General features: G+C 71.4%; 48 protein-coding genes (1 of these 48 only partly in view). 17 read left to right on the top strand and 31 right to left on the bottom strand.

Annotated features, from left to right (window positions below; genetic code table 11):
- On the top strand, positions 1 to 365 hold the final stretch of the coding sequence (locus ACFYYH_RS26855; RefSeq protein ID WP_388555954.1) for a Gfo/Idh/MocA family protein. It extends 538 nt beyond the left edge of the window; the window shows 365 of its 903 coding nt (coding positions 539–903); the start codon falls outside the window, past its left edge; it ends in the stop codon at positions 363 to 365.
- 157 nt (positions 366 to 522) lie between these two features.
- Here the strand turns inward: ACFYYH_RS26855 and ACFYYH_RS26850 are convergent, their stop codons facing one another.
- A complete protein-coding gene (locus ACFYYH_RS26850) occupies positions 523 to 1,275 on the bottom strand; it encodes a hypothetical protein (RefSeq protein ID WP_388555952.1) in 753 nt (250 codons plus the stop codon).
- Positions 1,276 to 1,629: 354 nt separating this feature from the next.
- Here ACFYYH_RS26850 and ACFYYH_RS26845 point away from each other — a divergent pair, with 354 nt between their 5' ends.
- Positions 1,630 to 1,905, top strand: coding sequence for a hypothetical protein (locus ACFYYH_RS26845; protein ID WP_388555951.1), 276 nt, complete (start codon positions 1,630 to 1,632; stop codon positions 1,903 to 1,905).
- A 159-nt stretch (positions 1,906 to 2,064) separates the two neighbouring features.
- On the opposite strand, the gene ACFYYH_RS26840 is transcribed toward ACFYYH_RS26845, so the two are convergent.
- Positions 2,065 to 3,885 (bottom strand): SMI1/KNR4 family protein, encoded by a 1,821-nt coding sequence (locus ACFYYH_RS26840; RefSeq protein WP_388555949.1) that lies wholly within the window; start codon positions 3,883 to 3,885, stop codon positions 2,065 to 2,067.
- A gap of 106 nt (positions 3,886 to 3,991) precedes the next feature.
- Complete coding sequence (locus tag ACFYYH_RS26835; protein ID WP_388555947.1) at positions 3,992 to 4,438, bottom strand: MerR family transcriptional regulator; 447 nt, start codon at positions 4,436 to 4,438, stop codon at positions 3,992 to 3,994.
- Positions 4,439 to 4,556: 118 nt separating this feature from the next.
- Between ACFYYH_RS26835 and ACFYYH_RS26830 the strand changes: the two genes are divergently transcribed.
- Together ACFYYH_RS26830 and ACFYYH_RS26825 are read left to right on the top strand one after the other, a co-directional pair.
- The gene (locus ACFYYH_RS26830) at positions 4,557 to 5,420 is read left to right on the top strand and encodes a polysaccharide deacetylase family protein (RefSeq protein WP_388555945.1); all 864 of its coding nucleotides are present in this window, start codon (positions 4,557 to 4,559) and stop codon (positions 5,418 to 5,420) included.
- A 357-nt stretch (positions 5,421 to 5,777) separates the two neighbouring features.
- A complete protein-coding gene (locus ACFYYH_RS26825) occupies positions 5,778 to 8,120 on the top strand; it encodes an NACHT domain-containing protein (protein WP_388555943.1) in 2,343 nt (780 codons plus the stop codon).
- 143 nt (positions 8,121 to 8,263) lie between these two features.
- On the opposite strand, the gene ACFYYH_RS26820 is transcribed toward ACFYYH_RS26825, so the two are convergent.
- The 6 genes from ACFYYH_RS26820 to glnA form a co-directional block, all read right to left on the bottom strand.
- Complete coding sequence (locus ACFYYH_RS26820) at positions 8,264 to 9,199, bottom strand: aldo/keto reductase family oxidoreductase (RefSeq protein WP_388555941.1); 936 nt, start codon at positions 9,197 to 9,199, stop codon at positions 8,264 to 8,266.
- A 436-nt stretch (positions 9,200 to 9,635) separates the two neighbouring features.
- Positions 9,636 to 10,454, bottom strand: a complete 819-nt coding sequence (locus tag ACFYYH_RS26815; protein WP_388555938.1) for a class I SAM-dependent methyltransferase — start codon at positions 10,452 to 10,454, stop codon at positions 9,636 to 9,638.
- Positions 10,451 to 10,648 carry a hypothetical protein gene (locus ACFYYH_RS26810; protein WP_388555936.1) on the bottom strand — a complete coding sequence of 66 codons (198 nt, stop codon included), beginning with the start codon at positions 10,646 to 10,648 and terminating at the stop codon, positions 10,451 to 10,453. Before ACFYYH_RS26810 ends, ACFYYH_RS26815 begins: the two co-directional genes overlap by 4 nt.
- A 70-nt stretch (positions 10,649 to 10,718) precedes the next feature.
- Positions 10,719 to 11,210, bottom strand: coding sequence for a hypothetical protein (locus tag ACFYYH_RS26805; RefSeq protein ID WP_388555934.1), 492 nt, complete (start codon positions 11,208 to 11,210; stop codon positions 10,719 to 10,721).
- Positions 11,211 to 11,239: 29 nt separating this feature from the next.
- Complete coding sequence (locus ACFYYH_RS26800) at positions 11,240 to 11,842, bottom strand: hypothetical protein (RefSeq protein ID WP_388555932.1); 603 nt, start codon at positions 11,840 to 11,842, stop codon at positions 11,240 to 11,242.
- A 233-nt stretch (positions 11,843 to 12,075) separates the two neighbouring features.
- Positions 12,076 to 13,485: a type I glutamate--ammonia ligase gene (gene glnA, locus ACFYYH_RS26795; protein ID WP_388555929.1), complete on the bottom strand. Its 1,410-nt coding sequence runs from the start codon at positions 13,483 to 13,485 to the stop codon at positions 12,076 to 12,078.
- Positions 13,486 to 13,706: 221 nt separating this feature from the next.
- Here glnA and ACFYYH_RS26790 point away from each other — a divergent pair, with 221 nt between their 5' ends.
- Positions 13,707 to 14,174, top strand: a complete 468-nt coding sequence (locus tag ACFYYH_RS26790; protein ID WP_388555926.1) for an RDD family protein — start codon at positions 13,707 to 13,709, stop codon at positions 14,172 to 14,174.
- 193 nt (positions 14,175 to 14,367) lie between these two features.
- Here the strand turns inward: ACFYYH_RS26790 and ACFYYH_RS26785 are convergent, their stop codons facing one another.
- From ACFYYH_RS26785 to lipB, 4 genes are all read right to left on the bottom strand, one after another.
- Entirely contained in the window at positions 14,368 to 15,066 is a 699-nt protein-coding gene (locus tag ACFYYH_RS26785) for a DUF4191 domain-containing protein (protein WP_388555923.1), read from the bottom strand.
- A gap of 10 nt (positions 15,067 to 15,076) precedes the next feature.
- Complete coding sequence (locus ACFYYH_RS26780) at positions 15,077 to 15,295, bottom strand: hypothetical protein (RefSeq protein ID WP_388556165.1); 219 nt, start codon at positions 15,293 to 15,295, stop codon at positions 15,077 to 15,079.
- A 356-nt stretch (positions 15,296 to 15,651) separates the two neighbouring features.
- The gene (lipA, locus tag ACFYYH_RS26775; RefSeq protein WP_388555920.1) at positions 15,652 to 16,632 is read right to left on the bottom strand and encodes a lipoyl synthase; all 981 of its coding nucleotides are present in this window, start codon (positions 16,630 to 16,632) and stop codon (positions 15,652 to 15,654) included.
- A 301-nt stretch (positions 16,633 to 16,933) separates the two neighbouring features.
- Positions 16,934 to 17,767 carry a lipoyl(octanoyl) transferase LipB gene (gene lipB / locus ACFYYH_RS26770; RefSeq protein ID WP_388555918.1) on the bottom strand — a complete coding sequence of 278 codons (834 nt, stop codon included), beginning with the start codon at positions 17,765 to 17,767 and terminating at the stop codon, positions 16,934 to 16,936.
- Between the two features lie 327 nt (positions 17,768 to 18,094).
- Between lipB and ACFYYH_RS26765 the strand changes: the two genes are divergently transcribed.
- Positions 18,095 to 19,747 (top strand): regulator, encoded by a 1,653-nt coding sequence (locus tag ACFYYH_RS26765; protein WP_388555915.1) that lies wholly within the window; start codon positions 18,095 to 18,097, stop codon positions 19,745 to 19,747.
- Between the two features lie 222 nt (positions 19,748 to 19,969).
- Here ACFYYH_RS26765 and ACFYYH_RS26760 read toward each other — a convergent pair whose 3' ends face one another.
- Both ACFYYH_RS26760 and ACFYYH_RS26755 read right to left on the bottom strand, forming a co-directional pair.
- Positions 19,970 to 21,301, bottom strand: a complete 1,332-nt coding sequence (locus ACFYYH_RS26760) for an FAD-dependent oxidoreductase (protein ID WP_388555912.1) — start codon at positions 21,299 to 21,301, stop codon at positions 19,970 to 19,972.
- A gap of 279 nt (positions 21,302 to 21,580) precedes the next feature.
- Complete coding sequence (locus tag ACFYYH_RS26755) at positions 21,581 to 22,474, bottom strand: TIGR01777 family oxidoreductase (protein ID WP_388555909.1); 894 nt, start codon at positions 22,472 to 22,474, stop codon at positions 21,581 to 21,583.
- Between the two features lie 157 nt (positions 22,475 to 22,631).
- On the opposite strand from ACFYYH_RS26755, the gene ACFYYH_RS26750 reads away from it, so the two are divergent.
- Positions 22,632 to 23,198, top strand: coding sequence for a GNAT family N-acetyltransferase (locus ACFYYH_RS26750; RefSeq protein WP_388555906.1), 567 nt, complete (start codon positions 22,632 to 22,634; stop codon positions 23,196 to 23,198).
- A gap of 193 nt (positions 23,199 to 23,391) precedes the next feature.
- Here the strand turns inward: ACFYYH_RS26750 and ACFYYH_RS26745 are convergent, their stop codons facing one another.
- Positions 23,392 to 23,946: a DUF4240 domain-containing protein gene (locus tag ACFYYH_RS26745; protein WP_388556162.1), complete on the bottom strand. Its 555-nt coding sequence runs from the start codon at positions 23,944 to 23,946 to the stop codon at positions 23,392 to 23,394.
- 294 nt (positions 23,947 to 24,240) lie between these two features.
- Entirely contained in the window at positions 24,241 to 25,206 is a 966-nt protein-coding gene (locus tag ACFYYH_RS26740; protein ID WP_388555904.1) for a helix-turn-helix transcriptional regulator, read from the bottom strand.
- Between the two features lie 304 nt (positions 25,207 to 25,510).
- On the opposite strand from ACFYYH_RS26740, the gene ACFYYH_RS26735 reads away from it, so the two are divergent.
- The gene (locus ACFYYH_RS26735) at positions 25,511 to 25,912 is read left to right on the top strand and encodes a DUF6221 family protein (protein WP_388555902.1); all 402 of its coding nucleotides are present in this window, start codon (positions 25,511 to 25,513) and stop codon (positions 25,910 to 25,912) included.
- 326 nt (positions 25,913 to 26,238) lie between these two features.
- Here ACFYYH_RS26735 and aceE read toward each other — a convergent pair whose 3' ends face one another.
- From aceE to ACFYYH_RS26705, 6 genes are all read right to left on the bottom strand, one after another.
- A complete protein-coding gene (aceE, locus tag ACFYYH_RS26730) occupies positions 26,239 to 28,908 on the bottom strand; it encodes a pyruvate dehydrogenase (acetyl-transferring), homodimeric type (protein WP_388555900.1) in 2,670 nt (889 codons plus the stop codon).
- Positions 28,909 to 29,124: 216 nt separating this feature from the next.
- Complete coding sequence (locus ACFYYH_RS26725; protein ID WP_388555898.1) at positions 29,125 to 29,748, bottom strand: GntR family transcriptional regulator; 624 nt, start codon at positions 29,746 to 29,748, stop codon at positions 29,125 to 29,127.
- Positions 29,749 to 29,912: 164 nt separating this feature from the next.
- A complete protein-coding gene (gene sucB / locus ACFYYH_RS26720) occupies positions 29,913 to 31,751 on the bottom strand; it encodes a 2-oxoglutarate dehydrogenase, E2 component, dihydrolipoamide succinyltransferase (protein ID WP_388555895.1) in 1,839 nt (612 codons plus the stop codon).
- A gap of 54 nt (positions 31,752 to 31,805) precedes the next feature.
- A complete protein-coding gene (lpdA, locus tag ACFYYH_RS26715) occupies positions 31,806 to 33,194 on the bottom strand; it encodes a dihydrolipoyl dehydrogenase (RefSeq protein WP_388555891.1) in 1,389 nt (462 codons plus the stop codon).
- Between the two features lie 283 nt (positions 33,195 to 33,477).
- The gene (locus tag ACFYYH_RS26710; RefSeq protein ID WP_388555889.1) at positions 33,478 to 34,992 is read right to left on the bottom strand and encodes a leucyl aminopeptidase; all 1,515 of its coding nucleotides are present in this window, start codon (positions 34,990 to 34,992) and stop codon (positions 33,478 to 33,480) included.
- A 161-nt stretch (positions 34,993 to 35,153) separates the two neighbouring features.
- Positions 35,154 to 35,909, bottom strand: a complete 756-nt coding sequence (locus ACFYYH_RS26705; RefSeq protein ID WP_388556159.1) for an adenosylcobinamide-GDP ribazoletransferase — start codon at positions 35,907 to 35,909, stop codon at positions 35,154 to 35,156.
- Between the two features lie 318 nt (positions 35,910 to 36,227).
- Between ACFYYH_RS26705 and ACFYYH_RS26700 the strand changes: the two genes are divergently transcribed.
- A complete protein-coding gene (locus ACFYYH_RS26700) occupies positions 36,228 to 36,992 on the top strand; it encodes a hypothetical protein (RefSeq protein ID WP_388555886.1) in 765 nt (254 codons plus the stop codon).
- Positions 36,993 to 37,000: 8 nt separating this feature from the next.
- Here the strand turns inward: ACFYYH_RS26700 and ACFYYH_RS26695 are convergent, their stop codons facing one another.
- The 3 genes from ACFYYH_RS26695 to ACFYYH_RS26685 all read right to left on the bottom strand — a co-directional run bounded on the left by ACFYYH_RS26695 (position 37,001) and on the right by ACFYYH_RS26685 (position 41,843).
- Positions 37,001 to 38,761 (bottom strand): phosphatidylglycerol lysyltransferase domain-containing protein, encoded by a 1,761-nt coding sequence (locus tag ACFYYH_RS26695; protein ID WP_388555883.1) that lies wholly within the window; start codon positions 38,759 to 38,761, stop codon positions 37,001 to 37,003.
- Between the two features lie 85 nt (positions 38,762 to 38,846).
- On the bottom strand, positions 38,847 to 39,980 hold the full coding sequence (cobT, locus tag ACFYYH_RS26690) for a nicotinate-nucleotide--dimethylbenzimidazole phosphoribosyltransferase (protein ID WP_388556156.1): 1,134 nt from the start codon (positions 39,978 to 39,980) through the stop codon (positions 38,847 to 38,849).
- Positions 39,981 to 40,634: 654 nt separating this feature from the next.
- Complete coding sequence (locus ACFYYH_RS26685) at positions 40,635 to 41,843, bottom strand: bifunctional adenosylcobinamide kinase/adenosylcobinamide-phosphate guanylyltransferase (RefSeq protein ID WP_388555880.1); 1,209 nt, start codon at positions 41,841 to 41,843, stop codon at positions 40,635 to 40,637.
- Between the two features lie 93 nt (positions 41,844 to 41,936).
- On the opposite strand from ACFYYH_RS26685, the gene ACFYYH_RS26680 reads away from it, so the two are divergent.
- Positions 41,937 to 42,146 carry a hypothetical protein gene (locus ACFYYH_RS26680; protein ID WP_388555878.1) on the top strand — a complete coding sequence of 70 codons (210 nt, stop codon included), beginning with the start codon at positions 41,937 to 41,939 and terminating at the stop codon, positions 42,144 to 42,146.
- 103 nt (positions 42,147 to 42,249) lie between these two features.
- Here ACFYYH_RS26680 and ACFYYH_RS26675 read toward each other — a convergent pair whose 3' ends face one another.
- From ACFYYH_RS26675 to ACFYYH_RS26660, 4 genes are all read right to left on the bottom strand, one after another.
- On the bottom strand, positions 42,250 to 43,392 hold the full coding sequence (locus ACFYYH_RS26675) for a S1C family serine protease (RefSeq protein ID WP_388555876.1): 1,143 nt from the start codon (positions 43,390 to 43,392) through the stop codon (positions 42,250 to 42,252).
- Between the two features lie 127 nt (positions 43,393 to 43,519).
- Positions 43,520 to 45,328 (bottom strand): ABC transporter ATP-binding protein, encoded by a 1,809-nt coding sequence (locus ACFYYH_RS26670; protein WP_388556154.1) that lies wholly within the window; start codon positions 45,326 to 45,328, stop codon positions 43,520 to 43,522.
- A gap of 156 nt (positions 45,329 to 45,484) precedes the next feature.
- Positions 45,485 to 46,228, bottom strand: coding sequence for a class I SAM-dependent methyltransferase (locus tag ACFYYH_RS26665; protein WP_388556151.1), 744 nt, complete (start codon positions 46,226 to 46,228; stop codon positions 45,485 to 45,487).
- Between the two features lie 50 nt (positions 46,229 to 46,278).
- Positions 46,279 to 46,875, bottom strand: a complete 597-nt coding sequence (locus ACFYYH_RS26660) for a DUF3043 domain-containing protein (RefSeq protein WP_388555874.1) — start codon at positions 46,873 to 46,875, stop codon at positions 46,279 to 46,281.
- A gap of 295 nt (positions 46,876 to 47,170) precedes the next feature.
- On the opposite strand from ACFYYH_RS26660, the gene ACFYYH_RS26655 reads away from it, so the two are divergent.
- The 6 genes from ACFYYH_RS26655 to ACFYYH_RS26630 all read left to right on the top strand — a co-directional run bounded on the left by ACFYYH_RS26655 (position 47,171) and on the right by ACFYYH_RS26630 (position 55,437).
- On the top strand, positions 47,171 to 47,953 hold the full coding sequence (locus ACFYYH_RS26655) for a PspA/IM30 family protein (protein ID WP_388555873.1): 783 nt from the start codon (positions 47,171 to 47,173) through the stop codon (positions 47,951 to 47,953).
- A 102-nt stretch (positions 47,954 to 48,055) separates the two neighbouring features.
- Positions 48,056 to 48,343: a hypothetical protein gene (locus ACFYYH_RS26650; RefSeq protein WP_388555871.1), complete on the top strand. Its 288-nt coding sequence runs from the start codon at positions 48,056 to 48,058 to the stop codon at positions 48,341 to 48,343.
- Between the two features lie 320 nt (positions 48,344 to 48,663).
- Positions 48,664 to 49,914, top strand: coding sequence for a sensor histidine kinase (locus ACFYYH_RS26645; protein WP_388555869.1), 1,251 nt, complete (start codon positions 48,664 to 48,666; stop codon positions 49,912 to 49,914).
- Positions 49,911 to 50,597 (top strand): response regulator, encoded by a 687-nt coding sequence (locus ACFYYH_RS26640; RefSeq protein ID WP_388555866.1) that lies wholly within the window; start codon positions 49,911 to 49,913, stop codon positions 50,595 to 50,597. Before ACFYYH_RS26645 ends, ACFYYH_RS26640 begins: the two co-directional genes overlap by 4 nt.
- Before the next feature lie 244 nt (positions 50,598 to 50,841).
- Positions 50,842 to 53,991 (top strand): efflux RND transporter permease subunit, encoded by a 3,150-nt coding sequence (locus ACFYYH_RS26635; protein WP_388555864.1) that lies wholly within the window; start codon positions 50,842 to 50,844, stop codon positions 53,989 to 53,991.
- 369 nt (positions 53,992 to 54,360) lie between these two features.
- The gene (locus ACFYYH_RS26630) at positions 54,361 to 55,437 is read left to right on the top strand and encodes a glycerophosphodiester phosphodiesterase family protein (protein WP_388555862.1); all 1,077 of its coding nucleotides are present in this window, start codon (positions 54,361 to 54,363) and stop codon (positions 55,435 to 55,437) included.
- Between the two features lie 180 nt (positions 55,438 to 55,617).
- On the opposite strand, the gene nadA is transcribed toward ACFYYH_RS26630, so the two are convergent.
- Entirely contained in the window at positions 55,618 to 56,814 is a 1,197-nt protein-coding gene (gene nadA / locus ACFYYH_RS26625; RefSeq protein WP_388555858.1) for a quinolinate synthase NadA, read from the bottom strand.
- 256 nt (positions 56,815 to 57,070) lie between these two features.
- Between nadA and ACFYYH_RS26620 the strand changes: the two genes are divergently transcribed.
- A complete protein-coding gene (locus ACFYYH_RS26620; RefSeq protein ID WP_066943649.1) occupies positions 57,071 to 57,427 on the top strand; it encodes an iron-sulfur cluster assembly accessory protein in 357 nt (118 codons plus the stop codon).
- Positions 57,428 to 57,516: the final 89 nt, after the last annotated feature.

The raw sequence follows: 57,516 nt of genomic DNA, 5'->3' as shown, positions 1-57,516 counted from the left end.
TCGGGCCGCACGCGCTGTCGGCCCTGATCCCGCTGCTCGGCGATGTCACGGACGTGACGGCCGTACGGAGCGAGCCCGACCTCACCCACCTCGTGCTCCGGCATGTGTCCGGGGCGGCCAGTACGGTGGCGCTGAGCCTGAGCGCGCCGGAGGCGGGGTCGGGGTCGGGCGTCGAGCTGCGCGGCGAGCACGGTACGGCGGTGCTGCCGACGGAGTGGGGTGACCCGGTCGACTCGTTCCGCGCGGCGACCGACGCGCTGCTGGAGTCGGTCCGTACGGGACAGCCGCACCCCTGCGACGTACGGTTCGGGCTGCGGCTGACCGAGATCCTGACGGAGGCGGAGGCCCAGCAGCAGCCCCAGTAGCCCCAGCAGCCCCAGGAGGCGGGAGCGAAGGACTGACGCGGGGTCCGACGCGGTCCGACGCGGCTCCGACGCACGCGTAGGGCCCGGCCGGTCGACCGGCCACTCGGCCGCTCGGCCGACCGGGGCATCCGCCACCGGTCAGAGCCGTCTGACCGGACTAGCCGGCCTGACCGGAGGCGCTCCCGACACGTTCGATACGGGCGTTGCGGATCAGGAACTTACCGGGTTCGCGGACCTGCTCGAACGCGGCGTCGTTCAGCAGGGCGCAGCTTCCGGAGGGCGAAGTGACCTGTACGGTCGTGGACTTGTCGTTGTCGAGATTGGTCACGCGGAGCGTCGTGCCGACCGGGAACTGATTGCTCGACGCGGCCGGGGCACCCGCCTCGCCGGAGAGTGTGATGGTGGAGCCGGCACAGACGACTTCGCCCCCACCCTCTCCGGCGGCGGGCGGGGCCTCCTCCGCCGGGGGCTGCTCCACGGTCGGCGGCTGGGCACCCTCTCCCGCCGGGGCGCCTCCGGCCTGCGCGTCCCCCGCCTGATCGCCGCCCACCTGGCCGTTGCCCGTCTGCCCGTTGCCCGTCTGGCCACTGCCCGTCTGGCCACTGCCCGCCTGGGCGCCTGCGCCGGTGCTTCCCTCGCCCACCTGGCATCCGGACGCCGCCTGCTGGAGCTTGATCTGCTCGATGACCGCGACGCGGTTGGCGATCCGTGCCTCGGACTGCGCGTCCGGCTCGGCGCGCTGCCCGGCGATGAAGTTCTCGTTGTTGCCCAGGGCCGTGGCCAGCCCGTCGCAGACCACCGATGCCTGGCTGGTACCGGTCATCACCACCGCCGTACCGCCCACGAGCGCCACCGAGGCGGCGAGCAGGGCCAGTTTCTTCCTGGAACTGAAGGTCTTCTTACGGGACACGTGTGGGGGCTCCTGTTCCCGGCCGTCTGTGGGCCGGCCGGCTGGGTTCCGTGTGCCGTTGGGTACGGGCGCTCGGGCCGGTCTGTTCAACCGTCACGGCATCGCGAGCACCGAGGAACGCCGACCGCACCGCTCGGCCGCGCCTCGCCCCCGGACCCGGACCCGGACCCGGACATGCCGTTCCCCCGTTCTCCTCCTTCCTCGTCCTTCACTCTTTCCTCCGGTTCCCCCCGCTGGCTCCGCTGCCGGCTCCGGACACCGTCACATGCCCTCTGGCCAGGGGCGATTGTCAGTGGAAGGCAGTAAAATGGAGGTAGTTCGTGAGGGTCCCACCACCGCGCCGGGAGGTCGCCGATGGCCGTTGCCACAATCACGACGAAGTCCTTCGAGAGTCAGCTCATCGTGCCCACCATCGTCCGCAAGCCACTGCCCGCGGGTCAGCCCCGGGAGTGGTACGAGACCCACAACCGCCGACTCAAGGCCATGCGTCTCGCCATCGCCCTGCTCGACTCGGGCGTGTATCACCCGGCGAACGCGACCAACCGCAGGATACGGAACACGGCCGCCCGGATCGGGATCCACCCGCCGTCCGACACCACCTGCCGCATGGTGCGGGCCCTGATCCGATAGGGCCGCCGACGGCTGCGACGGACGGCTACGACGCTCAGCCGTAGCCGTCGACAGCCGCTGAGGCACGGCGCACGTTACGGCTGAGGCACGGCGCACACCGGCTCCCCGGCCCGCAAGGGACCGGGGAGCCGGACGTCCGTCGTAGCGGCGAGGCCGGTGTCAGGCGGCGGTGCTCCACGGCCTGGTCCGCACGGTGTGAAGACGCCCCTGGGTGAGCGCGAAGCGGGGCAGGGACACCTCGAACTCCTCCGCGATGGCGTCGAGCGCCTCGAACTCGTCGTCGGGATCGAGCGAGAGCTCCTCCGACCCGGGAAAGAAGTCCTCCGGGTCGAGGGTGTCCGGCAGGGTCCCCCACTCGACGATGTCTCCGCCGTGCACCGTGAATCCGTACCGGCGCTGTCCGTCCTCGGCGTAGGAGAAGTGGAAGGTGCCGGGCAGCTCCTCCGACTCGCTGCCCCGCTCGACCCACACCATGACGGACGCCGTACCCCGCGAGGCCAGCTCTTCCAGCTTCCCCAGGTCCCCCAACTCGCCGAATTCCTCGACCGCTTCGAATTCCTCGACGGCTCCGGCCGCTCCGGCCGAAGTGAGGCCGAGGCTGCCGAGGCTTTCGAAGGCGAAACTCCAGCCGCCGTCGCCCCCGCACGATCCGATACGGGCCGCTCCCCCCACCTCACGCGCGTCGGCCGGTGCGGACAGGGTCACCGACCGGCCCGGCTCCCGCGCGATGCGGGCGGCCAGATCCTCGGGCGAGACGCCCTCCACAAGAAGGAACCGGTAGGAGTCCTGGTGCTGGTCCTCCTCATCGGCGAGCCAGGCGAGCCCGTCGCCTCCCTCGGCCCCGTCGGCCCGGTCCCATCCGCCGGCCCTGCCGCCTCCGTCGCTCCTGCCGCCTCCGTCGGCCCCATGAAGGGCCGACGCGTCAGGCTCTCCGCTCTCCGCCAGGCCCTCCGTCCGCCCCTCGCCCCGGGGCGTTTCGAGGATGTACCGGCCGCGCTCAGGCGTGGTCACCGGCCCGAGAAGGGGATCGGCGAGCAGTCCGACGGGGGCTATGTGCTCGCTGCCGTGGGGCTCCCAGTCGGCGACGGCGTCCGCGAGCGTCTCCCACGCAGCGCCCGTGTCGCCCCATCGCGCCTGTTCCCGTGCCGTCGCGACCGCCTTGCCGAAGGCCCCGGAGGGCTCGTACCGGAACGTACGCTCCTCGATCTCCTCGATCTCCTCGGAACCGATCCCCTCCAGCCCGGCCAGGGGCGACAACTCCTCGGCGTACAGGGGTCCGCCGCCCAGCATCGCCTCCATCTGGGCGCGCAGCCCATGGGCACGGCTCCGGCCGCATCTGTCCGCCTCGATGAGGAGGTCGAGCCGCCGGTCGATGTCGTCCCCGCTCAGACAGCCCGCGCGGGCCTCTTCGACATCGGCGTCGAGTTCGCGCGTCGTGGCGTTCACAAAACCGGGGGAGTCCGCGTGGTGACGGTGGAACTCCCGGAACAGGGCCTGCATCAGCTCCAGGAACGACTCGTACCGCTCCGGCTCCTCGTCCTCGTACCGCTCCTCGTCCTCGTACCGCGCCGGCCCGTCGTCCGACGGCCGTCCTCGGTACAGATACGCGGCCCACTCCTCGTCGGCGTTCACCTCACCGGGGTCGAGCAGGACCTCGGCGTCCGAGGTGACGGCCAGCCGAAGGCGTGCCCCGGCCGTCCCGGCCCTGCCGGTGGACTCCCCGCCCGGCCCCTCGTCCCAGCGGAGCCCCTCCGCCGTCCCCACCACACCGATGTCGGTCCCGGCCGCCCGCCAGCCGTCGGTGACCGCCAGGAAGGAACGGTAGGTCAGCGGCAGCGCCGTCCCCAGTCGCTCCTCCAGCTCGGCGATACGCTCCTCCGCCACGGCCGGTGAACCGAGCCATCGCGCCCCCGTCCCGACGGAGTCCTCCCAGTCCGCACTCCACCGATCCAGGAAGGGCCGCCAGTTGTAGATCTTCATGGCTCCCATCGTGCCAGCGCCCACTGACAACCGACACCCAACGGCCCGCAAACCGAGGGGGCTCCATGAGGCGGACACACGAACGCCACCCCGTGGACGAGCGGTGTCACCGTGCCGTGGACACCGCCGGTTCGCCCTCGCTGTCTCCTTCGTCCCGGGCGTCTTCTCCGTCCCGCCCGTCTTCTCCGTCGCGGTTGTAGTCCAGCACCGCGTCGAGGTATTCGCCGATGGCGTCCCGGTTACGGGTCAGACAGCGGATGCGGTCGGTCATCCGGTCGCGCTCGTGCTCCAGGGTGGCGATCATCTCCGGTGTCGCGTCGGGGAAGTAGATGGTCCGGGGCTTGTCGAGGCAGGGCAGGATCTGCTTGATGATCCGGGTCGGCAGTCCGGCGTCGAGCAGCCCCCTGATCTGGATGACCCGGTCCACGAACCGTTCGTCGTACTCGCGGTAGCCGTTCGGGGAGCGCTCGGCGGCGATCAGCCCCTGCTCCTCGTAGTAGCGCAGCAGCCGACGGGGGGTCCCGGTACGGTCCGACAGCTCCCCGATGCGCATGTGACCGCCCTCACGTAGTCCCTCACGTAGTACCGCGTTGACCCTCTCATCAATGTGAGGGTTCGAGGATACGCGTCAGACGGAACCACGGCACACGACCGGCACGAGGTGAGTTCTGATGGACAACCAGCTCTTCGACTACCACCCGATCGTCGAACGCGACCCGATCCGCTGGCCGGGCGGGGCCCGTATTGCCTTCTACCTCGGGCTGAACGTCGAGCATTACCAGATCGACCGCCCCTCGACGAGCATCTTCCCCGGCACCGCGGGCCTGGCCCCGGACCCGCTGAACTACGGCTGGCGCGACTACGGGCCCCGGGTGGGCGTCTGGCGGCTGATCGAGAGCCTCGACCGGTACGGGATCCGCGCCAGCGTGATGCTCAACTCCGATGTCGCCGAGCGCTATCCGCAGATCATCCGGGCGGGCCTCGACCGGGACTGGGTATGGGCGGCCCACGGCAAGAACAACTCCATCTTTCAGGCCGACATGACGCCCGACGAGGAACGCGCCTATCTGACCGAGGTGATCGCCACCATCGAGAAGGCCACGGGCCGCCGGCCGCGCGGCTGGCTGGGACCGGCGCTCACCGAGACCTTCCGTACCCCGGAACTGCTCGCCGAACTGGGCCTGACCTATGTGCTGGACTGGGCCAACGACGATCAGCCCTACCGTCTGAACGTGCCCGGCATGCTGAGCGTGCCGTACTCCGTCGAGGTGAACGACATCACCCTGTTCGTCGGCAAGAGCCTCAGCGGCCCGGACTTCGTACAGATCGTCAAGGACCAACTCGACCAGCTCCACAGCGACGCGGCCGACAGCGGCCGGGTGATGTCCCTGGTCCTGCACCCCTTCGTCATCAACCAGCCCTTCCGCCACAGGTACTTGGACCAGGCGCTGGAGTACATAGCGAACCACCCGGACGTATGGCTGACCACCACTGACGAACTGGCCGCCCACTACACCCGCACTGCGACCCCCTGACCACCCTTCCTGCCTCCTTGCCTCCTTGCCTCCCTGCCTTCCTGACTTCCTGCCTTTTTGAGCCACGCAGCGGATCAAGCGGGAGCCCGGGGTCCCGGCCGGGGGGCTCTTTCCAACCTCGGGGTGAGCTGGTGAGATGGAGCGCGAGGGCGCGGAAGGCTCTGACGAGGGCGAGGGCGAGGGCGAGGGCGGCTCTGGCGAGGCCGGGGACGGGGGTGGAAGCCGCACCGTGGCTTCCCGGAGCAGCCGCCAGGCTCTCGTATCCGCGGGGGGGAGCGGTGGTGGGCCCGCCCGCCCGTCCGCCGGTGAGGATCTTCGGAACACCAGGATCTTCGGAACGACAGGGGGGCACGTTTCGTGGGGAGGGATCCGGATCCGCACGGCGAGAACCGTACCGGGGACAGGGGCGGGGAGACGCGCAACGACTTTTCCGGATCCGGCGGCCCGGTGATCCAGGGGCGTGACTTCCTCGGCAATATCACCATCAACGCGTCGCCGCGGCCCGCCCCGGAGCCGCCGGCCCGAGCGGCCGGCGACACCGCCCTGGCCCAGGCCGCGGACGACCTGGCGTTCGCGGTCAAGCGCCAGTGGGAGAAGGAAGTGGCGCTGCGACGGCTGAACGATCCGTACCCGCTTCCGGTCCGGTGGGAGTCGGCGGCGTCGGGGCTGATGGAGCCCTGGCCTTCGCTGGTCCGGCTGGCCACCACGGGGGTCGGCCGCGCGTGGTCGGCCTCCCCCTCGGGATGGGCGTCCGGGCCGGAAGCGCTGCTCGGCGCGGGGGGTGAGCTGGTGAAGGTGCTCGCGAGGGTGCCCACCGGACGCCTGGTGGTGCTCGGCGAACCCGGCTCCGGCAAGAGCGTTCTGCTGGTGCGGCTGGTGCTGGACCTGCTCGCCCGCCGTCGCCCCGGAGACCCGGTGCCCGTGCTGGCGCCGCTGGCATCGTGGGATCCGGACCGGGAGGACCTGGACCAGTGGCTGGAGCAGCGATTAGGTGTCGACTATCCGGCGCTGAGCGAACCTGGCCGGACGGGAACCAGCCGGGGACGAGAACTCCTCGACGCCGGCTTCATCATGCTGGTGCTGGACGGGCTGGACGAGATCCCCGAGGACGTCCGTGGCCGCGCGATCACGCAGATCAACAACGCCCTCGGTCTTCACCCGGACCTGGGACTGGTGCTCGCCTCTCGCAGCGACCCGTTCACCGCCACGGTCCAGCCCCGCAGCGGGACAGAGGTACGGGTGACCGGCGCGGCGGGCGTCGAACTGCTGCCGCTGGACCTGGACACCGTCGCCCTGTATCTGCGGGACTCCGCGGGCGGACCCACCAATGCGGCCTCCTGGCAGGAGGTCTTCGCCGCGCTGGCCGCCGAGAACGATCCCCACCCCCTGGCCCAGGTGCTGACCACGCCGCTGATGGCGTCGCTGGCCCGTGTCGCCTACACCCCCCTGCCGGACAAGCACGCCGCTCCCGCCGCCCGTCCGGTAGAACTCCTGGACCGCTCGCGGTTCCCCGCACCCCGTGCGATCCGGGCGCATCTGGTGGATGCCTTCCTCCCCGCGGCCTACGCACTCCGGCCGGCCTCGAAACCACGACGCGACTGGACCAGGCGGCAGGCGACCCACTTCCTGACCTTCCTCGCCCGCGATCTGGAGGGCCGCAGGCATGGGACCACCGACCTCACCTGGTGGGACCTGGCCGACGCGGCACCGAAGCCCCTGGCGGGGATCGCCGTGGGTCTCGCGGCGGTGCCGGCCGCGGTGGTGATGCCGTTCGGTGCCTGGCTCGGAGCCGGCATGCTCGTCGGGGTCGTCGTAGCCATGATCGGCCGACGGTGGAGCCCGCCTGCCGGCACTTTCAACCGCGGACTCGCGGGCGGCCTGATCGGCAGCCTCCTCGGGTCCGCGTGCGGGCTCGGCATTCGCTTCGCGCTCGGGGTCGACAGCCCGGCGGGGTATCTCGTCGGCGGACTGGCGCTGGGCCTCGTCCCCGGATTCCTGGGCGGCTTCCGAGCCGGCCTGGCCGGCGGTGTCGCGGCGTCCTTCGTCGGGGCGTTCGTCGGCGAGCCCACGATGGGCGAGGCGGCGCCGCTGGTCAACAGCTTCGGGTTCGCCGTCGCCGCCGCCTGCGTCGTCACCCTGGGCAGGCGTCACCTTCCGGCGAGAGGACTCCGCTGGTCCCCGCTCGGAATCGTCACCGCCATGGGCGGTGGCCTCGCGATCGGGCTCGCGGTCACCCTCCAGGCAGGCGCGCTCGCGGGTCTGCTGTGCGGGCTGGTCGCCGCCGCCGGAGGTTCCTTCGGCGCCGGCCTGGAGGCGAGGCCGGCCGAGGCGACGGTCGCGGCGGATCCCCAGACCGTACTGAGCCAGGACCGCGTCACCTTCTGGACCACCGCCTCGGCGGGTGGCCTCGCCATCGGACTCGCCGCCGCCTTTGTCGTCGGATCGGATCTTGGACCGTGGCAGGGACTCAGGACCGGACTGGCCGACGGGCTGGCGACCGGACTGGCCTGGGGCTTCCTTCAAGCCAGATACGGATCGTTCACGCTCGCCCGATGCTGGCTGGCCCTGCGGGGACAGGTGCCGTGGCGGCTGATGCCGTTCCTCGCGGACGCCCACCGCCGAGGAGTCCTCCGCCAAGTCGGCGCCACCTACCAACTCCGCCACGCGGAACTCCAACGCCGCCTCGCCCGAAGCCCCTGACCCCCCGGCCCCGATGACCGCGGTCTGCCGAGATCGCTGCCGCGTGCCGCTGTGCACAAGAGGTCCCGGAGATCAAGGTGCGGGGGCCACACCGGCCAGTGCGGCCCGGTCCCGGATGATCAGGTGGTGCCGCGTATCCGGATTCAGGGAACGAGGTGGCCCGCGGCGCGGAACAGTTCGTACCACTCGGCCCGGGTGAGCGGAAGCTCGGAGCCCTGGGCGGCGCCCGCGACGCGCTCCGGGCTGGTGGTGCCGAGTACGACCTGCATCTGAGCGGGGTGGCGGGTGATCCAGGCAGTCGCGATCGCGATGGCGGGGACGTCGTACTGGCCGGCGAGGCGGTCGATGACGGCGTTGAGCTCGGGGTAGTCCGGCGAGCCGAGGAAGACACCCGTGAAGAACCCGGCCTGGAAGGGAGACCACGCCTGGATGGTGATGTCGTTCAGACGGCAGTAGTCGACGATCCCTCCGCCGTCGAGGGTGACCGACTGCTGCTCCGCGAGCATGTTCGCAGCGACCCCCTGAGCGACGATCGGCCCGTGTGTGATCGAGAGCTGAAGCTGGTTGGCCACGATGGGCTGACGCACGTACTTGCGCAGCAGGTCGATCTGGCGTGGGGTCTGGTTCGAGACACCGAAGGCGCGCACCTTGCCCGAGGATTCGAGCTCGTCGAAGGCGCGGGCGACCTCTTCGGGCTCGACAAGCGCGTCGGGGCGGTGCAGCAGCAGGATGTCGATGCGGTCGGTCCGCAGGGCCGCGAGCGAGCCCTCGACCGATTTGACGATGTGCTCGTAGGAGAAGTCGAAGTACGGGCCGTCCGTGACGATTCCCGCCTTGGTCTGGATCGTGATCTCGTCGCGCTGCGACGGGCTCAGCGCCATCGCGTCGGCGAAGCGGCGCTCACAACCGTGCAGCTCACCGCCGTAGACGTCGGCGTGGTCAACGAAGTCGATGCCCGCGTCGCGCGCGGTGCGGACGAGCTCGCGGACCTCGTCGTCGGTCTTGTCGGCGATACGCATCAGGCCGAGCACGACGTTCGGGGCGAGGATGTCGGTGCCGGGCATGGTGAAGGTCTTCACGACGGGATTTCCTTTCAGATGTTCAGGTCTGCACAGTACAAGCGGGGCCCACTCCGCGCTTGAGCGGGCGGGGGGTCCATCGGCGGCGAGCAGCGAGTCCGGGGGATGCTCCCGGGACGGGACGCCCCGGGGACCGGGATCACGCCGGGTGGAAGAGCGTGCTACGGATCCCACCCCGGCGTGCCGCCGCTCGCACGCGTCGCCGGCACCGGGCGGATCCAGCGGCTGCTGAGCACATGCGACTGGGATGCCGACGAGGTCCTCGATGACATGCGCGAGTACGTGATCGAGCTCTCCATCATCTCCAGGTCGGCTACAAACAGGCAGCCACACCAGTGCTGGCCGAACTCATCCGCCGCACACCCCGTCCCCAGACCGCCCAACGCTTCGAGATCGCCATGCGCCACACGATCCCGTTGATAGCGGCTACGCCTGCTCAGCGACGGCAGATCAAAATGCCGCCCTTGCAGTTGATCTCGAACGTCCCGTGCCGGGCGATGTGGTCGTCGAGGAGGTCGCGGGCCCGCTCGATGGTCGCGTCGAAGGGCACGTCGTGCTGGTCTGCCCATGCCTGGTAGGAGGCCATGTACGCGATGACCGGTTCGGGGTCGCGGACCGTGATGGTGCCGGGTAGTTCGATGGTCTCCACGCGGCTGAACTCCTCGCCGAGGACAGTCGGCGCCTTCTCCAGGGAGAAGCGCGCGCCGAGTGAGATGCGCGCTGGGCCGCGTCCGATGTCGAGGACCTCGCCTGCGGCCCGTTGCCATAGGTCGTCGAGTTCGGCCTTGTCCCGGTCGCTGTTGGTGGAGGCGATCACCAGCCCGTCACGGCCAACGATCCGGGACAGCTCCCTGACCGCCCGGGGGATGTCGGGGACGTGGTAGAGCATGTGCAGCGCCAGGGCGGCGTCGACGCTCCCCGTGGCCAGCGGCAGGCGGGTGGCCTCCGCCACGGCGACCGGGCCGGGGACGCCGGCGAGGATGCCAGGTGCGATGTCCAGGCCCAGCAGGGTCAGATCGGGTCGGTCCTGGCGGATTCGCTGGATGAACTTGCCATTGCCGCAGCCGATATCGACCACGCGCCCGCGCACGCCGCTCAGCTGCTCGGCGACGATGCCCGGCAGGTCATGGCGCGGGGTTTGCCACTGGTAGAGCGACTGGCGCGCGGCCAGGTCCCGGTCGCTGCTGTAGGCGCTCCCGGCGAGGCGGCGCCGGTCGGTGACGGCGGCGTCGTGTGCGGCGGAGAGGTCGGTCACGTCGGCGGCTCCGGGGGACGGGCGGCGGGTGAGGCCGCGAGGACGGCCGTGTGCTGGAGTCGTTCGCGCAGGTGTGCCGCCTGCGCGGCCCCACCGTACTGCGGCTCGCTCAGCTCCCGGCCCAGCGCGGTGAGCCGCCGCACGATGCTGGCCGACATACGCTCCGGTGGGGAGTCGAGGACGAAGCCGAGCATCGCCTCGGTGCCTCCCAGGTCGCCCAGGAGCAGATACCCGCGGGCGAGGTCGACATGGGCGGCGAAGAGATCACCGACCGATGCGCTCGGCGCCCTCCGGCCACAGCACGTCGACCGGGATGCCTGCGGTGCGGGCTTCGAGGACCACGTCGGCTGTGCCGCCGCCCTTGCCGCCTGGGGGTTGGCCGTTCCAGACGGCGACCAGACGGTCTGCGCGCTCCAGGAGTACGTGGTTGGCTGCCTCGTACGCCTCTCTGCCGGCCGTTTCGAAGGGCATGGTCAGTACTTCGTCGGCGGCCTCGATGAGCTTGTCGAAGAGGGGAGCGTGCTGTGGCCTGACCTTTGTCCGGCGGTAGTCCTGGGAGGGGATCACAGCTACGAGACGGCCGCCGGCGGCGAGTACGGCTTCCGCGAAGAGGCTGTCCGATCCGGCGGCGATGCAGGAGACCCCGACCAGATCCGGGCCGCTGTGTCCGGCCAGCAGGTCTCGCAGAGCGTCGCGGACCAAGGAGACCGATGCGTCCGTCAGGTCCATGTGGCCGGTTACGGCAAGAGTTGTCACAGCGGCTTCTTCTCTCTCAAGCGGGGTCATCAGTCGGCGAGTTGTTCGCGGAGTCTGGCCCGAGCTTCCCGGACCGGGCGGGACGCGCCGTGACCGACGGTGTACGAGTAGAGCCACGCCATGCCCTCCCGTACGCGTCCGGACTGCACCCGTTCGGCGACGTCCAGCGCGGCGTGGGTCTCCTGGCACCCGGCACTCAGGTCGCCGCCGAGGAAGTAGACCTCCGCGAGACCGAGCCGGTCGAGGGCGTTGCTGCGGCCCGCCTCCGGGCCGCGCTGTGAGAGGGCCTGCCGGATTTCCTCACCTGCGCGGTTGGCGTGTGTACGAGGGTCCTGCCGGGCGAGTTCCAGTAGTCGGCCGCCGGTGGTGCCGGCGAGTTCGGCTTCGTCGAAGTAGGCGATCCAGTGTGGCTCGGTCTGTTCGGGAGCGGCCTCGCCCAGATCCTGTCGCGCCTGTTCGGTCGCCCGTGTGAACGCCGAGGTGCGCCCGAGGGCGGCCAGTGCCCATGCCTCCCGGGTGCGAAGCATCGCCCGCACCCGGGGCCCGGCCACGTCGCGGGCGCCGTCCTGGGCGAGGCGAACAAGTTCGAGTGCGTCCTGTGGTCGGTTGCTGTACAGCATCTGACGGGCCATGCCCGCCAGCACGTTGGCGCCCCACAGACGGTCGCCGCCCGCGTGTGCGGCCCGCAGGGACAGCCGGTAGTAGTCCTGGGCCCGCCGTTGCAGGCCACTGTCCCACGCAGTTTGGCCTCTTTTAAGTTTTAAGCGTACGGAAGCCGTCGGCCGTGCCTCTCTGCTCGCTGAGGCACGGCCGACGGCCCTTGGACGGCTCAGGGGAGCGAAAGCCGCTCTGACCTGGGGCCTTCTTAGATGTCGAAGTACAGCTCGAACTCGTGGGGGTGGGGGCGGAGCTGGATGGGGGCGATTTCCTTGGTGCGCTTGTAGTCGATCCAGGTCTCGATCAGGTCCGAGGTGAAGACGCCGCCGGCCTGGAGGTACTCGTTGTCCGCTTCCAGGGCGTCGAGGACGTCCGGGAGGGAGGTCGGGACCTGGGGGACGCCCGCGTGCTCCTCGGGGGCCAGTTCGTAGAGGTCCTTGTCGATCGGCTCGGCCGGCTCGATCTTGTTCTTGATGCCGTCGAGGCCCGCCAGGAGGAGGGCGGAGAAGGCGAGGTACGGGTTCGACGAGGGGTCCGGGGCGCGGAACTCGACGCGCTTGGCCTTCGGGTTCGAGCCCGTGATCGGGATACGCATCGCCGCGGAGCGGTTGCGCTGCGAGTAGACCAGGTTGACCGGGGCCTCGAAGCCGGGGACCAGGCGGTGGTACGAGTTCACCGTCGGGTTGGTGAACGCCAGCAGCGACGGGGCGTGCTTGAGGATGCCGCCGATGTAGTAGCGGGCGGTGTCCGAGAGGCCCGCGTAGCCCTGCTCGTCGTAGAAGAGCGGGGTGCCGCCCTGCCACAGGGACTGGTGGACGTGCATACCGGAGCCGTTGTCACCGAAGATCGGCTTGGGCATGAAGGTCGCGGTCTTGCCGTTGCGCCAGGCGACGTTCTTCACGATGTACTTGAAGAGCATCAGGTCGTCGGCGGCGGCGAGCAGCGTGTTGAACTTGTAGTTGATCTCCGCCTGGCCGGCGGTGCCGACCTCGTGGTGCTGGCGCTCGACCTGGATGCCGGACGCTTCCAGCTCCAGGGAGATCTCCGCGCGCAGATCGGCGAAGTGGTCCACCGGCGGGGCCGGGAAGTAGCCGCCCTTGTAGCGGACCTTGTAACCGCGGTTGTCCTCGACCGCTCCGGTGTTCCAGGCGCCGGCCTCGGAGTCGATGTGGTAGAAGCCCTCGTTCGCGGTGGTGTTGAAACGCACGCTGTCGAAGACGTAGAACTCGGCCTCGGGGCCGAAGTACGCGGTGTCCGCGACGCCGGTGGAGGCGAGGTAGGCCTCCGCCTTCTTGGCGATGTTGCGCGGGTCGCGGCTGTACTGCTCGCCCGTGATCGGGTCGTGGATGAAGAAGTTGATGTTCAGCGTCTTGTCACGGCGGAACGAGTCGACCCGGGCGGTCGACAGGTCCGCGCGCAGCGCCATGTCCGACTCGTGGATGGCCTGGAAGCCGCGGATCGACGAGCCGTCGAAGGCCAGCTCCTCCGCCGGGTCGAACGACTTCGCCGGGATCGTGAAGTGCTGCATCACGCCAGGCAGGTCGCAGAAGCGGACGTCGACGAACTTGACGTCCTCGTCCGCGATGAACTTCTTGGCCTCGTCGGCGTTCTGGAACATCCAGCTCCTCCTCCTCCCGTCCCGAGGAGGGGCGGGGGTTGTCCTCGGTCGTGCGGCCAGTGCGGTGGCACACGCTGGACCCGACCATAGGTTTCCGGGATTTCTCAAGCATGACCCATTTGTTTCGCCCAAGTTAACCAGCCCGGGTGCGCGCCGGGGCGTACGACGGCTCCGCACCCCCCGTTCCCGGGCGCCGAAAACGCCCGCAGTACCGTGGACGGGTGGACAACAGGCAAGCAATCGGATCGTGGCTCTCCGGCCCCCGTGCGGCCGCCGAGGACATGGGTGTCGACTTCGGCTACCGGGGTGAGCGGCTCGGTCTTCCCGAGCGGGGACCGGGCTCGGTGGCCCCCCTCGGGCGACGCTTCGGAGCCATCTTCGTCGACTGGGCGCTCTGCGTGCTGATCGCATACGGGTTGCTCGCCGGCCGTGACTGGCAGGCGGCCGGCAACTGGGCCCTCGGGGTTCTGCTGGTCCTGAGCGTCCTGACCGTCGGTACGGTCGGCTTCACCCCCGGCAAGCGGCTCTTCCGCCTGCGGGTCGTCGCCGAGGACGGCGACCGGCTGGGCCTCGGCCGCGTACTCGTCCGCAGCGTCCTGCTCTGCCTCGCCATCCCGGCCCTCATCTGGGACCGCGACGGGCGCGGGCTCCACGACCGGCTCTCCCGCTCCGTGCAGGTCCGGATCTAGCCGCTCGCGTACGGTCCCGACTTCCGGGTCGGCCCCCGTGCTCCTCGGGCCCGGCCCCGCTTCCGGCCCGTCCTGACCCAGGTCCCTTGCGGGCGCGGATCCATGGGCATCGCGCAGACGGACAGACAGACAGACGGAGGGCGGCCCCGAGTGATCGGGGCCGCCCTCCGCCGTATGCGTCCGTCGTGCTCGGTCAGCGCATCTTTCCGCCGCGTGGCATCCGCATGCCCTTCGGCATCGGGCCCTTCGGCAGCGGCATGTTGCTCATCAGGTCGCCCATCGCCCGCAGCCGGTCGTTGGCCGCCGTCACCTGCGGGCCCGCCAGCACCCGCGGCAGCTTCAGCATCGTCGTACGCACCTTCTTCAGCGGCACCTGGCCCTCGCCGTCGCCGACGATGATGTCGTGCACCGGCACGTCCACCACGATGCGCGCCATCCGCTTCTTCTCGGCCGCCAGCAGGGTCTTCACCCGGTTCGGGTTGCCCTCGCCGACCAGCACGATGCCCGCCTTGCCGACGGCGCGGTGGACGACGTCCTGGTTGCGGTTCATCGCCACCGCCGGTGTGGTCGTCCAGCCCCGGCCCACGTTCTCCAGGACGGCCGCGGCCGCGCCCGGCTGGCCCTCCATCTGCCCGAAGGCCGCCCTCTCCGCGCGACGGCCGAAGATGATCGCCATCGCGAGGAACGCCAGGATGAAGCCCAGGATGCCCAGATAGATGGGGTGGCCGATCAAGAAGCCGATCGCGAGGAAGACACCGAAGGTGACGATTCCCACACCAGCGACGACAAGACCGACCTTGGAGTCGGCCCGTCGGGTCATCTTGTAGGTAAGAGCGATCTGCTTCAGTCGCCCCGGGTTCGCAGCAGTGTCTGCGTTTTCCTTCCTCGCCATGCCGAGGAGTTTACGTGGCGCGGGAAGTGGCCTTCGACACGGCCTCCATTACGTGCTGCGCCTCCACCCGGTCCTTGGCCCTGCGGCGGTCCTCCAGGACGGCCGTCCAGGCGTTGCGGCGGGCCGTGCGCTGGCCGCCGCTCAGGAGCAGGGACTCGACGGCGCGCAGGGCGCCGGCGACGGAGGGCAGGACCAGGGTGGTCGCGGTGGTCCGGGGGCGGCTGGCCATCGCCTCGGTGACGGGTCGTACCGGCACTTCGGTGACGGGTCGGGCCGGCGCGTCCTGCATGATGGCGATCCCCTCATGAGCGGGTCTGGTGCACGGTGCACGAGCGGGCGCGGTGCGTAAAAGCAGAGTCACTCACTGGTGTTACCAGGGCGTGACCGACCGGTCAAACGCGAATGAAACCCGGATGCGGGCTCCACGAACGGAGGGAAACACCGACGCGGTCCGTACGGCGCCCCCGACCTGCGGGGAGCGTACGGACCGCGTCACGGTCGGCTCTACTGCTCAGTATTCGCTTGTGCTCGGATTCACACGGCCCGGCCCGCACGCCCAGGCACGCACAAGCCGCAGCGCCCGGCTCACACCGCCTGGGCGGCCACCGCAGCGCCCGCCACCGCCGTACCACGGCGCTCGACCGCCTGCTGGTACAGCCGGCCCGCGCGGTACGAGGAACGCACCAGCGGCCCCGACATCACACCGGAGAAACCGATCTCCTCGGCCTCCTCCTTCAGCTCCACGAACTCGTGCGGTTTCACCCAGCGCTCGACCGGGTGGTGCCGTACGGACGGCCGCAGATACTGCGTGATCGTGATCAGCTCGCACCCCGCGTCGTGCAGATGCCGCAGCGCCTCGCTGACCTCCGCGCGCTCCTCGCCCATGCCCAGGATCAGGTTGGACTTGGTGACCAGACCCGCCTCACGGGCGCGCGTGATCACCTCCAGCGAGCGGTCGTACCGGAACCCCGGCCGGATGCGCTTGAAGATGCGCGGCACGGTCTCGACATTGTGCGCGAGCACCTCGGGACGGGACGAGAAGACCTCGGCGAGCTGCTCGGGCACCGCGTTGAAATCGGGGACCAGAAGCTCGACCTTCGTACGGCCCGCCTCGCGCTGCGCCGTCTGGGTGTGAATCTGGCGCACGGTCTCCGCGTACAGCCAGGCACCGCCGTCGTCCAGGTCGTCACGGGCGACACCGGTGATCGTCGCGTAGTTCAGGTCCATGGTGACGACGGACTCACCCACCCGGCGCGGTTCGTCGCGGTCCAGGGCGTCCGGCTTGCCCGTGTCGATCTGGCAGAAGTCACAGCGCCGGGTGCACTGGTCGCCGCCGATGAGGAAGGTCGCCTCGCGGTCCTCCCAGCACTCGAAGATGTTCGGACAGCCCGCCTCCTGGCAGACCGTGTGCAGTCCCTCGCTCTTCACGAGCTTCTGGAGCTGCTGGTACTCGGGGCCCATTTTCGCCCGGGTCTTGATCCACTCGGGCTTGCGCTCGATGGGGGTCTGGCTGTTCCGGACCTCCAGACGCAGCATCTTGCGTCCGTCGGGTGCGACAGCGGACACGTCCGGCACCTCTCTCTGCTGGCGCGGCATTCGATTCTTCGGCGAACACCAGGTTACGCCCGATATTTGCGTGGCATTACGTCTGGCCAACCCATGGCCAGAGGGGCGCATTCCCCTGCGCGGAACCGGACCGGTGTCCGGCCGGAGCGCAGCCGCCCGGAGCCGGACCGGAGCCCGGTTCCGGACCGGAGCCGCCCGGGGATTGGAGCCGCTCGGGGGGCGGAGCCGCCCGGGGTCGGAACCCTGGGTCGGAGCGGGCCGGGGCCCGGACCGTACGGCGCCGGCGTCGGCGGTTACGCGTTCACGCGTTCACGCGTTCGCTCGCGCGCTCGGTCTCACGTTCCGTCGCGCGCTCGATCTCGCGCGGCCTCGGCACCGTGCTCTCCAGCACGTCACGCAGATGTTTCTCCACTACGGGGACGACCTCCGCGATCGTGATGTCCCGGCCCAGCTCGTTCGAGAGCGAGGTGACCCCCGCGTCCCTGATTCCGCACGGCACGATCCGGTCGAACCAGGTGTTGTCCGGGTTCACATTGAGCGAGAAGCCATGCATGGTCACGCCCTTGGCGACCCGGATACCGATGGCCGCCAGCTTGCGGTCCTCGCGGCGCTGGCCGGCGTTGGACGGCGCGTACTCCGGGCCGTTGAGCCGCGCGTCGAACTCCTCGTCCGCCAGCCGCGGATCGAAGTCCAGCGAGAGGCCGCCCAGCGCGGGACGCTCCTGCACCGGGTCACCCAGCACCCACACCCCGCTGCGCCCCTCGACCCGGCTGGTCTCCAGACCGAACTCGGCGACCGCACGGATCAGCGCCTCTTCGAGACGGCGGACATGCGCCACCACATCGACGGGACGCGGCAGTTTGAGGATCGGGTAGCCGACGAGCTGACCGGGGCCGTGCCAGGTGATCTTCCCGCCGCGGTCCACATCGATGACGGGAGTGCCGTCCAGGGGACGCTCGTTGTCGGCCGTGCGCCGTCCCGCCGTATAGACCGGCGGATGCTCCAGCAGCAGACAGGTGTCGGGAATCTCGTCCGCGAACCGGGCCGCGTGGACCCGGCGCTGCTCCTGCCATGCCTCCTGGTATTCGACGGCCTGGTCGCCGAACCCCATTCGGACGTACCGCAGCTCGCTCACGGCAGCCTCCTCAGAACCTTCATCGTGCACGTGTAGTGCCCTCGCCACTGTACGGCGGCTCCCGGCGGCGTGACCGGGCAGGTGTTCCGGGGGCTCCACGGACCCGCCATCGGCCCCTCCACGGCCCCTCCACGGGCCCCTCCACGGACCTCGCCATGGACCCGCCACCGGCCTCTCCACGGGCGCCCCCGTCAGCGGGATCCTTGATCCTCACACGATCGGATGAATGTGGGGCCAAGGCCGTGGTGGAGGCGTTCACTACCGCTAAATTCGCGCCGTTCCATATGGGCTGTTCCCGGGCCCGGAAGGCAGGAGACCCTAGAGCTGATGTCGGAACGACCTCCGCAGCGCACCCCCAACCGCCAGCTCGCCGCACTGATCGCGGAAGCCGGGTTCTCCAACGCCGGTCTCGCTCGCCGCGTGGATCAGCTCGGTCTCGAACACGGCCTGGATCTGCGATACGACAAGACGTCGGTGACGCGCTGGCTGCGCGGGCAGCAGCCCCGTGGCACCACGCCCGCGCTGATCGCCGAGGTGTTCACCCGCCGGCTGGGCCGCCGGCTCTCCGCGCAGGATCTGGGCCTGGACGCCTGCGCCCCGGTCTACGCGGGGCTCGAATTCGCGTCCTCCCCCGAAGAGGCCGTCGACATCGTCGCCGGACTGTGGCGCAAGGACTCCGGCAGCCACTCCGAACTGCGCAAGATCGCGTTCACCCCGGCCGGACTGGTCGTGCCCAGCCGCGACTGGCTGATCGGACGCGCGGACGAACGGGTCGGCCATCCCGGCTTCGAGACGCCCGGCGGCGGCCGGGGAGGCCAGGAGAACGGCAGCCGGGGCCAGGACGGTGGCGTCCGCGGGCAGGAGACCTGGGGCCAGGAGAACCGGGTGTACGAGACCGGCGGCCGGATCCCCGAAGGCGGCACCCGGGCCCCCGAGACCGGCGGCCGGATCCCCGAGAGCGGTGCCCGGATTCCCGAGACCGGCGCGCGCGGTCACGACCCCGCCGCCCGGCTGCCCGTCCAGGGGCGGTCCGTCGCCGTCTCCGTCCCGAGGCCGCGCACCGAGCGCGCCCCGGGCCAGCGGGTCACCCTGGGCGATGTCGCGGCCCTGCGCTCGGTCGGTGATCTCTTCTGCGCCCTCGACCAGACCTACGGCGGGGGCCATGCCCGGCAGGCGCTCGTCCGCTATCTGGAGCACGAGACGGAGCCGATGCTGCGCGGGGTGTACGGGGAGACCACCGGCCGTCGGCTGTTCGCCGCGGCGGCCCATCTCACCCGGCTGGCGGGCTGGACCTCGTACGACATCGCCGCCCACGGCCTTGCCCAGCGCTACTTCGTGCAGGCGCTCCGGCTCTCGCAGGCGGCCGGGGACCGTGCCTACGGCTCGTACGTCCTGATCACCATGAGCCGTCAGGCCGTCCATCTCGGGCACGGCCGGGAGGCGGTCCAGCTCGCGCGGGTGGCCCAGCAGGGCGTCGGCGGCTCCGCGCCACCGGTCGTCCAGGCGCTGCTGCACGCCGCCGAGGCGCGTGGGCACGGGGTGCTCGGCGAGGCGCGGGCGTGCACCGCCTCGCTCGTACGGTCCGAACGCGCGCTGGAGTCGGCGCGGCCCGGGGACGAGGTGCCGCACTGGGCCCGCTTCTTCGACGAGGCGCAGCTCGCGGACGAGTTCGGGCACTGCTACCGGGATCTCCAGCAGTACCGCGCCGCCGTACAGCACGCCGAACGATCGCTCCAGTTACGCGCCCCCGCGTACGCCCGCAGCCGTCTCTTCTGCCGGGTGGTGCTCGCCTGCGCCCGGCTCGGGCTCGGTGAGCTGGACCAGGCATGCCTGCTGGGGGCGGAGGCGGCCAAGCAGGCGACCGAGATGCGGTCGGCGCGGGCGATCGAGTACGTACGGGACTTCGAACGGCGGCTGGAGCCCTATCGGGACGCGGCGGCCGTACGGAACTACCGCGACCGGATCGCGGCGCTCGGCTGAGCGGTCCGCGGCCCCGCCCCCCTGTGCCCGCGATCCGCCCTGTGCCCGCGACCGCCCTGTGCCCGCGACCGCCCCGTGCCCACGATCCGCCCTGTGGCCCTGTGGCCTGGCCCTGTTGTCGGTGTGGGGGTGGTTGTCTGAAGCCGGTCCCGTCCGGGGTTCGTGGGCGCCGGACGGGACCGGAGTGTCGGTTGGAGCCCGGACCCCGGGGTCCGCGTTCCGTTACGCCGCCGCGGGCAGATGCGGTGTCTCGTACGCCGGTTGCACGCCCAGATCGCGCAGGACCGCGTGAGCGGCGCGGCGGCCCGAGAACAGCGCGCCCTGGACCGTGTTCGTGTCGCGGTGGTCGCCGCACACATACAGCCCCGACAGCAGCCGCACCGGGCGCCGCAGATCGTGCGGCGGCGGCATCGCGGGCACCGCCTCCGGGTCGTGGTGGACGGCCAGCAACTCCCAGTCGTCGGTGGGTGTCCCGTACAGCCTCGCGAGATGCGCGCGGACCGCGCGGTCGAGTTCGGCGGCCGGGGGAGGCGTGCCGAGCACCGTCGACGAGATCAGCACACGGCCCTCCGGGGCCCGCGAGGGGTCGACCGCGCTCATCACGGCGGTGTGCGCGACCGGGCCGCTCCCGTCGGCGTCCAGCAGCAGCGCCGGATCGGTCATCGGGGGTGCGGGCGCGGTGTGGTGCAGAACCGTCACGGCGTGGAAGTCCGGCACCCGCAGCCCCGGCAGCAGTTCGGCCGCGGCCCGCGCGCCGGTCGCCAGGACGAGCGCGCGGCACGCGATCTCGCCGTGCTCCTTGGTGGTGACGCGGTTGATGGACGTGTCCGTGACACAGACGTCCGTCTGGACGGTGCCCGGGGGCAGGGTCCACGCCAGCAGTTCGGGGAGCGAGGCGGCGCCGCCCGCGGGGACGGACAGCCTGCCCCGGGCGAACGCGCGCAGCGCGAGATCCGCACAGCGGCTGGACGTCCCCAGATCGGGGTCGCAGAGGAGCGCGGACAGCAGCGGTCGCACAAAGGCGTTGACGGTACGGGCGGGCAGCCCGCGCGCCGACAGGGCCTCCAGGGCGGTGCGTTCGGGGCGGGCCAGCAGCCGGTGTGTGGGGGTCCCCGCGAGACGGCCCAGGGCGGCGCCCAGCCGGGCCTGGTCGACCGCGCCGCCGAGCGGGGGACGGGGGGCGCTCGCCAGGGCGCGTGCCACCGTCAGTGCGCTCCGCGCGCTCCCGACGGCGACGGCGCCCGTCCGGTAGGTCCTTCCGTCGCTGTGCACGAGCACGCCCGGCGAGAACTTCCTCAGCCGGGCGCCGTCCAGACCCGGTGTACGGAGCAGCTCCGGATACGAGGTGGTGAGAAGCTGTCCGCCGCGGTCGAGCCGGAAGCCGTCGACCGAGTCGGTGGCCATACGGCCGCCCACCCGGGGAGCGGCCTCCAGGACCCTGACCCGTACACCTGAGCTGGTCAGATGACGGGCCGCCGACAGACCTGCGATGCCGGCTCCGATGATGACGACGTCCGCCTGGTGTGCGGTCGAGTGGTGTGCGGCGCTGAGCACGTGCCCCTCCCCGAGGTCGGCGCGGCTGGTGGGGTTGCTGATGCCCTCATCAGGCCCCGGAATGCCCGAGGGGCCCCGGGGGATCCCCGGGTCCGCTCAGGTCCTCGTCGAGCCTAGGAAGGGAAGGGCCGCGCCGCGTACGCGCGTGAGCGGGGGCACCGGTGCATGGGGGGTGCGCGCCCCGCCCGGGGGCGGAGGGCGCTCCGTGGCAGACAGGACCAAGCCAGGTCCGGGCGGGAGCGGCAGGCCGCGCGGAAGGGTGAGGCCGCGTGGAGGGGGTCAGGCCGCGCGGATCGCCTCGTCGACCGTGGGGAACGCGAAGGTGAAGCCCGACTCCGACAAACGTGTCGGGAGGACCCGCTGGCTGCCCAGCACGTCTTCCGCCAGATCGCCCAGCGCCGCCCGCAGCGCCACCGCCGGGACCGGGAACGGGGTCGGCCGGCGCAGGACCCGCCCCATCGCCGCCGTGACCTCACGGTTGGTCACCGGTTCCGGCGCCGTGAGATTCACCGGACCCTCCAGCGTCTCCGTGTCGATGAGATGCCGCAGCGCGGCGACCTCGTCGTGCAGGGCGATGAAGCTCCAGTACTGGTGCCCTCCGCCGAGCCGGCCGCCCAGACCCGCGCGGAAGAGCGGGAAGAGGCGTGCCCAGGCGCCGCCCGCGCGGGAGACCACGAGCCCGGTCCTGGCGAACACCGTCCGTACGCCCGCCTCCTCGGCGGCCTGGGCGGCTTCCTCCCACTCCACACAGAGCGACGGGAGGAAGCCGTCACCCGGCCGCGCGTGCTCGTCGACCGCACGGTCCCCGGTGTCGCCGTAGAAGCCGATGGCGGAGCCGCACACCAGCACCCTCGGCGGGTCGTCCAGCGTGGCGACGGCCTCCGCGACGGCGGCCGTACCGAGGACCCGGCTGTCCCGGATCTCCTTCCTGTACGCCTCGGTCCAGCGGCGGCCGGCGATTCCCGCCCCCGCGAGATGGACGACCGCCTCGCACCCGTGCAGCCCGCGCGCGTCGACGTACTGCCGCAACGGGTCCCACTCGACCTCGTCGCCGGCCCGCGAGGGGCGCCGCACCAGGCGTACGACCTTGTGGCCGTCAGCGCGCAGGGAGCGTACGAGTGCCGTACCGATGAGACCGGTGGAGCCGGTGACCGCGATCCTCATGGGCTCCATCCTGCCCCGTGGGGCGCGGTGAGACGCGGCGAGACGCGGCGAGACGCGGGGGGACGCCGGGGACGCAGGGAGAGGGACGCAGGGGGACGCCGGGGGACGCCGGGGGACGCGGAGGGACGCGGAGAGATGCCGGGAGGCCCCGTGGCACAGTTGCGCCATGTCCGTTCAGCGCGGCCTGTCCGCACCGCAGATACGTCCCGCCTCCCTCCAGGACGGTGACGCCCTGGCCGAGCTGGACCGGCTGACCTGGTCGCCGGTGCACGCGGTGACACCGGAACCGCGCCCTCCCTTCCCTCCCTTCTTCGACTCCAGACATGTGCCCGAGGACTACCTCGTCGCCGAGGTGGGGATCGAGGGCGCCGAGGACCGGATCGCGGGGTACATCCGGGTGGCGCGGGCCTCGCCGCTCGCCACCCACGCGCATGTGCGGCAGATACAGGGCCTGGCGGTGCACGAGTGGGCGCGCGGCCGTGGTGTGGCGCGCGCCCTGCTGCGCGCGGCGGCCCTGCACGCACGCAACCAGGGAGCGCGGCGGCTGACGCTGCGGGTCCTGGGGCACAACACAGCGGCGCGCACGCTCTACGAGTCGGAGGGGTACGCCGTCGAGGGGATCCAGCCGGGGGAGTTCTACCGGGACGGGCGGTACATCGACGATGTGCTCATGGGACGGTCGCTCATGGGACGGTCACTGACGGACGGGCCCGACGGAGGGCCGGGACGCTGAGGGAGCGGGCCGCGCCCGGCGTGGGCCGCGTACGGCCGGGTCGCCGTGAACCGGGCCGCGTACGGGCCGGGTGCCGCGAACCGGGCCGAGACGGGCGGGCGCGCCTGCGGGCCGGGCCGCGTACGGCCCGGGGCGTCCACGGATCGCTCGTGGACTGGTCGTGGACCGGTTGTGGACCGGTCGCCGGGGCGGTCTACCGGCTCATCCGGCTCTCCTGCCCCTGCCCCGCCGCGCCCCCGAAGCGGTCCCAGAGCCGTGGGAACCGTTCCGCCAGCGCCGAGTCGTCCTCGAAGTCCAGGGGCGTGCCCTGCGGCTCGGCGGGCTGCGGCGGGATCCCCAGATCGGGTGCCACCACCCCGGTGAGCTGTTCGTACGCCTCGTCCGCCGCGTACCCCAGCTCCTCGCCGTCCCCGTCGAGGTCCTCGTCGAACTCGTCCAGCAGTTCCGCGAGGCTGTCGGGCTCGTGCACCGCGCCCTCGAAGATCTCGCGGCCCTGTCCGATGAGCCAGCAGCGGAAGTAGTCGAAGGCGTCGTCGCTCGCACCGCCCAGCAGCACGGCGGCGGCGCCCCACAGATCCCAGTGGTACGCGCGGTTGTAGCGGGACTCGAAGTGACGCGCGAAGTCGAGCACGGAGTCGGGGTCGAGCGTCAGCAGCCGCTCGACCAGCAGATCGGCGTGGTCCTCGGGGTCGCCCTCGGCGGCCTCGCGGGTACTGTCGACGATCTCCCAGAACTCCGTCTCGTCCATCACGGGTCAAGCATCGTGCTTGGCGGAGGGCCGCGCACGCGGAGCCGCCGAAATCACCCCTGTTTCGCGGGAACCCGGCTCGTCGGCCGGGGGCGGCGGGCGTGCGGCCGGCTCCCGGCGTGACTCCTCGCCGGGGATCGTCGGCAGCTCCGGACGGCCACCGGGGCCGGCCGGTCCGACCGGCCTCCGTTCGGCCGGTCCCCGCTCGCCCGGTCCCCGTTCGGCCGGTCCCCGCTCGCCCGGCGGGGGCTGCCCGCTCCCGGCGCCGCGCCGGTGCCGGTGCCGCACCGGCTCTCACCCGTAGAGCGCGCGCATCCGCTCCGCCGCCTCCGCGAACCGGCCCCGCAGGGCGGCCGGTTCCAGGATCTCCGCGTCCGGACCGAGCGTCAGCAACTGGGAGAACGCGACCTCCTCCGACTCCACCGGCAGAGTGACCGTCAGCAGGCCGTCCCCGTCGGGTGCCTCCGCCGCAGCGATCGCCTCCTGGGCGGCGACGCGGTCCACGACGTACGGCAGCCGGCGGGCGCCGTCCGCCGAGAGCCGTACCACGATCCGGGTGCTCAGCAGGGAGCGCGCGAACTCCGCCGACTGTTCCTCCCAGAAGGCGGGCAGATCGAAGCACTCATCCCTGATGAAACGTTCCTTCCTGGGCTCCACGGCGGCGAACCGGTCGATTCTGTAGACCCGGAAGGTCCCCTGCGCATGGGCGCAGAGATACCAGACACCGGCCTTGAGGACCAGACCGTACGGGGCCAGCTCCCGCTCCACCTCCGTGTCCCGGCGCCGGTAGCGCGCCCCGAGCATCCGGTCGTCCCACACCGCCTCCGCGACGGCGGGCAGCAGCGGGGGTGTCTCGGGCTCGTGGTACCAGCCCGGCGCGTCGAGATGGAAGCGCTGCGCCGCCGATTCCGAGGCGTCCCGCAGCGAGGGCAGCAGCGCCGCCGACACCTTCAGCCGGGCCGCCGACGAGATGTCGTCGAGCCCCATCTCCCGCAGCGCGCCCGGCACACCGGAGAGGAACAGCGCCTCGGCCTCACCGCGCGCGAGACCGGTCAGCCGGGTGCGGTAGCCGCCGATCAGCCGGTAGCCGCCGGTCCTGCCGCGGTCCGCGTAGACCGGTACCCCCGCCTCGGAGAGCGCCTGGGCGTCACGGGTGATCGTCCGCTCGGAGACCTCCAGCTCGCGGGCCAGCTCGGCGGCGGTCATGGACGGTCTGGACTGGAGGAGAAGCACCATCTTGATCAGCCGGGCAGCGCGCATGACTCCATGATGCCGGGGAGCCTCCCCGCACGGAGCGATGGTTGGCCAATTCACGTGGCCTGATTCTGTGATAAGTGGCGTAAACACAGACAGATCGCGTATAGATCACGCATGGATCACGCACGGGCGGTGAACTCCCCCCACCCGGGCGCTTCGACGGCACCCGGGCGCCCCGCGCGACCGGCCACCGGTGAGGTTGGATGACCCGGGAACTGTCGGTACGTGCGTGGGAGCCGGAGACGGCATCGCGCGGCGGCCGGGCAGTCGTGGGTACGAGAGCGAGATGGCAAAGGACCGGAACCTGATGACAGACCACAACGACGCGCTGGTGGCCTTCGTCCGGGCACGACTCGACGAGGAGGAGCGGATCGCGGCGGAGGCCGGCGGTGACAACTGGCGGTGTCCGCCCGAGCTGCCGGGCGAGATCCACGACCGGGCGGGCGGTATCGCGTTCAGCGTGCGCACGCGCGGCTACGACCAGCACATCGCGCGCCAGGACCCGGCGTACACGCTCCGCCGTATCGAGACGAACAGGGTGCTCCTGGACGAGTACACGGAGGTGGCGCCGCTCGACATCGACCGTCCGGCGCACGACTTCGCCTCGGGCCGTGCCGTGGGGCTGGGGTTCGTGGTCCGGCAGATGGCCGCGGAGCACGCGGGTCATCCCGACTACCAGGTGAAGTGGCTGCCCCGGTTCGCCCGCTGATCCGGTCGCCGAGGCACCGCCCGCCCGCACGTCGCGCACATCACGCACGTACACACGTCACGCACACCCGCGCGTCACCCACGTACACACACAGGTCACCCGCCCGTGAGTCTCGTGAACGCGCGCACCTCACCCCTCCGCGCGCGTCATCCGCCGTCGTCCACTCATGAATCCCCCGGACGCGGGCACGCGTAGGTCCGGGAGCGTGGTGGACGAGGACGGCGCCTCTCCCGGGCCCAGTGAGCCGGGAGAGGCGCCGTGTCCGCCGGAGATCCGCCGGCCGCCCTCAAAGGCGGCCGTGGGCCGTGGGGCGTGGGCCGTGAACCTCAGAGGCCGTAGCGCTCGCGGGCCTCGACCACCCGCTCGGGCTTGACCTCGCCCCTGCGGGCGAGCTGCGCCAGCGCCGCGACCACGATCGACCGGGCGTCGACACCGAAGTGGCGGCGGGCCGCGTCACGGGTGTCCGAGAGACCGAAGCCGTCCGTACCCAGCGAGGTGTAGTCCTGCTCCACCCACTGGCTGATCTGGTCGGGGACCTGGCGCATCCAGTCGCTCACGGCCAGGACGGGACCCGGTGCGCCCGAGAGCGCGCGCGTCACATACGGCACCCGCTCCTCGCCGCGCAGCAGCGCCTCGTCGGCCTCCATCGCGTCCCGGCGCAGCTCGCCCCAGGAGGTGGCGGACCAGACATCGGCGCTGACGCCCCAGTCGGCGGCGAGCAACTCCTGTGCCTCCAGGGCCCAGTGGATCGCCGTACCGGACGCCAGCAACTGGGTGCGGGGCGCGTCGGGCGCCGCGGGAGCGCCCTCCTTGAAGCGGTACAGGCCCTTGACGATGCCCTCCTCGACGCCTTCCGGCATCGCGGGCTGCGGCATCGGCTCGTTGTAGACCGTCAGATAGTAGAAGACGTTCTCAGCGTCGGGGCCGTACATCCGCCGCAGACCGTCCTTGACGATCACGGCCAGCTCGTACGCGAACGCCGGGTCGTAGTTGAGCGAGGCCGGGTTGGTGGACGCGATCAGATGCGAGTGGCCGTCCGCGTGCTGGAGGCCCTCACCCGTCAGGGTCGTACGGCCCGCCGTGGCGCCGACGATGAAGCCCTTGCCCAACTGGTCGGCGAGCTGCCACATCTGGTCGCCCGTACGCTGCCAGCCGAACATCGAGTAGAAGATGTAGAACGGGATCATCGGCTCGCCGTGTGTCGCGTACGACGTCGCGGCGGCGATGAAATCGGCCATCGAACCGGCCTCGGTGATCCCCTCGTTGAGGATCTGGCCGTCCTTGGCCTCCTTGTAGTACATGATCTGGTCGCGGTCGACCGGATCGTACGTCTGGCCCAGCGGCGAGTAGATGCCCGCCGACGGGAACAGCGCCTCCATACCGAAGGTGCGGGCCTCGTCGGGGACGATGGGGACCCAGCGCCTGCCGGTCTCCTTGTCCCGCATCAGGTCCTTCATCAGCCGGACGAACGCCATGGTGGTGGCCACCGACTGCTTGCCCGAACCCTTGTAGACCGTCTGGAACGGCTTCTCGGACGGCTCCGGCAGCACGACGGGGTGGACCCGCCGGGCCGGCGCGGGGCCGCCCAGCTCGGCGCGGCGCTCCTGGAGGTAGCGCACCTCAGGGGAGTCGGCGCCGGGGTGGCCGTAGGGCACCAGGCTCTCGTCCAGCTTCGAGTCCGGGATCGGCAGGTCCAGCAGATCGCGCATCGCGCGGAACTGCTCGCCCGAGAGCTTCTTCATCTGGTGGTTGGCGTTGCGCGACTCGAAGCCCGCGCCCAGCGTGTAGCCCTTCACGGTCTGCGCCAGGATCACGGTCGGCGCGCCCTTGTGCGCGAGGGCCGCGCGGTACGCCGCGTACACCTTGCGGGCCTCGTGGCCGCCGCGCGAGGTGAAGAAGCACTCGGCGATCTTGGTGTCGGGCAGCAGCCGCGCCATCTCGATCAGGGCCGGGTCGACACCGAAGAAGTGCTCACGGATGTAGGCGACATCGCGGGTCGCGTACGTCTGGAACTGCGCGTCCGGCACCTGGCGCAGCCGACGCACCAGCGCGCCCGTGGTGTCCAGGGCGAACAGCTCGTCCCAGGCCGAACCCCACAGGGACTTGACGACATTCCAGCCGGCGCCGCGGAACTGGGCCTCCAGCTCCTGCACGATCTTGAAGTTGGCGCGGACGGGGCCGTCGAGCCGCTGGAGGTTGCAGTTGATGACGAAGGTCAGATTGTCGAGCTGCTCACGGGAGGCGAGGGCGAGTGCCGCCGTCGACTCGGGCTCGTCCATCTCGCCGTCGCCGAGGAAGGCCCACACGTGCGAGGCGGAGGTGTCCTTGATCCCGCGGTTGGTCAGATAGCGGTTGAAGCGCGCCTGGTAGATCGCCGAGAGCGGGCCGAGGCCCATGGAGACGGTCGGGAACTCCCAGAGCCAGGGCAGCCGCCGGGGGTGCGGGTACGAGGGCAGTCCCTCGCCGCCCGACTCCTGGCGGAAGTTGTCCAGATGGGCCTCGGTCAGCCGGCCGTCGAGGAAGGCGCGGGCGTAGATACCGGGGGAGGCGTGGCCCTGGATGTAGAGCTGGTCACCCGAGCCGTCGCCCTCCTTGCCGCGGAAGAAGTGGTTGAAGCCCGTCTCGTAGAGCCAGGCCGCCGAGGCGAAGGTCGCGATATGGCCACCGACCCCGAACCGGGCGCCGCGGGTGACCATCGCCGCCGCGTTCCAGCGGTTCCAGGCGGTGATCCGGGCCTCCATCGCCTCGTCGCCGTCGAAGGCGGGCTCGGCGGCGGTGGGGATGGTGTTCACATAGTCGGTCTCCAGCAGCGCCGGGACCGGGACCCCGGCCGTTCCCGCGTGCTGGAGGGTGCGCCGCATCAGATACGCGGCACGGTGGGGGCCGGCGTGCTCGGTCACGGCGTCGAGGGAGGCCGCCCACTCGGCGGTCTCCTCGGCGTCACGGTCCGGGAGCTGGTCCAGCTCGCTCGGAAGCTTGCCTACGGGGTCGGTCATGGTCGCCGCCTTCCGGACAGGAGGGGGGTGGAGAAGTGCCTTGTCTGGCAGGACAGGGCGAGGGCTGGGTGCAGCCCGCCCTTGACTGTAAGTCGCTGATCGATGATCGATCAAAGGGTTGAAGGGCAAAACTTCTCGACAGGAAGAAATTGGCATTCCGTGCCGTATGAGGGGGCACCGAGTGACGGGTGGCAGATCATGGCAGAAGGGGGTGAATCAGGCACGCGGCGCACATCCGAGCACATGGTCCTTCACCAGTGTGCCGATGCGTGGATCCCGTCGGCGGAACGCCTCGACGAGTTCCTGGTGCTCCTCCGCGTAGGACTGCTGCACGGTCCCCAGCCAGCGGATCGACAGGGCGGTGAAGACCTCGATGCCCAGCCCCTCCCAGGTGTGCAGCAGCACGCTGTTGCCGGCCGCCCGTACCAGGTCCCGGTGGAAGCCCACCGTGTGCCGTACCTGCCCCGTACCGTCCGACCTGCGGTCCGCCTCGTACAGGGCCGTCACATGCGGCTCCAGCGCCGAGCAGTCCACGGCCAGCCGCTCGGCGGCCAGTTCCGCGGCGATCTGCTCCAGCCCCGCCCGTACCGGATAGCTCTCCTCAAGGTCGGCCGCGGTCAGATTCCTCACCCGTACGCCCTTGTTGGGGGCCGACTCGATCAGCCGCAGGCTCTCCAGCTCGCGCAGCGCCTCACGCACCGGGGTCTGGCTCACCTGCAACTCCGTCGCGATCCGCCGCTCGACGATCCGCTCGCCCGGCTTCCAGCGACCGCTGACGATTCCCTCCACGATGTGCTCGCGGATCTGTTCCCGCAGCGAGTGGATGACGGGCTGAGCCATGAAGCGCTCCTCGGTGGCAGCGGTCGATGTGTAGACGATACGGCGGCCCGGCCCGGACGGCGGAGCCACGGGCTCCACGACGGCGGCCGGGCGCCTACGACGGCGCCCCCGCCCGGAGAGTCCGGGCGGGGGCGCCGTCGTGCCGTACGGGGTGTGCGCCGGTCTCACAGACCCAGCTCGACCTCGAACTCACCGGCCTCCAGGATCGCCTTGACGGCTGTCAGATAGCGGGCGGCGTCAGCGCCGTCCACCAGCCGGTGGTCGTAGGAGAGGGCGACATACGTCATGTCGCGCACCGCGATCGTCTCGCCGAGGTCCGGGTGGTTGATGACCACGGGACGCCTGACGGTGGCGCCGATGCCCAGGATGGCGACCTGGTTCGGCGGCACGATGATCGTGTCGAACAGCGCACCGCGCGAACCGGTGTTGCTGATGGTGAAGGTCGCGCCGGCCAGGTCGTCCGGGGTGATCTTGCTCGCCCGGACCGCCGTCGCGAGCTCCGCGGTCTTCTTGGAGATACCGGCGATGTTGAGGTCGCCCGCGCCCTTGATGACCGGGGTCATCAGACCCTTCTCGGAGTCCACCGCGATCCCGATGTTCTCCGAGTCGAAGTACGTGATCGTGCCCTCGTCCTCGTTGATCCGGGCGTTGATGACCGGGTGGGCCTTCAGTGCCTGGGCCGCCGCCTTGACGAAGAACGGCATCGGGGAGAGCTTGACGCCCTCGCGGGCGGCGAAGGAGTCCTTGGCCTGGGCCCGCAGACGCATCAGCTTGGTGATGTCCACCTCGACCACCGAGGTGAGCTGGGCCTGCGTGTGCAGCGCCTTCATCATGTTGTCGCCGATGACCTTGCGCATCCGGGTCATCTTGACGGTCTGGCCGCGCAGCGGGGACGCCTCCAGCTTCGGCGCCTTGGGCGCGGCGGCGGGAGCGGCGGCCGGGGTCTTGGCCTCGGCGGCCGCACGGGCGGCGGCTGCCTTGGCGGCCTCCGCGGCGGCGACCACGTCCTGCTTGCGGATACGGCCGCCGACGCCGGTGCCCTTGACCGAGCCCAGGTCGACACCGTTCTCGGCGGCGAGCTTGCGGACCAGCGGCGTGACATACGCGGCGTCGTCGTCGGAGGACACGGCGGCGGGCGCCGGGGTCACCGGAGCGGGCGCGGCCGGAGCGGCGGGAGCCGCCGGGGCGGCCTGGGCCTGGACCGGCGCGGGGGCCGGAGCCGGCTCGGGAGCCGGCGGTGCGGCGGGGGCGGCCGGCGCGGGGGCCGGCGCCGGGGCAGCGGGAGCCTCGGCCGCCGGGGCGGCGGCAGGGGCGGGCGCGGCGGCGGCCGGAGCGGGAGCCGGGGCGGCGGGGGCCTCGGGCGCGGCCGGAGCGGCACCCGGAGCCCCGATCACGGCGAGCTTGGCGCCGACCTCGGCGGTCTCGTCCTCACCGACCACGATCTCCAGCAGCACACCGGCGGCCGGAGCGGGGATCTCGGTGTCGACCTTGTCGGTGGAGACCTCCAGCAGCGGCTCGTCGGCCTCGACCGACTCACCGACCTCCTTCAGCCAGCGCGTGACGGTGCCCTCGGTGACGCTCTCACCGAGCGCGGGAAGCACGACATCGGTGCCGGAGGCACCACCGGCCGGGGCGGCGGCGGGCGCGGGAGCGGCCTCGGGCTCGGCGGCCGGAGCCGCGGGAGCCTCGGCCGCCGGGGCGGGCTCGGCCGCCGGCTCGGGGGCGGGCTCGGCGGCGGGAGCCGGCGCGGCGGCCGGGGCACTCGTACCGTCGTCGATGATGGCCAGCTCGGCGCCGACCTCCACGGTCTCGTCCTCGGCGACCTTGATCGACGCCAGTACACCGCCGGCCGGGGCCGGGATCTCGGTGTCGACCTTGTCGGTGGAGACCTCCAGCAGCGGCTCGTCGGCCTCGACGCGCTCGCCCTCGGCCTTCAGCCAGCGGGTGACAGTGCCCTCGGTGACGCTCTCGCCGAGCGCCGGCAGGGTTACGGAAACCGCCATGGTTTCAGTTGCTCCTAACGAATGTGCGGTAGTGGTCGTCGCGCCCGGACTGGGTCAGTCGTGGGAGTGGAGGGGCTTGCCGGCCAGGGCGAGATGGGCCTCGCCGAGCGCCTCGTTCTGGGTCGGGTGCGCGTGGATGAGCTGCGCGACCTCGGCGGGCAGAGCCTCCCAGTTGTAGATGAGCTGAGCTTCACCGACCTGCTCGCCCATACGGTCACCGACCATGTGGACGCCGACCACGGAGCCGTCCTTGACCTGGACGAGCTTGATCTCGCCCGCGGTCTTGAGGATCTTGCTCTTACCGTTGCCCGCGAGGTTGTACTTGAGAGCGACGACCTTGTCCGCGCCGTAGATCTCCTTGGCCCTGGCCTCGGTGATACCGACGGAGGCGACCTCGGGGTGGCAGTACGTCACCCGGGGCACACCGTCGTAGTCGATCGGAACGGTCTTGAGACCGGCCAGCCGCTCGGCCACCAGGATGCCCTCGGCGAAGCCGACATGGGCGAGCTGGAGCGTCGGGACCAGGTCACCGACGGCCGAGATCGTCTCCACGTTCGTCCGCATGTACTCGTCGACGAGGACATAGCCGCGGTCCAGCGCGACGCCCTGCTCCTCGTAGCCGAGCCCCTGCGAGACCGGGCCGCGGCCGATCGCGACCAGCAGCACCTCCGCCTCGAAGGTCTTGCCGTCGGCCAGCGTGACGCGGACGCCGTCCTGCGTGTACTCGGCCTTCTCGAAGAACGTGCCGAGGTTGAACTTGATACCGCGCTTGCGGAACGCGCGCTCCAGGAGCTTGGAGCTGTTCTCGTCCTCGACCGGGACCAGGTGCTTCAGACCCTCGATGACGGTCACGTCGGTGCCGAAGGACTTCCACGCCGACGCGAACTCCACGCCGATGACACCGCCGCCGAGGATGATCGCGGACTGCGGGACGCGGTTCAGCTTCAGCGCGTGGTCGGACGAGATGATCCGCTCGCCGTCGATCACCAGGCCCGGCAGCGACTTCGGCACGGAGCCGGTCGCGAGGAGCACATGGCGGCCCTCGACCCGTCGGCCGTTGACATCGACGGAGGTGGGGGACGAGAGCCGGCCCTCACCCTCGATGTAGGTCACCTTGCGGGAGGCGACCAGGCCCTGGAGGCCCTTGTAGAGGCCCGAGACGACCTCGTCCTTGTACTTGTGCACACCCGCGATGTCGATGCCCTCGAAGGTGGTCTTCACCCCGAACTGGTCGGCCTCGCGCGCCTGGTCGGCGATCTCACCGGCGTGCAGCAGGGCCTTGGTGGGGATGCAGCCGTTGTGCAGGCAGGTACCACCGAGCTTGTTCTTCTCGATCAGGGCCACGTCCAGGCCGAGCTGCGCTCCGCGCAGCGCCGCGGCATAACCGCCGCTACCGCCGCCGAGGATCACTAGGTCGAAAACGGTGCTGGCGTCGTTCGCCACGTCACGTCCTCCATGCATGTGCGCCGGGCGCGGTCTCCATGACCGGGCGGCGGCTGGTGTTCGGCCGCTTTACTTCGGCCCTGTGGTGGGCCCTGTCCTGCCGAGAACCCATCTTCGCACTTGTTCGGGGACGACGGGACGCGGGGCCGGTGGTGAGATGGGTAACGAGGATCACCGGTCGGTCACCACCGCGGGTACTTCCGGCCCGGAGTGCGGAACACCCCGGACCGGACTCGTATTCCAGGCGCGACGGACAGGCCCCGAAGAAGGGGCCTCTAAAAAATCAGAAGCTTTCCGCGAGCTTCACCAGCGTGCGGATCGCGGAGCCCGTGCCGCCCTTGGGGGTGTAGCCGTACGGGGCGCCCTCGTGGAAGGCCGGGCCCGCGATGTCCAGGTGGGCCCAGGTGATGCCCTCGCCGACGAACTCCTTCAGGAAGAGTCCGGCGACCAGGCCGCCGCCCATCCGCTCGCCCATGTTCGCGATGTCGGCGGTCGGGGAGTCCATGCCCTTGCGCAGATCGGCGGGGAGCGGCATCGGCCAGGACGCCTCGCCCGCCTCCTCGGCCAGCGCGTGGACGGTGGTGCGGAACGCGTCGTCGTTCGCCATGATGCCGAACGTACGGTTGCCCAGCGCCAGCACCATCGCGCCGGTCAGGGTCGCCACGTCGACGATCGCGTCCGGCTTCTCCTCGGAGGCGCGGGTCAGCGCGTCCGCCAGGACGAGCCGGCCCTCGGCGTCGGTGTTGAGCACCTCGACGGTCTTGCCGCTGTACATGCGCAGAACGTCACCGGGACGGGTGGCCGTGCCGGACGGCATGTTCTCCGCGAGGGCCAGCCAGCCGGTGACATTGACGGCGAGGCCGAGCCGGGCGGCGGTGATGACGGTGGCGAACACCGCGGCCGCGCCGCTCATGTCGCACTTCATGGTCTCGTTGTGACCGGCCGGCTTGAGCGAGATGCCGCCCGAGTCGTAGGTGATGCCCTTGCCCACCAGGGCGAGCGTCTTCTCCGCCTTGGGGTGCGTGTACGCGAGCCGCACCAGCCGGGGCGGGTTGGCCGAGCCCTGGCCGACACCGAGGATGCCGCCGTAGCCGCCCTTGGCGAGCGCCTTCTCGTCGAGGACCTGGACCTTGACGCCGTTCTCCTTGCCCGCGGCGGTGGCCACGGCGGCGAAGGCCTCGGGGGTCAGATCGTTCGGCGGGGTGTTGACGAGGTCACGGGCGCGGTTGACCTCCTCGGTCAGCGCGATCGCGCGGTCCGCGGCGGCCTTGTGGGCCTTGTCGCGCGGCTTGGCGCCGACGAGGGTGACCTCGGCGAGCGGCAGCTTCGGACCGCTGTCGCCCTTCTTGCCGTTCTTCTCGCCGCCCAGGTACGCCACAAAGGCGTACGCGCCCAGCAGCGCGCCCTCGGCGACGGCCTCGACGCCCTCGGCGGACTCGACGGGCAGCGCGAACGCGGCCTTCTTCCGGCCCGAGAGAGCGCGCGCGGCGGAACCGGCGGCGCGGCGCAGCGGCTCGGAGCCGTAGGCGGCGCCCTTGGCCGGGACCGGGCCGAGCCCGACCGCGAGGACCAGCGGGGCCTTCAGCCCGGACGGCGCCGGCAGTTTGGTCACCTCGCCCTCGGAGCCCGAGGCGCCGAGGGTCTCCAGGACGCTGCCGAGCTTCCCGTCGAACGCCTTGTCGACGGCTTCGGCGCCCGGCGCCACGACCGGCCCCTTTGCGCCCTTCGCGACGCCGACGACGATCGCGTCGGCACGCAGGGTCGCCGCGCCGGCAGTGCTGAGAGTGAGAGCAGTCACGGTGGTGGAATCTCGCTTCCGTTGTGTTCATCGGCGGTCGAAGGGTGGGCCGACCGAGCCCGCCGTATCGTATTTCGGCCCGAATGGCGGCAGGAACGAGCCTACGCTGAGTGATGGACGCGGCCCACGGCGGCGGTGGTTCACCCGTCCGTGGCCGGCTTTCAACCCAGTGTCAGTACGACGAGCGCCGCGGTCGCCGCGGTTTCCGCGAGGGCGCCGAACACATCGCCGGTGACCCCGCCGAACCGCCGTACGCAGTGCCGCAGCAGCAGCCACGCGGCGCCCAGGGCGGTCAGGACGGCCAGCGCGTGTCCGACGGCGCCGGAGACCCCGAAGACGCCGCCCGCCGCCGCGCAGGCCGCCGTGACGAGCAGCGCCGTGACGGCGGCGGCCCGTACCGGCACCGTCCCCGCCACCGCCGCCCCCAGACCGTCGGGCCGGGCCGGGGGCACGCCCGTACGGCAGGCGAGGGTGAGCGCGAGCCGCGCCGTCACGCCCGCCAGGGCGACGGCCACCGCGCCCCGGGCCCAGCCCTCCCCGTACAGCTCGGACACCGCCGCGATCTGGGCCAGCAGCGTGAGCAGCAGGGTGATCACCCCGAACGGGCCGATGTCGGAACGCTTCATGATCCGCAGCGCGTCCCCGGCCGGTCTGCCGCTGCCCAGTCCGTCCGCGGTGTCGGCGAGACCGTCGAGATGCAGACCGCGGGTGAGCACGGCGGGTACGGCGACGGCGGCCACCGCGGCGAGCGGCGGCGCGGCGCCCGCGAGCAGCAGCAGCGCGCCGAGGGCCGCCGCGCCCAGGCCCACCACGAGTCCGGCGACCGGCGCGCAGAGCATTCCGGCGCGGGCGGCGGGGCGGTCCCAGCGGGTGACACGGACCGGCAGGACGGTGAGGGTGCCGAAGGCGAACCGCAGACCGTCCGCGACCGAGGCCCGCGCGTCCCCGCCGGCCGCGTCGTGCGGGTCCTCTCCGCTCGCCTCCCCGCCGCTCCCGCCCGTCCGGTCGGTCCCGCCGCTCTGGTTGGTCCGGTCGGTCCCGCCGGTCCGGTCCGTCCGGTCGGTCCGGTCGGTCCCGCCCTTCGCGCCGCTCGTCTCGCCGTTCGTGTCGTCGGCCGGTCCGCCGACCGCGCCGTCCAGGGGGGTCATCGCGCGAGAGTAGCCCGGCCGTCGCCACCGAACCGGCGGCGAATACCGCTAAATTGGCCCGTACCGCACCATTCGGAAGCAGGTGGCATGGGTCACTGGTTTCAGCAGAACATCGTCGAACCGGGCAAGGTGCCCACCCTGGTCGCCCTCGTCTCCTTCGTGCTGACCTTTCTGCTCACCCGTACGGTCACCCGGATGATCCGGGCCGGGAAGGGGCCGTTCCGGAACATCTCCCCGGGCGGTACGCACATCCACCATGTGGTGCCCGGCGTGGTGCTGACCGTGATCGGCGGCTTCGGCGCGGTCGGCAGCGGCAAACACGGGGTCGCGGCCTCGGTGTGCGCGGTGATCTTCGGCGTCGGCGCCGGTCTCGTGCTCGACGAGTTCGCGCTGATCCTCCATCTCCATGACGTGTACTGGACCGAACAGGGCAGACAGAGCGTCGAGGTCGTGATCATGGCCGCCGCCCTCGCCCTGCTGGTGCTCGTCGGCTTCTCGCCGTTCGAGGTCAACTCCCTGACCCCCGACGAGCAGCAGGACCGCGGCTCGGCGATCGCGACGCTCCTGGGCAACTTCGTCTTCGTCCTCATGGCGGCGTTCAAGGGCAAGCTGCGGCTGGCGCTCATCGGCACCCTCGTACCGTTCCTGGCGCTCGTCGGCGCGATCAGGCTGGCCAGGCCGGGATCGCCGTGGGCCAGGCGCTTCTACCGCGACCGGCCCAAGGCGCGGGCGCGGGCCGCCCTGCGGGTCTACCGCCGCGACGCCCGCTGGTCGGGTCCCCGCCGCCGGATCCAGGACTGGATCGCCGGTACGCCGGACGACGAGCACAGGACCGGCACGTCAGGGCGGTGAGACCGGGGTCAGCGCCGGGACTCCAGCCGGCGGCGGTGCAGCCACCCCGGAAGCCCCGGAGCCTCCAGGAAGCCTTCGGCGCGGCCCGCGGCGAGGCCGATGCGCGGCAGGTCGGCGCTCTTCTCGAAGAGCATGAAGCGGGGCTCCCAGATCGGCCGGTACTTGGCGTTGGCGCGGTAGAGGGACTCGATCTGCCACCAGCGCGAGAAGAAGCTGAGCAGCCCCCGCCACAGCCGCAGCACCGGTCCCGCGCCCAGCTTCCCGCCGCGCTCGAAGACCGACCGGAACATCGCGAAGTTCAGCGAGAGCTGGGTGATCCCGATCTCCGAGGCGCGCTGGAGGAGTTGGATGACCATGAACTCCATGAGGCCGTTCTCGCTGTCGCGGTCACGGCGCATCAGGTCCAGGGAGAGGCCCTTGGGGCCCCACGGCACAAAGCTCAGCACGGCGCGCAACCGCCCCTCGCCGTCCCAGCATTCGAGCATCACACAGCGGCCGTCGCCCGGATCGCCGAGCCGGCCGAGCGCCATCGAGAAGCCCCGCTCGGTGGCACCGTCGCGCCAGTCGTCGGCGCGGCGCAGCAGCTCCGCCATCTCGTCGGCGGGAATGTCCTCGTGGCGCCGGACGCGCACCTGGTAGCCCGCCCGCGCGACCCGGTTGTACGCCTGGCGCACGGTCCGCATCGCCCGGCCTTCCAGGGCGAAGTCGGCCGTCTCCACGATCGCCTCGTCGCCCAGCTCCAGCGCGTCGAGCCCGTACCGGGCGTAGATCGTCCCCGCCTCCTCGCCCGCGCCCATCACGGCTGGGATCCAGCCGTGCTCACGGGCCTCGGCCAGCCAGGGCACGATCGCGCCCGGCCAGGCCTCCGGGTCGCCGATCGGATCGCCCGAGGCCAGCGAGACCCCGCCCACGACCCGGTAGGTGACGGCCGCCTTGCCGGTGGGGGACCAGACGACGCTCTTCTCCCGGCGCAGCGCGAAGTAGCCCAGGGAGTCGCGCTCCCCGTACCGGTCGAGCAGAAGACGCAGCTTCGCCTCGTCCACCGGGGTGAGCGGGTCGACCGCGCGCCGTGAGCGGAAGGCCGCGTACACCACGGCGAGCAGCAGCAGGGTGGAGAGGACGTTGATGGCGGCATTGGCCCAGGCGGGGGTGGTGATGCCGGGAAACCGCGCCTCGTCCGCCGTCAGGGAGACCAGCCGCGTCGCTCCGTACCGCCAGCGCTCGGTGAAGGCCGAGCCGCCGCGCGCGGTGTTGGTGACGGTGACGATCAGGGCGGCCAGCAGCGAGGTGACGAGCAGTCCGCCCGCCGCCACGGCCGCGGCCAGCCTGGGATTGGACCGGTCGCCCTTCGCGTAGAACTCCCGCCGGCCGAGCAGCAGGGCGCAGACGAACGCGGCGGAGAGGGCGAGCGAGATCCAGTTCTGCGGATGGCGCCTGATCTCCGGAAAGTCCATCACGAAGGCGAGCAGCAGCAGGAAGAGCCCGGAGAGCACGAGATTGAGGATCCAGGCCGCGCGCTTGCGGCGGCGCATGGTGACCGCCAGGAAGAGCGTGAACACGCCCGAGGCGAAGCCCGCGGTCAGCAGATACGGGGTGAAGTAGTTGTCGGTGTTGTGCCGCCGCAGATCCTGGCCGAGGGAGACCCAGACGGCACTGAGGAAGTTGACGAAGGTGACGGCACGCAGATACCAGACGGCGAACGCCGCGGCACGCCGCGAGCGGTCGGTGCCTCGGGTCGTTCGATCGACAGCCAGACGGACTTCTCCCATAAAAACGATCATATGGGGCATCACGCCTCAGGGGACGGCTGAGGCCGCCGTCAGTGGCGGCGGCCCCGGCTCGTCTGTCGATGCCTCAGCCGGCGGCGCTCTCCTCGGCCTTGAGGGCGTCGTCGTCCCCGGTCGCCTCCTCGGTCGCCTCCTCGGTCGCCTCCTCGGTCGCCTCCTCGGCCGGCTCCCGCTCCGGCAGCTCCGCCGCGAGGGCGGCGGCGGCCTGGACGAGCGGCAGCGCGAGCAGCGCCCCGGCGCCCTCCCCCACGGTGACTCCGTGGTCGAGCAGCGGGGTGAGCGCCATCCGGTCCAGCGCCTTCGCCTGGCCGGGCTCCCCGCTCACCTGACCCGCGAGCCACCAGTCGGGCGCGCGGAACGCGGCCCGCTGGCCGACCAGCGCGCAGGCCGCCGAGACCACACCGTCCAGGATCACCGGCATCCGCCGTACGGCGCTCTGGAGCAGAAAGCCCGTCATCGCGGCCAGATCCGCGCCGCCCACCGCCGCGAGCAGCTCCACCTGGTCGCCGAGGACCGGGCGCGCCCGGCGCAGGGCGTCCCGGATCGCCGCGCACTTGCGCATCCACGCCAGATCGTCGATGCCCGCGCCGCCGCGCCCGGTGACCACGGAGGCGTCCGTACCGCACAGCGCGGCGATCAGCGTGGCCGCCGGGGTCGTCCCGCCGACGCTCAGATCCCCCAGGACGATCAGATCCGTACCGGAGTCCGCCTCCTCGTCGGCGATCGCCATCCCGAGCCGTACGGCCCGCTCGGCCTCCTCGACGGTCAGCGCGTTCTCGATGTCGATCCGCCCGCTGCCGCGCCGCACCCGGTGCCGTACGACCTCCTCGGGCAGCAGCCCGGGATCGCAGTCGAGCCCGGCGTCCACGATCCGCACCGGCACCTCGGCCCGGCGGGCCAGCACGGCGACGGGGCTCCCGCCCTCCAGCACGGCCCGTACCAGCCGGTGCGCGCTGCCCGCCGGGCGGCCGGAGACATCGAGACCGGCCACCCCGTGATCGCCCGCGAAGAGCACCACGCGGGGCTGCCGGACGGCCTTGACCGGCACGGACCCCTGTGCGGCCGAGAGCCACTCGCCCAGCTCGTCGAGACGCCCGAGCGCCCCGGGCGGCACCACAAGCCGTTCCCGGCGCTCTTCGGCGTCCCGTCGCGTCCCGCTGTCGGGGCGCTCGATCAGATCGGAGAAGTCATCGAGATTCAGCGCGCTCATTCCCCGAACAGTACTGCGTTGTCTTTGGGGGCTCGGTTCGCCTCCGGGCGCTTTGTGCCACTGTCGACGGTCGACCGTGCTCGGGTCCCTCGTACCTCGGGACCCTCCGCGCGCTCTCCCTTTCGACAGCGGCGCGCCCTTCGGCTCACTCGCCTTCTTTTTGGGGGCTCGGTTCGCCTCCGGGGCGCTTTATGTCGATGCCGACAGTCGACCGTGCTCGACCGCTCGTTCCTCACGGCCTGCGCGCGCTCTCCATTTTCGGCACCGACGCGCCCCTTCGGCTCACGCACCTTCTTTTTTGAGGGCTCGGTTCGCCTCCGGGCGCTTTGTGCCACTGTCGACGGTCGACCGTGCTCGGGTCCCTCGTACCTCGGAACCCTCCGCGCGCTCTCCCTCTCGACAGCGGCGCGCCCTTCGGCTCACTCGCCGGCGGCCGGGCGCAACCAGCACGGATCCGCACCCGGAGGTGGCCGGGTGTCCGGCGTACCGGCGAGGGCGGTGTACGGGGGTCCGGGGGTGTCCTCCGAGGAGACACAGCATGCCGTCCGGACATGTGCTCCGGAGGCCCTGGCACCCGGCACCGGCACCACACGCACACCGCACCCGCGCCGCAGGCGCGCAACGCCTCCGGGTGGCCGGGAGGCGTCAGCGCAGGGTCAGGGTCTGGCCCGCCACCACCAGCAGCACCCGCTCGCACTCGCCCGCCACCGCCGCGTTCAGCCGTCCCAGTTCGTCGCGGAAGCGCCGGCCCGACGCCGTCGCGGGGACCACCCCCGAGCCCACCTCGTTCGTCACGGCGACCACCGTGCGCCGGGTCGCGCGGATCGCGCCCACCAGTTCCTCCGTCCGCCCGCGCAGCGCCGTCTCGCCGCCGCCCGCCCAGGTCGTGTCGTCCCACGCCTTCACCCGGTCCATCGCGTCGGTCAGCCAGAGCGAGAGACAGTCGATCAGCAGCGGCGGCCCCTCCCGCGCGAGCAGCGGTACGAGATCGCAGGTCTCGGCGGTGAGCCAGGAGGCGGGCCGCCGTTCGCGGTGCGCGCGCACCCGGTCCGCCCACTCCTGGTCGCCCTCGCGGCCCCCGCCCGTCGCCACGTACAGCACCCCCGGGAACGTCGCCAACCGCCGTTCCGCCTCCCAGGACTTGCCCGAGCGCGCCCCGCCCGTCACCAGCGTGCGCCGGGGCACCTCGGGGCCGGGGCGGTACGCGCCGACGGTGAGCGTCGTCCCGTCGGGAACCGCCCGCGCGCCCGCCGCCGCGAGCCGCCGGTCCAGTTCCCCGCCCGGCGGTACGTCGTGGTCGAGATGGACGGCGACGACCTCGGTCGCGGGACCGACCGTTCCGGCCGCCCGCAGCCGCGCCAGCGCGTCGGGACGGCCGGTGACATCCACGGCCACCAGGTCGTACGGGGCGGGGGCCGCCCGGCCGTGGTCCGGCACCCCCGCGGGCGCTCCGCCCGGCGGGAGATAGAGCAGCCGCTCGCCCCCCGGTCCCGTCACCTCGTACCCCGTGCCCGGCGCGTCCATCGCCAGCGCCCGTACCCGGTGCCCGCTGAGCAGCGTCAGCACCCGTCCGTCCGCCACCCGGCCGGCCGTGGGCAGTCCGGCGGGCAGCTCCACCGCGGGACCGTCGTGCGGATGGGTGAGCAGGACCTGCCGTACGCCCGCGAGCGAGTGCCCGGCGCGGGCCGCGGCGAGCGCGGCGCCCGGGGTCAGGTCCAGCAGCAGCACACCGTCCACCAGCAGCGCGGTCGCGGCGCGGGCCCGCTCGCCGCGGGCGGTCGCGCAGGCGGCGCAGGGGCAGTGGGGGCGGGGGAGTCCGGCGGGGGCTCCGGTGCCGAGCAGAGTCAGTTCCACGGGGATGATCCTCCCGTGTCCCCGCTGACGGTGCGCGCCCGGCTACGCTGCGGGCAGGAAATCGATCAGTTCCGCGGGACCCGGGAGGCGCATATGGCGTGGACGTGGCGGTTCGAGAAGGCCGACGGTACGGAGGTCCCGCCTGCGGTGGAGCCGGAGGAGTTCACCACGCAGGGGGACGCCGAGTCATGGATCGGTGAGGCGTGGAAGGAGTTGCTGAGCGGGGGCGCCGAGCAGGTGTCGCTGTTCGAGGACGGCAGCAAGATCTACGGCCCGATGAGCCTGCGCGCCGACGAGGCCTGAACGAGAGCCGACCGCACACGCGAGGACGCCCGCGCTCCGGCCCGCCCGGCCGGCCGCGGGCGTCCTCAACACCGGCGGGACCCGGACGCCCCCGTACGACGGGCTACACCTTGCCGAGCGTGACCTCCGCCGTTCTCGTTCCGCCCGCCCTGACATAGGTCACCTCGGCCTTCTGCCCCGGCCTGTCCGACGCGAGCGCCTCCGAGAGCGAGGTGATGGTGGTGATCCGGGCGTCGCCGACCTTGACGATGATGTCCCCGGCCCTGATCCCCGCCTTGTCGGCCGCGCCGCCCTTCGCGGCCGAGACCACCGCGACACCGGCCGGCTGGAAGTCGGGACCCAGTACGGTCCGGCCGGTGATCCCCAGGGCCGCCCGGCCCGAGTCCGTGACCTTGCCGTTCTTGATGATCTGGTCGGCGACGGTGCGCACCATCGAGGCCGGGATGGCGAATCCGATGCCGGGCGCGGCCGAGTTGCCGAGCTGCGGATCCGTCGCGGCCAGCGTCGGGATCCCGATCACCTGGCTGTCCAGATTGACCAGCGCCCCTCCGCTGTTGCCCGGGTTGATCGCCGCCGAGGTCTGCACCATGTCGGCGATGGTCGCCCCGGTCCCGCCGCCGCCCGTGCCTTCGCTGACGGTCCGTCCGACCGCCGAGACGATGCCCTGGGTGACGCTGCCCGACAGCCCCAGCGGGGACCCCATGGCCAGCACGATCTGACCGACCGCGACCTTGGACGTGTCACCGAACGACGCGGCCTTCAGCCCGCTCGGGACCGTGTCGAGCTTCACGACGGCGAGATCCTGCTCCGGGAAGCTGGAGACCAGCTTGGCCGCCAGCAGGCGCTCGCTGTTGGCCACCGTGACCCCGAACGTCCGCTGTTTGCCGACCACATGGGCGTTGGTGACGATATGGCCCCGGTTGTCGTAGACGACTCCCGAGCCCAGGCTGTTCCCCGTGTCGATCTGGACGACCGACGGCAGCACATCCTTGATCACGGCCTCGTAGTCGCTCTGGAGGCTGTTGGGGGAGCGCGGTGCGGCGGCGGCCCGGGTCGTCGGCCCGGACGGCGTCGTGGGCCCGGACAGCGGGCCCACCGAGCCCGGCACGGCGCCCGAACAGCCGCTGACCAGGGCGGCGGTGAGGGCGGTCGCGCAGAACCGGGCGGCCGGGGCCGACCGGTACCGCGCGGCCGCCCGGACACGGCCGCGGCGGGGAGGGGCGCCGGGGCGAAGGGAGACAGTCATGCCCGGAGTATCCCTTTTGTCTGATTGTCGCGGCCTGTGATGCACCGCCGATCAGGGGGCGGGGAAGCCGGGACTCCCTGATCGGCGCACACCTCCGCGCGCGAAGACACCTCCGCGCGCGGAGCGCTCAGCGCGCCGCCGCCAGGAACTGCGTCGCCGCGAGTTCCCCGTACAGCGGATCGTTCGCCACCAGCTCGTCGTGCGTGCCCACCGCCCGCACCCGGCCCGCGTCCATCACCACGATCCGGTCCGCCAGGGTCACCGTCGACAGCCGGTGCGCCACCACCAGCACCGTCACACTGCGGGCCGCCTCCGCCACCGCGTCCCGCAGCGCCATCTCGTTGACCGCGTCGAGCTGCGAGGTCGCCTCGTCCAGGAGCAGCAGCCGCGGCTTGCGCAGCAGGGCCCGCGCGATCGCCACCCGCTGGCGCTCGCCGCCCGACAGTTTGGAGCCGCGGTGGCCGACCAGGGTCTCCAGACCGTCCGGCAGCCTCTCGACGAGCCCGTCCAGCCTGGCCCGTACGAGCACCTCCCGGATGTCCGCGTCGGAGGCGTCGGGGGCGGCGAAGACCAGATTCTCGCGGAGCGTCCCGGCCAGCACGGGCGCGTCCTGCTCGACATAGCCGATGGCGGCGCGCAGTTCGGGCAGCGGCCACTCCCGCACATCCCTGCCGTCGACCAGGACCCGGCCGCCGCTCGCCTCGTAGAACCGCTCGACCAGTCCGAAGACCGTCGTCTTCCCGGCGCCCGACGGACCGACGAAGGCCGTCATCCCGGGGCCCGGCACCTCGAAGGTGACACCGTGGTGGACATACGGCAGATCCTCCCGGTAGCGGAATCGGACGTCCTCGAAGGTCACCGTCGCGGGGCCGCGGTCCGGCCCGGCGCCCCCCGGCGTCCCGTGTCCGGGCGACGCCGCCTCCGGCGTCCCCCCTTCGCCGTACGCCCCGCCCCCGTCGTGCGTCCCGGCCGGCTCCAGCGTCTCCGTCTCCAGCCGCTCCGCCTCCTCGATCCGGGCGATGGCCGCCGACCCCACCTGGTACTGGGTGACCGCCTCCACCAGCTTCGACACCGGATCGATCAGGAAGAACAGATACAGCAGGAAGGCGACGAGCGTCGAGACGGTGATGGCCCCCGAGGCCACCCGCGCCCCGCCGATCCCCAGCACCGCCAGGAACGACACCTGGACGGCCAGCCCGACCGAGGACCCGGCGACCGACTGCCACTTGGCGGACCGTACGCCGTGCCGCCAGGCCTCCTGGGCCGCCGCCGCGACCACGGCGCTCTCCCGCTCCTCCGCGCCGGAGGCCTTGAGCGTGCGGAAGGCACCGAAGGCCCGCTCCAGCACCGTGGATATCTCGCCGACCGCCTCCTGCGAGCGCCGTGTCGCACGGGCGATCCTGGGCATCACCAGGGCGACCGCGCCGCCGATCAGCACGATCACGCCGAGCGTGACCCCGAGCAGCACCGCGTCCATCACGCCCATCAGCACGATCGTCGCCAGGAACGCGAGACCGCCGGTGGCCGCCGAGACGATCGAGCGGGTCGTCACCGCGCGCAGCAGCGTCGTGTCCGAGGTGACCCGGGACATCAGATCGCCCGGCTGGGTCCGCTCCACCTCGGACAGCCGCAACCGCAGCAGCCGTCCGATCAGCGTGCGGCGTGCGGCCAGCACGACGGACTCCGCGGTCCGTTCCAGAAGATAGGAGGCGACCGCCTCGATCGCCGTGCCCGCCACCACCAGGGCGGTGAGCATCAGCAGGATCCCGGTGATCGAGCCGTCCTCACCGAGCCGGTCCACCAGGGCCTTGGCGGCGAGCGGCTGCGCCAGCCCCGTCGCCGCCCCGATCAGCGCGAGGAACCCGCCGAGGGCGACGGTCCTGCGGTGCGGCCTGAAGTGCCGGTACAGCGCCCGCCAGGTCTCCCCGGCGGACAGCTTGGGCGGGTCCTGCCCGGATGGCTCGGATACGCGTTCCCGGGCGCTCTCGCGCGTGTCCTTCCGAGGACCGCGACCGCGCGCGTCCCCGGCTCTGCCGTCGTTCTCTCCGCTGCTCACCTTCGTGAGGACGCGGTACGGGCCCCGCCGCCTGACTCAGCCACGCACGCCGCACAGATGCAGCAGGGCGGCGACCCGGCGGTACGGTTCCGTACGGCCCGCCCGGTCCTCCGCGGCCAGCAGCCGGTCCAGTTCCTCCCCGGTCGGCGGCTCGGCGCCGTCGGCCGCGCCGTCCGTGAAGACACGAACCCCGTACCAGGCGTGCAGCGGCGCGGCGATCCCCGCCAGTGTCGCGGTCAGCCGGTCCAGCCGGTCCGCGCGCACCCGCAGCCCCAGCCGGTTGACATAGGTGTCGGTCTCGAAGCCCTCCAGCGCGCCCGTCCAGTCCCCGGCCAGGCCCGGCCGCAGGGCCAGACTGTCCCCGTTCCGTACGAGCAGGGAGAGCAGACCGCCGGGCGCCAGCATCCTGGCCAGGGCCGCGAGCATCGCGTCCGGCTCGCTGACGTACATCAGCACGCCGTGGCAGAGCACCACGTCGAAGCTGCCGGGCAGGAAGTGGACCCCGGTCTCCAGACCGTCGCCCTCGACCAGCCGGACCCGCTCCTGAATGCCCGCGGGCTCCCCGACGAGCGCCTCCCGGGCCTTGGCGAGCATCCCGGAGTCGGACTCCAGTCCGGTCACCGTGTGTCCCGCGCGCGCCAGCCGCAGGGCCTGGGTGCCCTGCCCCATCCCGACGTCCAGCACCCGCAGCCGCCGCCCCACCGGGAAGCGGCCGGCTATCTGCTCGTCGAGCTGGCGCGCGACCAGCTCCTGCCGTACGACATCACGCAGCGCCCCCAGCCCGGCGAGCCAGGCCGCCGAGCCTCCCGCGAAACCGGGGATCTCCGCGCTCAGGGCCGCTCTCCGCGCTTGACCTGCGGCTTGGGCAGCCGGAGTCGGCGCATCTGGAGCGTACGCATCAGGCCGTAGGCCACGGCACCGCGCTTGGGGGTGTCCGGGAACCGCTCGGCGAGCTGCTTGCGCAGCCGGAACCAGATACCGACCGAGTCCACCACGATCAGCACGATCACGACGAGCCACAGCAGCAGCGCGATGTTCTGGAGCTGGCCGACCCGCACCATGCTCAGGACGAGGATCAGCACGGCGAGCGGCAGGAAGAACTCCGCCATGCAGAACCGGGAGTCCACATAGTCGCGGACGAAGCGCCGCACCGGACCCTTGTCACGGGCGGGCAGGAAGCGCTCGTCACCGCTCGCCAGCGCCTCGCGCTGCCTGGCCAGGTCCACCCGGCGCGCCTCGCGCTGGCGCTTCATGGCCGTCTTGCGGTCGGTCGGCGTCGTGGAGGCGCGACGCCGCTGCGTCTGTGCCTCACTGCGCTTGGGGGTCGGGCGGCCCTTGGGGGCCTGCGGGTCGCGGGTCTGCGTGGAGGAGTCCGGCGTCACCTGGGTGGCGGGGGCCTTCTCTTCTTTGGAACGGCTACGGAACACAAAGCCCAAGGGTACGGGGTGTCGTGGTTGGACCCCACCCCCTCGGGGAACGATCCCGCAACAGCCTGCGTCCTTACCTGGGACAGTGCGACCGTACCGGGACAGAGGGGACGCCGTCCCCCCGATCTCCCTGACGGTCGTCTACTCCTTGCGCCGGAGTGCGGGCGGGGAGCAGTCGTCCTTGGGGAGGAGCGCATCCGCACTCGAACAGTGCGGTAATAGAGGCGGGGCCCGTACTGTGGGTTCTGTTGGAGTGCTGGAGCCGGAGTCCGTCAGAAGGGGGCGCGCGAAGCCCATGAGCGGTGTCATGAAACGTATGGGGATGATCTTCCGCGCGAAGGCGAACAAGGCCCTCGACCGGGCCGAGGATCCGCGCGAGACCCTTGACTACTCGTATCAGAAGCAGCTCGAACTGCTCCAGAAGGTACGCCGCGGGGTCGCCGATGTGGCGACCTCCCGCAAGCGGCTGGAACTACAGCTCAACCAGTTGCAGGGCCAGTCCACCAAGCTGGAGGACCAGGGCCGCAAGGCGCTGGCGCTCGGCCGTGAGGACCTCGCCCGTGAGGCGCTCTCCCGCCGCGCGGCGCTCCAGCAGCAGGTGACCGACCTGGAGACCCAGCACCAGACGCTCCAGGGCGAGGAGGAGAAGCTCACGCTCGCCGCGCAGCGCCTCCAGACCAAGGTCGACGCCTTCCGCACGAAGAAGGAGACCATCAAGGCCACCTACACCGCGGCGCAGGCGCAGACCCGGATCGGGGAGGCCTTCTCGGGCATCTCCGAGGAGATGGGCGACGTCGGTATGGCGATCCAGCGGGCGGAGGACAAGACCGCGCAGCTTCAGGCGAGGGCCGGCGCGCTCGACGAGCTGCTGGCCTCCGGCGCCCTGGACGACCACTCGGGGATGGCGAAGGACGACATCGCCGCCGAGCTGGACCGGATCTCCGGCGGTACGGATGTCGAGCTGGAGCTCCAGCGTATGAAGGCGGAGCTGGCGGGCGGCTCGGCGCAGAAGCAGGCGATCGAGTCCGGTTCCGAGTCCGAGGACACCCCGCCGAACCTGCGCAAGTTCGACAAGTAGCGGTCCGGCACACGGCGCCGTTTCGGCACGCGGCGGCAAAAGTACGCGCCGGCAAAAGTACGCGGCGGCAAAAGTACGCAGCTACGACAGTAGGGACTCGTCATGATCGTACGGATCATGGGGGAGGGTCAGGTGGAGCTGGCGGACAGCCACTTCGCCGAACTGAACACGCTCGACGACGAACTGCTCGCCGAGGTCAGGAGCGGCGACAGGGACGGCTTCCGCCGTACCTTCCACGCCCTCCTGGCCAGGGTGCGCGAGCTCGGCGAGCCGCTGCCGGACGACGCCCTGGCGCCGTCCGAGCTGATCCTGCCCGCCCCGGGCGCCACCCTGGAGGAGGTCCGGGAGATGCTCGACGACGAGGGCCTGATCCCCTCCCTCCAGCCCTGATCTCCTCGCTCCAGCGCTCTGGCCCCCTCGCTCCGGCCCTCATTCCCTCACTCCGGCGCCCTGGTCCCCTCCGCTGTTCTCCGTGCCTCCGCGCCCGGTCTTCCGGTCCGGCCGGGATCCCCGCCGAGGGACCGGCCGGTCCCTCGCACTCCAGCGACCCCTGTGCCCCCGCGCCGCCGACGGTGCGGGGGCACGCGCCGTCCCGGGCGCCCCGCCGTGCGGCCATGCGCCCCCGCGCCCACCCCCGCGCCGGGACCGCGCCGGGACCGAGGCACGGTCTCCGGCAACGCCGCCCGCCGCACGCCGTACCGTTGCTTGACGTGACATCCCTCGGAACCGCGGTCGCGCGGACGCAGTGCTGGGTGCGCGCGCACGCGCTCGCCTCCGACGGGGCCCTCGCCGCCGCCGTGCTCGTCTGCATGCTCGTCGGATCCTTCGCGGACCCGCCCGACGGCCATGGCGCGGGACCGAGCTTCGGCAACCGGACCCCCGGCGCCCTCAGCGTCGTCCTGATGGTGCTGACCGCGGGCGCGCTCGTCTTCCGCCGCCGCGCGCCCATGCCCGTACTGCTGTGCGTCGGCGGTATGACCGTCGTCGAGCTGATCGCGGTCCAGCCGCCCGCCCCCGTGGTGCTGAGCACCGTCATCGCGCTCTACACCGTCGCCGCGCACACCGACCGGCCCACGACCTGGCGGGTCGGGCTCGCCACCATGACCGTGCTGACCGCCGTCGCCATGGTCTTCAGCTCCGGAGTCTGGTACGCCCAGGAGAATCTGGTGATCTTCGCCTGGACCGGGATGGCGAGCGCCGCGGGCGACGCCGTACGCAGCCGCCGTGACTTCATCCAGGCCATACGCGACCGGGCCGAGCGCGCCGAGCGCACCCGTGAGGAGGAGGCGCGCCGCCGGGTCGCCGAGGAGCGGCTGCGGATCGCCCGCGATCTGCACGATGTCGTCGCCCACCACATCGCCCTGGTCAATGTGCAGGCCGGTGTGGCCTCCCATGTCATGGACAGACGTCCCGACCAGGCCAAGGAAGCCCTCGCGCATGTACGGGAGGCCAGCCGCTCCGCGCTCGACGAGCTGCGGGCCACCGTCGGTCTGCTCCGGCAGTCCGGCGATCCGGCGGCCCCCACGGAACCGGCCCCCGGCCTCCAGCATCTCGACGGCCTTCTCGACACCTTCCGCAACGCGGGACTGCCCGTGGTGTTCGCCGCGAACGGGGCGGAGCACCCCACCCGGCTCCCCGCCGCCGTCGATCTCGTCGCGTACCGGATCATCCAGGAGGCCCTGACCAATGTGCGCAAGCACGCGGGCCCCGCGGCCAAGGCCGAGGTCAGTGTCGTACGGGTGGGCGCCACCGTGGAGATAACCGTGCTGGACGACGGGGAGGGCACTGGTGAACCCGCCGACGGCGGAGGCCACGGTCTGCTCGGTATGCGCGAGCGGGTCACGGCCCTCGGCGGCACCCTCACCGCGGGACCCCGCTACGGGGGAGGCTTCCGCATCCAGGCGATACTGCCCCTGGAGACCCCGGTGGGGGACATGGCGGCGACCGGGGAAGACAGATGACGATCAGGGTGCTGCTCGCGGACGACCAGACACTGCTGCGCAGCGCCTTCCGGGTGCTGGTGGACTCGGAGCCCGACATGGAGGTCGTCGGGGAGGCCGCCGACGGCGCGCAGGCCGTCGCCCTCGCCCACTCCGCCCGGCCCGATGTCGTCCTGATGGACATCCGGATGCCCGGTACGGACGGACTCGCCGCCACCCGCGCGATCAGCGCCGATCCGGAGCTGGCCGGGGTACGGATCGTCATGCTGACCACCTTCGAGGTCGACGAGTACGTCGTGCAGTCGCTGCGCGCCGGGGCCTCCGGCTTTCTCGGCAAGGGCGCGGAGCCGGAAGAGCTGCTCAACGCCATCCGGGTGGCCGCGGCCGGCGAGGCCCTGCTGTCGCCCGTCGCGACCAAGGGCCTGATCGCCACGTTCCTCGCGCAGAGCGGCACGGCGGCCGAGGGCAGCGACCCCGCCGTGCGCTCCGAGCGGCTGACGGCCCTCACCGGACGGGAGCGCGAGGTGCTCGTCCTGGTCGCCGGAGGCCACTCCAACGACGAGATCGCGGAGCGGCTGGCGGTCAGCCCGCTGACCGTCAAGACCCATGTGAACCGCGCGATGGCCAAACTCGGTGCCCGCGACCGTGCCCAATTGGTGGTTATCGCGTACGAATCGGGCCTGGTACGTCCAAGGGTGGAGTGAACCCCCACCCTCGCGTACTCCAGGCGCGGTATGCGGCGGATAAGGAAATGGACCTGGGGCCTACGCATCCACCCCCGGGGATGGCAGATCGTATAGAGGGGCCGTTCATCCCATCCGTCCCCCTTCCGTCGACGGGCGAGCCGTAGCCGGACAGCCCGGGGACGGGCCACCCGGAGACGGGTCGCCGCGCCAACCTGCCGCGTACACCACAGACTGCCGCGTACACCACAGAAGAGAGACCCCAATGTCCTGGCTGTCCAGATTCAGCCTCGCGCAACGGGCCCTGATAGGGCTGATGTCGATCATCGCGATCGTTTTCGGAGCGATCGCGATACCGCAGCTCAAGCAGCAGCTCCTGCCCTCCATCGAACTCCCGATGGTGTCGGTGCTCGCCCCCTACCAGGGCGCCTCGCCCGATGTGGTCGAGAAGCAGGTCGTCGAGCCCCTGGAGAACTCGCTCAAGGCCGTCGACGGCATCAGCGGGATGACCTCCACGGCGAGCGAGGGCAATGCCCTGATCATGGCCAGCTTCGACTTCGGGAGCGAGGGCACCAAGCAGCTCGTCGCCGATGTCCAGCAGGCCGTGAACCGGGCCCGCGCCCAGTTGCCGAGCGAGGTCGACCCGCAGGTCGTGGCCGGTTCGACCGACGACATCCCGACCGTCGTCCTCGCCGTCACCTCCGACAAGGACCAGCAGGCCCTCGCGGACCAGCTCGACCGCACGGTCGTACCGGCGCTGGAAGGCATCGACGGGGTCGGACAGGTCAGCGTCGACGGCGTCCGCGACCTCCAGGTCTCCGTCACGCCCGACGACAAGAAGCTCGCCGCGGCCGGACTGAACACCATGTCCCTCTCCGAGGCGCTCCGGACGAACGGCGCCGCGATCCCCGCGGGTTCGTTCTCCGAGGACGGCAAGAGCCGTACGGTGCAGGTCGGCGGCGGATTCACCTCGCTGAAGCAGATCCAGGACCTGCGGATCATCCCGCCGGCCGGCCAGGGCTCCGCCGGACCCGCGACCCCCGTACGCCTCGGGGACATCGCCACCGTCAAGCAGACGCCGTCCGCCGCGACCGCCCTGACCCGCACCAACGGCAAGCCCAGCCTCGCGGTCATGGCCACCATGGACAACGACGGCAGCGCCGTCGCCATCTCCGACGCGGTCCAGGACAAGCTGCCCGACCTGCGTAAGGACCTCGGCTCCGGCGCCACCCTCACGGTCGTCAGCGACCAGGGCCCGGCCGTCTCCAAGTCGATCTCCGGTCTGACCACCGAGGGCGCGCTCGGGCTGGTCTTCGCCGTGATCGTGATCCTGGTCTTCCTGGCCTCGATCCGCTCCACGCTGGTCACCGCGGTCTCCATCCCGCTCTCCGTCGTGCTGGCGCTGATCGTGCTGTGGACGCGTGACCTCTCGCTCAACATGCTCACCCTCGGCGCGCTGACCATCGCGATCGGCCGGGTCGTCGACGACTCGATCGTCGTCCTGGAGAACATCAAGCGGCACCTCGGCTACGGCGAGGAGCGCGAGAGCGCCATCCTCACCGCCGTCAAGGAGGTCGCGGGCGCGGTCACCTCGTCCACCCTCACCACCGTCGCGGTGTTCCTGCCCATCGGTCTGGTGGGCGGCATGGTCGGTGAGCTGTTCGGCTCGTTCTCGCTGACGGTGACCGCGGCGCTGCTCGCCTCGCTGCTGGTCTCGCTGACCGTGGTGCCGGTGCTCTCGTACTGGTTCCTGCGCGCGCCCAAGGAGGCCCAGGGCGTCGGCGCGGAGGAAGCGCGCCGACAGGCGGAGGAGAAGGAGGCCCGCAGCCGGCTCCAGCGGCTCTATGTGCCGGTGCTGCGCTTCGCGACCCGCCGCCGGCTCACCAGTGTGGCCATCGCGATCGTGGTCCTGCTCGGGACCTTCGGCATGGCGCCGCTGCTCAAGACCAACTTCTTCGACCAGGGCGAGCAGGAGGTCCTCTCCATCAAGCAGGAGCTGGCCCCCGGCACCAGCCTGACGGCGGCCGACGCCTCCGCGAAGAAGATCGAGGCGGTCCTCGCCGGAATCGACGAGATCAAGGACTACCAGGTCACCGTCGGCTCCTCCGGCTTCATGGCGGCCTTCGGCGGCGGTACGGGCGCCAACCAGGCGTCCTACCAGATCACGCTGGACGACACGGCGTCGTTCGAGAAGACGCAGGACCGTATCGAGAAGGAACTGGCGGGGCTCGACGGCATCGGCGAGACCACCCTCTCGGCGGGCGACGGCTTCGGCAGCCAGGACCTGAGCGTCGTGGTCAAGGCCGCCGACGCGAAGACGCTGCGCACGGCGGCGGACCAGGTGCGGGACACCGTGGCGGATCTCGACGACGTCACGGATGTGCAGAGCGACCTGTCGCAGAGCGTCCCGCGCATCTCGGTCAAGGCCAACGCCAAGGCCGCGAACGCCGGGTTCACCGATGCCACGCTGGGTCTCGCCGTCGGCCAGGCGGTACGCGGTACGACCTCCGGCAAGGCGATCCTCGACGACACCGAGCGCGACATCGTCATCACCTCCGCCAAGCCGGCCACGACCGTGGCCGAGCTGAGGAACCTGTCGCTCGGACCGGTCAAGCTCGGCCAGATCGCCGAGGTGAAGCTGGTCCCCGGACCGGTCTCGATGACGCGGATCGACGGCTCGCGGGCCGCGACGGTCACGGCCAGGCCGACCGGTGACAACACCGGCGCGGTCAGCACCTCGCTCCAGTCGAAGATCGACGCGCTGGATCTGCCGGAGGGCGCGACCGCGTCCATCGGCGGGGTCTCGCAGGACCAGGACGAGGCGTTCGTCCAGCTCGGTCTGGCCATGCTGGCGGCCATCGCGATCGTCTTCATGCTGCTGGTCGCGACCTTCCGGTCGCTGGTGCAGCCGCTGATCCTGCTGGTCTCGATCCCGTTCGCGGCCACCGGCGCGCTCGGGCTGCTGATCCTGACCGGTACGCCCATGGGGGTCCCGGCGATGATCGGCATGCTGATGCTGATCGGCATCGTGGTCACCAACGCGATCGTGCTGATCGACCTGATCAACCAGTACCGCAGACAGGGACTCGGCGTGGTCGAGGCGGTCGTCGAGGGCGGCAGGCACCGGCTCCGCCCGATCCTGATGACGGCCCTGGCGACCATCTTCGCGCTGCTGCCGATGGCCCTGGGCATCACCGGCGAGGGCGGCTTCATCGCCCAGCCGCTCGCGGTCGTGGTGATCGGCGGTCTGGTGACCTCGACGCTGCTGACCCTGCTGCTCGTGCCGACGCTCTACGCGATGGTGGAGCTGCGCAAGGAGCGCCGCGCGAAGAAGAAGGCGGCCAAGCGGGACAAGGGCCAGGGGGGCACCCCGGCCACCGAGCCCGCCCCGGACCCGGAGCCGGCCGGCGTCTGACGCCTCCGGTCCGGCGTCCGACGGACGCCAACGCGCCCCGGAGCGCCCGCGACACGCGGGCCGCTCCGGGGCGTTCGTGCGATCGGGCGGCGGTCGCGGGCGCGTCCGCTCGCGTCGGCCCGTCCACAGGCGGTCGCCGGACGCGCGCGGGATGTGCTGTGCGGAGGCCTTCCTCCGGACGACCGGAGAGTCTGTACTCAGGGGAAGGACCGTTCCGCCGGCGTTCACGAGCCCCTCATATCCGGGCTTCGTAGGCGCTGGACCCGCGACCTAGGGTCTGTCGTCCGGATCTGGCGCGAGCGCAGCGAGATCCGGACGAGAGGCCCTGGCGTCGCGAAGTCCCATTCGCCCGAAGCAGACGAGGTTCGCATGTCCCTCCGGTACGCACTCGCCGCCACCGCACTGGCCGTCGCGCCCGCGCTCGCCCTCCCGGCGACCGTGCAGGCGACCACGGCCCGCCCCGGCGTTCCGCCCCAGAAGACCCACTTCGACCTCCAGGCCCACCGCGGCGGCCTGGGTCTGACGACCGAGGAGTCCCTGGAAGGCTTCGGCAAGGCGCTGCGGCTCGGGGTGAGCACCCTGGAACTGGACACCCACGTCACCAAGGACCGGAAGGTCGTCGTCAACCACGACCGGCAGATCAGCGCCCAGAAGTGCGCGGACACCGGGCCGCTCAGGCCGGGGGACCCGATGTACCCGTACGTCGGGAAGTACATCAAGGACCTGACCCTGGCCCAGATCAGGACCATGGACTGCGGTTACCGGCAGTTGCCCGGCTTCCCCCAGCAGGAGCAGATCAAGGGCTTCCGGATGGTGGAGCTGAAGGACGTCCTCAACCTGGTCAAGAGCTACCGGGCCAAGCAGGTCAGGCTGAACATCGAGACGAAGGTGGAGGCCGGCGCGCCCGAGCAGACCGCCCCGCGCGAGCTGTTCGTCCGCCGTGTCTACGAGGAGATCCACCGCTCGGGCATCGAGCGGCAGGTCACCATCCAGTCGTTCGACTGGGGCGCGCTGAAGGCGATGCACAAACTGGCGCCGAGGTACCCGCTGGTGGCGCTGACGAACTACGACTTCCTCCAGGTCGGCCAGGACGGCGCCTCCCCGTGGCTCGGCGGTATCGACGCCGACGACCACGACGGCGACTTCGTCAGGGCCGCCTCCGCCGTCCCCGGGGTCACCGCGCTCTCCCCGAACTACGGCTTCCCGCAGAACGGCACGGTCGCGGACCCGGACTTCCGCTTCTACCCCGACAGGAAAATGATCTCCGAGGCCCATCGGCGCGGTCTGAAGGTCATCCCGTGGACATGTGACGACCCCGCCACGATCGAGGCGCTCATGGACCTGGGGGTCGACGGCATCATCACCGACTATCCCGACCGCGTGCGCGCCCTCATGGCCGAGCGCGGTATGCGCCTGCCCAGGGCGTACCCCGCGCCGCGTCATTGATGGCGGACGTGCCCTCGGTCTCGGGCCGGGGCCCGCGTGGGGGCCGCTTCCCGCGGAGACGGGCTGCCGCTCCTTGCGGAGACCGGCCGCCGGCCCTCGTGGAGACGGGCGGCGGCGGGGGCGTTCCCGCCGGGTGCGGGCCGCCCCCGCCGCCGTAGGGCCGGGGTGTCACGGCGGCTGCTACGGCAGGGCCAGCATCCGCTCCAGCGCCAGTTGGGCGAAGTCCGCCGTCTCCTTGTCGACCTGGATGCGGTTGACCTCGTTGCCCTCGGCCAGCGACTCCAGCGTCCAGACGAGATGCGGCAGATCGATACGGTTCATGGTCGAGCAGAAGCACACGGTCCGGTCGAGGAAGACGATCTCCTTGTCCTCCGCGGCGAAACGGTTCGCCAGCCGCTGGACCAGGTTCAGTTCGGTGCCGACCGCCCACTTCGAGCCGGCGGGCGCCGCCTCCAGGGTCTTGATGATGTACTCCGTCGAGCCCACGTGGTCCGCCGCCGCCACGACCTCGTGCTTGCACTCGGGGTGCACCAGTACGTTCACCCCGGGGATGCGCTCCCGTACCTCCTGGACGGAGTCCAGCGAGAAGCGGCCGTGCACCGAGCAGTGCCCGCGCCACAGGATCATCTTCGCGTCGCGCAGTTCCTCGGTGGTGAGCCCGCCGTTCGGCTTGTGCGGGTTGTAGAGGACACAGTCCTCCAGGGACAGCCCCAGCTCCCGTACGGCGGTGTTGCGCCCGAGGTGCTGGTCGGGCAGGAAGAGCACCTTCTCGCCCTGCTCGAAGGCCCAGTTCAGCGCGCGCTCGGCGTTCGAGGACGTGCAGATCGTGCCGCCGTGCTTGCCGGTGAACGCCTTGATGTCGGCCGAGGAGTTCATGTACGAGACGGGCACGACCTGCCCGGCTATGCCGGCCTCGGTCAGCACGTCCCAGCACTCCGCCACCTGCTCGGCCGTGGCCATGTCGGCCATGGAGCAGCCGGCCGCCAGGTCGGGCAGGACGACCTTCTGGTCCTCGGAGGTGAGGATGTCCGCCGACTCGGCCATGAAGTGCACACCGCAGAAGACGATGTACTCGGCGGCGGGCCGGGCCGCCGCGTCCCTGGCGAGCTTGAAGGAGTCGCCGGTGACATCCGCGAACTGGATGACCTCGTCGCGCTGGTAGTGGTGGCCGAGGACGAACACCTTGTCCCCGAGCTTCTCCTTGGCCACGCGGGCACGCTCCACCAGGTCCGGGTCGGACGGGGAGGGCAGATCGCCGGGACACTCCACGCCCCGTTCGCTGCGGGGGTCGGCCTCGCGGCCGAGCAGCAGCAGGGCGAGGGGTGTCGGCTGGACACCGAGATCCTGTCGGGGCTGGGCGGTGGTCACGTCACGCACCCTTTCTTCTCTGCGAACGAGTCTGCGAAGCCTTTTCGTCTATTTGACGTTATCTATCATAACCCCTTCACGTCACTTTGACGATGGCGATAGCGTCGATGTGACGCATTCCAGGCACACTCGCCCCACTGACGATTCACGAGCCGGTGTGCGAGCATGAAGAAGGCGCGAGACGCGCGCCAGCGCCCGGAATGAATCCGCGGCGGAGCCGGTTGCACTGTCGGCAAGCAGTCCGTACAACCCGGGAGAGAAGCAGATGTCCGTATCGGACGACACCACCACCGTGAGCGACGGCATCCTCCTGTCCGACGCCGCCGCGGGCAAGGTCAAGGCGCTGCTGGACCAGGAAGGCCGGGACGACCTCGCACTGCGCGTCGCTGTTCAGCCCGGCGGCTGCTCCGGCCTGCGCTACCAGCTCTTCTTCGACGAGCGCTCGCTCGACGGGGACGTCGTCAAGGAGTTCGGCGGCGTCAAGGTCGTCACCGACCGGATGAGCGCTCCGTACCTCGGCGGTGCGTCCATCGACTTCGTCGACACCATCGAGAAGCAGGGCTTCACGATCGACAACCCGAACGCGACGGGCTCCTGCGCCTGCGGTGACTCCTTCAGCTAGGACTTGTCCGGTCGATCATGTGACTGCTTCGTGTGCGGGTCGTTGGTGTGGGCATGGGGCGGGGTGATCTGAGCGATGCTGAGTGGGAG

This window comes from Streptomyces sp. NPDC002018, assembly GCF_042890865.1.
Lineage (GTDB): Bacteria > Actinomycetota > Actinomycetes > Streptomycetales > Streptomycetaceae > Streptomyces.
The sequence above is the reverse complement of the archived record's forward strand: the minus strand, read 5'-3'. Positions and strand labels throughout refer to the sequence as shown.

Excerpts from the sequence above, each read along its gene's own strand:
- ACFYYH_RS26780 (WP_388556165.1), bottom strand. The coding sequence starts at position 15,295 with ATGGCCAGCCGCCCCCGGACCACCGCGACCACCCTGGTCCTGCCCTCC.
- glnA (WP_388555929.1), bottom strand. The coding sequence starts at position 13,485 with ATGTTCCAGAACGCCGACGAGGCCAAGAAGTTCATCGCGGACGAGGAC.
- ACFYYH_RS26755 (WP_388555909.1), bottom strand. The coding sequence starts at position 22,474 with ATGGAGCCCATGAGGATCGCGGTCACCGGCTCCACCGGTCTCATCGGT.
- ACFYYH_RS26840 (WP_388555949.1), bottom strand. The coding sequence starts at position 3,885 with ATGAAGATCTACAACTGGCGGCCCTTCCTGGATCGGTGGAGTGCGGAC.
- ACFYYH_RS26655 (WP_388555873.1), top strand. The coding sequence starts at position 47,171 with ATGAGCGGTGTCATGAAACGTATGGGGATGATCTTCCGCGCGAAGGCG.
- ACFYYH_RS26725 (WP_388555898.1), bottom strand. The coding sequence starts at position 29,748 with ATGGCTCAGCCCGTCATCCACTCGCTGCGGGAACAGATCCGCGAGCAC.
- ACFYYH_RS26750 (WP_388555906.1), top strand. The coding sequence starts at position 22,632 with ATGTCCGTTCAGCGCGGCCTGTCCGCACCGCAGATACGTCCCGCCTCC.
- aceE (WP_388555900.1), bottom strand. The coding sequence starts at position 28,908 with ATGACCGACCCCGTAGGCAAGCTTCCGAGCGAGCTGGACCAGCTCCCG.
- ACFYYH_RS26845 (WP_388555951.1), top strand. The coding sequence starts at position 1,630 with ATGGCCGTTGCCACAATCACGACGAAGTCCTTCGAGAGTCAGCTCATC.
- ACFYYH_RS26675 (WP_388555876.1), bottom strand. The coding sequence starts at position 43,392 with ATGACTGTCTCCCTTCGCCCCGGCGCCCCTCCCCGCCGCGGCCGTGTC.
- ACFYYH_RS26700 (WP_388555886.1), top strand. The coding sequence starts at position 36,228 with ATGGGTCACTGGTTTCAGCAGAACATCGTCGAACCGGGCAAGGTGCCC.
- ACFYYH_RS26650 (WP_388555871.1), top strand. The coding sequence starts at position 48,056 with ATGATCGTACGGATCATGGGGGAGGGTCAGGTGGAGCTGGCGGACAGC.
- ACFYYH_RS26630 (WP_388555862.1), top strand. The coding sequence starts at position 54,361 with ATGTCCCTCCGGTACGCACTCGCCGCCACCGCACTGGCCGTCGCGCCC.
- ACFYYH_RS26640 (WP_388555866.1), top strand. The coding sequence starts at position 49,911 with ATGACGATCAGGGTGCTGCTCGCGGACGACCAGACACTGCTGCGCAGC.
- ACFYYH_RS26695 (WP_388555883.1), bottom strand. The coding sequence starts at position 38,761 with ATGGGAGAAGTCCGTCTGGCTGTCGATCGAACGACCCGAGGCACCGAC.
- ACFYYH_RS26745 (WP_388556162.1), bottom strand. The coding sequence starts at position 23,946 with ATGGACGAGACGGAGTTCTGGGAGATCGTCGACAGTACCCGCGAGGCC.
- ACFYYH_RS26740 (WP_388555904.1), bottom strand. The coding sequence starts at position 25,206 with ATGCGCGCTGCCCGGCTGATCAAGATGGTGCTTCTCCTCCAGTCCAGA.
- ACFYYH_RS26810 (WP_388555936.1), bottom strand. The coding sequence starts at position 10,648 with ATGCTCGGCTTCGTCCTCGACTCCCCACCGGAGCGTATGTCGGCCAGC.
- sucB (WP_388555895.1), bottom strand. The coding sequence starts at position 31,751 with ATGGCGGTTTCCGTAACCCTGCCGGCGCTCGGCGAGAGCGTCACCGAG.
- ACFYYH_RS26735 (WP_388555902.1), top strand. The coding sequence starts at position 25,511 with ATGACAGACCACAACGACGCGCTGGTGGCCTTCGTCCGGGCACGACTC.
- ACFYYH_RS26620 (WP_066943649.1), top strand. The coding sequence starts at position 57,071 with ATGTCCGTATCGGACGACACCACCACCGTGAGCGACGGCATCCTCCTG.
- ACFYYH_RS26800 (WP_388555932.1), bottom strand. The coding sequence starts at position 11,842 with ATGGCCCGTCAGATGCTGTACAGCAACCGACCACAGGACGCACTCGAA.
- ACFYYH_RS26830 (WP_388555945.1), top strand. The coding sequence starts at position 4,557 with ATGGACAACCAGCTCTTCGACTACCACCCGATCGTCGAACGCGACCCG.
- ACFYYH_RS26765 (WP_388555915.1), top strand. The coding sequence starts at position 18,095 with ATGTCGGAACGACCTCCGCAGCGCACCCCCAACCGCCAGCTCGCCGCA.
- ACFYYH_RS26680 (WP_388555878.1), top strand. The coding sequence starts at position 41,937 with ATGGCGTGGACGTGGCGGTTCGAGAAGGCCGACGGTACGGAGGTCCCG.
- ACFYYH_RS26635 (WP_388555864.1), top strand. The coding sequence starts at position 50,842 with ATGTCCTGGCTGTCCAGATTCAGCCTCGCGCAACGGGCCCTGATAGGG.
- ACFYYH_RS26785 (WP_388555923.1), bottom strand. The coding sequence starts at position 15,066 with ATGGCGAGGAAGGAAAACGCAGACACTGCTGCGAACCCGGGGCGACTG.
- ACFYYH_RS26835 (WP_388555947.1), bottom strand. The coding sequence starts at position 4,438 with ATGCGCATCGGGGAGCTGTCGGACCGTACCGGGACCCCCCGTCGGCTG.